General features: G+C 72.1%; 51 protein-coding genes and 3 pseudogenes (1 of these 54 cut by a window edge). 28 read left to right on the top strand and 26 right to left on the bottom strand.

The genetic code is table 11. The features are described 5' to 3' along the window. Together ACY34M_RS39490 and ACY34M_RS39485 are read left to right on the top strand one after the other, a co-directional pair. A protein-coding gene (locus ACY34M_RS39490) for an extracellular catalytic domain type 1 short-chain-length polyhydroxyalkanoate depolymerase (protein ID WP_462723330.1) crosses the window boundary here: on the top strand, nt 1-1,085 show its 3' portion. The gene continues 352 nt to the left of window position 1, outside the view; 1,085 of the gene's 1,437 nt are visible here — the last part of the coding sequence; its start codon lies off the left edge, out of view; it ends in the stop codon at nt 1,083-1,085. A 64-nt stretch (nt 1,086-1,149) separates the two neighbouring features. Then, nucleotides 1,150-1,287: pseudogene (locus ACY34M_RS39485) on the top strand (aldehyde dehydrogenase family protein); the annotation flags it as partial. Between the two features lie 70 nt (nt 1,288-1,357). On the opposite strand, the gene ACY34M_RS39480 reads toward ACY34M_RS39485, so the two are convergent. The 4 genes from ACY34M_RS39480 to ACY34M_RS39465 are packed head-to-tail and all read right to left on the bottom strand — an operon-like array spanning nt 1,358 to nt 6,865. After that, nucleotides 1,358-3,721, bottom strand: coding sequence for a glycoside hydrolase family 31 protein (locus ACY34M_RS39480; RefSeq protein ID WP_462723279.1), 2,364 nt, complete (start codon nt 3,719-3,721; stop codon nt 1,358-1,360). After that, the gene (locus ACY34M_RS39475) at nt 3,718-4,626 is read right to left on the bottom strand and encodes a carbohydrate ABC transporter permease (protein WP_462723280.1); all 909 of its coding nucleotides are present in this window, start codon (nt 4,624-4,626) and stop codon (nt 3,718-3,720) included. Before ACY34M_RS39475 ends, ACY34M_RS39480 begins: the two co-directional genes overlap by 4 nt. Beyond that, complete coding sequence (locus ACY34M_RS39470; protein WP_462723281.1) at nt 4,623-5,543, bottom strand: carbohydrate ABC transporter permease; 921 nt, start codon at nt 5,541-5,543, stop codon at nt 4,623-4,625. The genes ACY34M_RS39475 and ACY34M_RS39470 overlap by 4 nt, the downstream gene beginning before the upstream one ends. Before the next feature lie 8 nt (nt 5,544-5,551). Beyond that, the gene (locus ACY34M_RS39465) at nt 5,552-6,865 is read right to left on the bottom strand and encodes an ABC transporter substrate-binding protein (protein WP_462723282.1); all 1,314 of its coding nucleotides are present in this window, start codon (nt 6,863-6,865) and stop codon (nt 5,552-5,554) included. Nucleotides 6,866-7,076: 211 nt separating this feature from the next. Here ACY34M_RS39465 and ACY34M_RS39460 point away from each other — a divergent pair, with 211 nt between their 5' ends. Both ACY34M_RS39460 and ACY34M_RS39455 read left to right on the top strand, forming a co-directional pair. Further along, entirely contained in the window at nt 7,077-8,093 is a 1,017-nt protein-coding gene (locus ACY34M_RS39460; protein ID WP_462723283.1) for a LacI family DNA-binding transcriptional regulator, read from the top strand. A gap of 155 nt (nt 8,094-8,248) precedes the next feature. Then, nucleotides 8,249-10,108, top strand: a complete 1,860-nt coding sequence (locus ACY34M_RS39455) for a glycoside hydrolase family 2 protein (protein ID WP_462723284.1) — start codon at nt 8,249-8,251, stop codon at nt 10,106-10,108. 41 nt (nt 10,109-10,149) lie between these two features. Here ACY34M_RS39455 and ACY34M_RS39450 read toward each other — a convergent pair whose 3' ends face one another. Continuing rightward, nucleotides 10,150-10,755, bottom strand: coding sequence for a TetR/AcrR family transcriptional regulator (locus tag ACY34M_RS39450; RefSeq protein WP_462723285.1), 606 nt, complete (start codon nt 10,753-10,755; stop codon nt 10,150-10,152). 115 nt (nt 10,756-10,870) lie between these two features. Between ACY34M_RS39450 and ACY34M_RS39445 the strand changes: the two genes are divergently transcribed. The 4 genes and pseudogenes from ACY34M_RS39445 to ACY34M_RS39430 all read left to right on the top strand — a co-directional run bounded on the left by ACY34M_RS39445 (nt 10,871) and on the right by ACY34M_RS39430 (nt 13,459). Further along, nucleotides 10,871-12,136 (top strand): NADH:flavin oxidoreductase/NADH oxidase family protein, encoded by a 1,266-nt coding sequence (locus ACY34M_RS39445; protein WP_462723286.1) that lies wholly within the window; start codon nt 10,871-10,873, stop codon nt 12,134-12,136. A gap of 75 nt (nt 12,137-12,211) precedes the next feature. After that, nucleotides 12,212-12,484 (top strand): annotated as a pseudogene (locus ACY34M_RS39440) (acetoacetate decarboxylase family protein); the annotation flags it as partial. Next, nucleotides 12,474-13,034, top strand: a pseudogene (locus ACY34M_RS39435) (type 1 glutamine amidotransferase domain-containing protein); the annotation flags it as partial. The pseudogenes ACY34M_RS39440 and ACY34M_RS39435, both read left to right, overlap by 11 nt. Before the next feature lie 35 nt (nt 13,035-13,069). Beyond that, nucleotides 13,070-13,459 carry a VOC family protein gene (locus ACY34M_RS39430; RefSeq protein ID WP_462723331.1) on the top strand — a complete coding sequence of 130 codons (390 nt, stop codon included), beginning with the start codon at nt 13,070-13,072 and terminating at the stop codon, nt 13,457-13,459. Here the strand turns inward: ACY34M_RS39430 and ACY34M_RS39425 are convergent. The 5 genes from ACY34M_RS39425 to ACY34M_RS39405 all read right to left on the bottom strand — a co-directional run bounded on the left by ACY34M_RS39425 (nt 13,447) and on the right by ACY34M_RS39405 (nt 19,454). Continuing rightward, nucleotides 13,447-14,937, bottom strand: a complete 1,491-nt coding sequence (locus ACY34M_RS39425; RefSeq protein WP_462723287.1) for an amino acid permease — start codon at nt 14,935-14,937, stop codon at nt 13,447-13,449. The genes ACY34M_RS39430 and ACY34M_RS39425 overlap by 13 nt on opposite strands. A gap of 42 nt (nt 14,938-14,979) precedes the next feature. Then, entirely contained in the window at nt 14,980-16,125 is a 1,146-nt protein-coding gene (locus ACY34M_RS39420) for an aminotransferase class V-fold PLP-dependent enzyme (RefSeq protein ID WP_462723288.1), read from the bottom strand. A 109-nt stretch (nt 16,126-16,234) separates the two neighbouring features. Further along, complete coding sequence (locus tag ACY34M_RS39415) at nt 16,235-16,771, bottom strand: helix-turn-helix domain-containing protein (RefSeq protein ID WP_462723289.1); 537 nt, start codon at nt 16,769-16,771, stop codon at nt 16,235-16,237. 43 nt (nt 16,772-16,814) lie between these two features. Then, nucleotides 16,815-18,395: an AMP-binding protein gene (locus tag ACY34M_RS39410; protein ID WP_462723290.1), complete on the bottom strand. Its 1,581-nt coding sequence runs from the start codon at nt 18,393-18,395 to the stop codon at nt 16,815-16,817. Between the two features lie 114 nt (nt 18,396-18,509). Next, nucleotides 18,510-19,454, bottom strand: coding sequence for a helix-turn-helix domain-containing protein (locus ACY34M_RS39405; RefSeq protein ID WP_462723291.1), 945 nt, complete (start codon nt 19,452-19,454; stop codon nt 18,510-18,512). Between the two features lie 70 nt (nt 19,455-19,524). Here ACY34M_RS39405 and ACY34M_RS39400 point away from each other — a divergent pair, with 70 nt between their 5' ends. Next, the gene (locus ACY34M_RS39400) at nt 19,525-21,036 is read left to right on the top strand and encodes an alpha/beta fold hydrolase (protein ID WP_462723292.1); all 1,512 of its coding nucleotides are present in this window, start codon (nt 19,525-19,527) and stop codon (nt 21,034-21,036) included. Between the two features lie 22 nt (nt 21,037-21,058). Here ACY34M_RS39400 and ACY34M_RS39395 read toward each other — a convergent pair whose 3' ends face one another. Then, nucleotides 21,059-21,934, bottom strand: coding sequence for a LysR family transcriptional regulator (locus ACY34M_RS39395; protein WP_462723293.1), 876 nt, complete (start codon nt 21,932-21,934; stop codon nt 21,059-21,061). Nucleotides 21,935-22,002: 68 nt separating this feature from the next. Between ACY34M_RS39395 and ACY34M_RS39390 the strand changes: the two genes are divergently transcribed. After that, nucleotides 22,003-22,887 (top strand): EamA family transporter, encoded by an 885-nt coding sequence (locus ACY34M_RS39390; protein ID WP_462723294.1) that lies wholly within the window; start codon nt 22,003-22,005, stop codon nt 22,885-22,887. 17 nt (nt 22,888-22,904) lie between these two features. Here ACY34M_RS39390 and ACY34M_RS39385 read toward each other — a convergent pair whose 3' ends face one another. From ACY34M_RS39385 to ACY34M_RS39375, 3 genes are read right to left on the bottom strand one after another with little or no spacing between them, the layout of a single operon-like run. After that, nucleotides 22,905-23,360 carry a phosphotransferase family protein gene (locus tag ACY34M_RS39385; protein ID WP_462723295.1) on the bottom strand — a complete coding sequence of 152 codons (456 nt, stop codon included), beginning with the start codon at nt 23,358-23,360 and terminating at the stop codon, nt 22,905-22,907. A 7-nt stretch (nt 23,361-23,367) separates the two neighbouring features. Next, a complete protein-coding gene (locus ACY34M_RS39380; RefSeq protein ID WP_462723296.1) occupies nt 23,368-24,216 on the bottom strand; it encodes an NmrA family NAD(P)-binding protein in 849 nt (282 codons plus the stop codon). Next, nucleotides 24,213-24,650, bottom strand: coding sequence for a nuclear transport factor 2 family protein (locus ACY34M_RS39375; protein WP_462723297.1), 438 nt, complete (start codon nt 24,648-24,650; stop codon nt 24,213-24,215). The genes ACY34M_RS39380 and ACY34M_RS39375 overlap by 4 nt, the downstream gene beginning before the upstream one ends. Nucleotides 24,651-24,760: 110 nt before the next feature. Between ACY34M_RS39375 and ACY34M_RS39370 the strand changes: the two genes are divergently transcribed. Beyond that, nucleotides 24,761-25,354, top strand: a complete 594-nt coding sequence (locus ACY34M_RS39370) for a TetR/AcrR family transcriptional regulator (protein ID WP_462723298.1) — start codon at nt 24,761-24,763, stop codon at nt 25,352-25,354. A gap of 93 nt (nt 25,355-25,447) precedes the next feature. Here ACY34M_RS39370 and ACY34M_RS39365 read toward each other — a convergent pair whose 3' ends face one another. Then, nucleotides 25,448-26,287: a helix-turn-helix transcriptional regulator gene (locus tag ACY34M_RS39365; RefSeq protein ID WP_462723299.1), complete on the bottom strand. Its 840-nt coding sequence runs from the start codon at nt 26,285-26,287 to the stop codon at nt 25,448-25,450. Nucleotides 26,288-26,416: 129 nt separating this feature from the next. On the opposite strand from ACY34M_RS39365, the gene ACY34M_RS39360 reads away from it, so the two are divergent. Then, entirely contained in the window at nt 26,417-27,361 is a 945-nt protein-coding gene (locus ACY34M_RS39360) for an SDR family oxidoreductase (protein ID WP_462723300.1), read from the top strand. A gap of 87 nt (nt 27,362-27,448) precedes the next feature. Continuing rightward, on the top strand, nt 27,449-28,342 hold the full coding sequence (locus ACY34M_RS39355) for a Sir2 family NAD-dependent protein deacetylase (RefSeq protein ID WP_462723301.1): 894 nt from the start codon (nt 27,449-27,451) through the stop codon (nt 28,340-28,342). Between the two features lie 150 nt (nt 28,343-28,492). Here ACY34M_RS39355 and ACY34M_RS39350 read toward each other — a convergent pair whose 3' ends face one another. Then, complete coding sequence (locus ACY34M_RS39350) at nt 28,493-29,176, bottom strand: GntR family transcriptional regulator (RefSeq protein ID WP_462723302.1); 684 nt, start codon at nt 29,174-29,176, stop codon at nt 28,493-28,495. A 151-nt stretch (nt 29,177-29,327) separates the two neighbouring features. On the opposite strand from ACY34M_RS39350, the gene ACY34M_RS39345 reads away from it, so the two are divergent. Both ACY34M_RS39345 and ACY34M_RS39340 read left to right on the top strand, forming a co-directional pair. Next, nucleotides 29,328-30,632 carry an MFS transporter gene (locus ACY34M_RS39345; protein ID WP_462723303.1) on the top strand — a complete coding sequence of 435 codons (1,305 nt, stop codon included), beginning with the start codon at nt 29,328-29,330 and terminating at the stop codon, nt 30,630-30,632. A 40-nt stretch (nt 30,633-30,672) separates the two neighbouring features. Continuing rightward, the gene (locus ACY34M_RS39340) at nt 30,673-33,522 is read left to right on the top strand and encodes a type 1 periplasmic-binding domain-containing protein (RefSeq protein ID WP_462723304.1); all 2,850 of its coding nucleotides are present in this window, start codon (nt 30,673-30,675) and stop codon (nt 33,520-33,522) included. An 18-nt stretch (nt 33,523-33,540) separates the two neighbouring features. Here ACY34M_RS39340 and ACY34M_RS39335 read toward each other — a convergent pair whose 3' ends face one another. Together ACY34M_RS39335 and ACY34M_RS39330 are read right to left on the bottom strand one after the other, a co-directional pair. After that, nucleotides 33,541-34,371, bottom strand: coding sequence for a phosphotransferase enzyme family protein (locus ACY34M_RS39335; RefSeq protein ID WP_462723305.1), 831 nt, complete (start codon nt 34,369-34,371; stop codon nt 33,541-33,543). A gap of 43 nt (nt 34,372-34,414) precedes the next feature. Further along, nucleotides 34,415-35,209, bottom strand: coding sequence for an SDR family NAD(P)-dependent oxidoreductase (locus tag ACY34M_RS39330; RefSeq protein WP_462723306.1), 795 nt, complete (start codon nt 35,207-35,209; stop codon nt 34,415-34,417). 103 nt (nt 35,210-35,312) lie between these two features. Here ACY34M_RS39330 and mftR point away from each other — a divergent pair, with 103 nt between their 5' ends. Continuing rightward, nucleotides 35,313-36,005 (top strand): mycofactocin system transcriptional regulator, encoded by a 693-nt coding sequence (gene mftR / locus ACY34M_RS39325; protein WP_462723307.1) that lies wholly within the window; start codon nt 35,313-35,315, stop codon nt 36,003-36,005. A 3-nt stretch (nt 36,006-36,008) separates the two neighbouring features. Here the strand turns inward: mftR and mftG are convergent, their stop codons facing one another. Then, nucleotides 36,009-37,565, bottom strand: coding sequence for a mycofactocin dehydrogenase MftG (gene mftG / locus ACY34M_RS39320; RefSeq protein ID WP_462723308.1), 1,557 nt, complete (start codon nt 37,563-37,565; stop codon nt 36,009-36,011). A 151-nt stretch (nt 37,566-37,716) separates the two neighbouring features. Between mftG and mftA the strand changes: the two genes are divergently transcribed. The 6 genes from mftA to mftF are packed head-to-tail and all read left to right on the top strand — an operon-like array spanning nt 37,717 to nt 42,730. Further along, the gene (gene mftA, locus ACY34M_RS39315; RefSeq protein ID WP_462723309.1) at nt 37,717-37,851 is read left to right on the top strand and encodes a mycofactocin precursor MftA; all 135 of its coding nucleotides are present in this window, start codon (nt 37,717-37,719) and stop codon (nt 37,849-37,851) included. After that, entirely contained in the window at nt 37,836-38,141 is a 306-nt protein-coding gene (gene mftB, locus ACY34M_RS39310) for a mycofactocin biosynthesis chaperone MftB (protein WP_462723310.1), read from the top strand. Before mftA ends, mftB begins: the two co-directional genes overlap by 16 nt. Further along, the gene (mftC, locus tag ACY34M_RS39305; RefSeq protein WP_462723311.1) at nt 38,138-39,316 is read left to right on the top strand and encodes a mycofactocin radical SAM maturase; all 1,179 of its coding nucleotides are present in this window, start codon (nt 38,138-38,140) and stop codon (nt 39,314-39,316) included. The genes mftB and mftC overlap by 4 nt, the downstream gene beginning before the upstream one ends. Before the next feature lie 18 nt (nt 39,317-39,334). Beyond that, on the top strand, nt 39,335-40,519 hold the full coding sequence (gene mftD / locus ACY34M_RS39300) for a pre-mycofactocin synthase MftD (protein ID WP_462723312.1): 1,185 nt from the start codon (nt 39,335-39,337) through the stop codon (nt 40,517-40,519). After that, on the top strand, nt 40,512-41,243 hold the full coding sequence (gene mftE, locus ACY34M_RS39295) for a mycofactocin biosynthesis peptidyl-dipeptidase MftE (RefSeq protein WP_462723313.1): 732 nt from the start codon (nt 40,512-40,514) through the stop codon (nt 41,241-41,243). Before mftD ends, mftE begins: the two co-directional genes overlap by 8 nt. Further along, nucleotides 41,240-42,730, top strand: a complete 1,491-nt coding sequence (gene mftF, locus ACY34M_RS39290; protein ID WP_462723314.1) for a mycofactocin biosynthesis glycosyltransferase MftF — start codon at nt 41,240-41,242, stop codon at nt 42,728-42,730. The genes mftE and mftF overlap by 4 nt, the downstream gene beginning before the upstream one ends. A 1,000-nt stretch (nt 42,731-43,730) precedes the next feature. Here the strand turns inward: mftF and ACY34M_RS39285 are convergent. Both ACY34M_RS39285 and ACY34M_RS39280 read right to left on the bottom strand, forming a co-directional pair. Further along, nucleotides 43,731-44,633 (bottom strand): LLM class F420-dependent oxidoreductase, encoded by a 903-nt coding sequence (locus ACY34M_RS39285; protein WP_462723315.1) that lies wholly within the window; start codon nt 44,631-44,633, stop codon nt 43,731-43,733. A 122-nt stretch (nt 44,634-44,755) separates the two neighbouring features. Beyond that, nucleotides 44,756-45,208: a MarR family winged helix-turn-helix transcriptional regulator gene (locus ACY34M_RS39280; RefSeq protein WP_462723316.1), complete on the bottom strand. Its 453-nt coding sequence runs from the start codon at nt 45,206-45,208 to the stop codon at nt 44,756-44,758. Between the two features lie 183 nt (nt 45,209-45,391). On the opposite strand from ACY34M_RS39280, the gene ACY34M_RS39275 reads away from it, so the two are divergent. Both ACY34M_RS39275 and ACY34M_RS39270 read left to right on the top strand, forming a co-directional pair. Then, a complete protein-coding gene (locus ACY34M_RS39275; protein WP_462723317.1) occupies nt 45,392-46,852 on the top strand; it encodes an MFS transporter in 1,461 nt (486 codons plus the stop codon). A gap of 133 nt (nt 46,853-46,985) precedes the next feature. Next, nucleotides 46,986-47,327, top strand: coding sequence for an ANTAR domain-containing protein (locus ACY34M_RS39270; protein WP_462723318.1), 342 nt, complete (start codon nt 46,986-46,988; stop codon nt 47,325-47,327). A 228-nt stretch (nt 47,328-47,555) separates the two neighbouring features. Here ACY34M_RS39270 and ACY34M_RS39265 read toward each other — a convergent pair whose 3' ends face one another. Then, nucleotides 47,556-48,110 carry a TetR/AcrR family transcriptional regulator gene (locus ACY34M_RS39265; RefSeq protein ID WP_462723319.1) on the bottom strand — a complete coding sequence of 185 codons (555 nt, stop codon included), beginning with the start codon at nt 48,108-48,110 and terminating at the stop codon, nt 47,556-47,558. 53 nt (nt 48,111-48,163) lie between these two features. Between ACY34M_RS39265 and ACY34M_RS39260 the strand changes: the two genes are divergently transcribed. Further along, the gene (locus tag ACY34M_RS39260; RefSeq protein WP_462723320.1) at nt 48,164-49,495 is read left to right on the top strand and encodes a carboxypeptidase regulatory-like domain-containing protein; all 1,332 of its coding nucleotides are present in this window, start codon (nt 48,164-48,166) and stop codon (nt 49,493-49,495) included. On the opposite strand, the gene ACY34M_RS39255 is transcribed toward ACY34M_RS39260, so the two are convergent. Beyond that, on the bottom strand, nt 49,485-50,648 hold the full coding sequence (locus ACY34M_RS39255; protein ID WP_462723321.1) for a PLP-dependent aminotransferase family protein: 1,164 nt from the start codon (nt 50,646-50,648) through the stop codon (nt 49,485-49,487). The genes ACY34M_RS39260 and ACY34M_RS39255 overlap by 11 nt on opposite strands. 50 nt (nt 50,649-50,698) lie before the next feature. Beyond that, nucleotides 50,699-52,042 (bottom strand): MFS transporter, encoded by a 1,344-nt coding sequence (locus ACY34M_RS39250; protein ID WP_462723322.1) that lies wholly within the window; start codon nt 52,040-52,042, stop codon nt 50,699-50,701. 129 nt (nt 52,043-52,171) lie between these two features. Here ACY34M_RS39250 and ACY34M_RS39245 point away from each other — a divergent pair, with 129 nt between their 5' ends. Next, nucleotides 52,172-52,540: an ArsR/SmtB family transcription factor gene (locus ACY34M_RS39245; RefSeq protein ID WP_462723323.1), complete on the top strand. Its 369-nt coding sequence runs from the start codon at nt 52,172-52,174 to the stop codon at nt 52,538-52,540. A gap of 9 nt (nt 52,541-52,549) precedes the next feature. Here ACY34M_RS39245 and ACY34M_RS39240 read toward each other — a convergent pair whose 3' ends face one another. Together ACY34M_RS39240 and ACY34M_RS39235 are read right to left on the bottom strand one after the other, a co-directional pair. Further along, nucleotides 52,550-53,197 carry a class F sortase gene (locus ACY34M_RS39240; RefSeq protein WP_462723324.1) on the bottom strand — a complete coding sequence of 216 codons (648 nt, stop codon included), beginning with the start codon at nt 53,195-53,197 and terminating at the stop codon, nt 52,550-52,552. Then, nucleotides 53,197-54,315 (bottom strand): D-alanyl-D-alanine carboxypeptidase family protein, encoded by a 1,119-nt coding sequence (locus ACY34M_RS39235; protein ID WP_462723325.1) that lies wholly within the window; start codon nt 54,313-54,315, stop codon nt 53,197-53,199. The genes ACY34M_RS39240 and ACY34M_RS39235 overlap by 1 nt, the downstream gene beginning before the upstream one ends. A 226-nt stretch (nt 54,316-54,541) precedes the next feature. Between ACY34M_RS39235 and ACY34M_RS39230 the strand changes: the two genes are divergently transcribed. Together ACY34M_RS39230 and ACY34M_RS39225 are read left to right on the top strand one after the other, a co-directional pair. Continuing rightward, a complete protein-coding gene (locus ACY34M_RS39230) occupies nt 54,542-54,991 on the top strand; it encodes a cyclic nucleotide-binding domain-containing protein (protein WP_462723326.1) in 450 nt (149 codons plus the stop codon). A 163-nt stretch (nt 54,992-55,154) separates the two neighbouring features. After that, nucleotides 55,155-55,727, top strand: a complete 573-nt coding sequence (locus ACY34M_RS39225) for a hypothetical protein (protein WP_462723327.1) — start codon at nt 55,155-55,157, stop codon at nt 55,725-55,727. The last annotated feature ends 35 nt before the right edge of the window (nt 55,728-55,762 follow it).

The following is a 55,762-nucleotide window of genomic DNA, read 5'->3' as shown; positions in this document are numbered from 1 at the left end:
GTGAGGCGCTGTCCATCAAGCAGATGGTCGACAAGGCCGTGGAGCAGTACGGGAGTGACACCAAGCGCGTGTACATCACCGGCCTGTCCGCGGGCGCCGGTATGACCGCGAACATGCTGGCCGCCTACCCGGACGTCTTCGCGGGCGGCTCCATCGACTCGGGCCTGCCCGCATCCTGCGCGACCAGCGTGTCCGCCGCCTACACCTGCATGTACAGCCCGCCGGACAGGACGCCAGCCCAGTGGGGCGACCTCGTACGCTCCGCCGCGCCCGCCGGCACCACCTCCTGGCCCCGGGTGGCGATCTGGCAGGGCACCGCGGACACCACCGTCGCCCCCGCCAACGCGGGCGAGCTGCGCGACCAGTGGACGAACGTGTGGGGCATCGGCCAGACACCGTCCCGCACCGAGAATCCCGGCGGGGGCACCACGCTGAGCATCTACGACGACGCCGCGGGCAGGCCCGCCGTCGAGGTGTACTCGATCTCCGGCATGGGCCACGGCCTCGCCGTCGACCCGGGCAGCGGTGCCGAGCAGTGCGGAACCACCGGCACGTACTACCTCGACACCATCTGCTCCAGCTATCACACCGCCCGCTTCTGGGGCCTCGACGGCGACGGCGGCGGCGTGACGCCGGGCGCGCTGCCCGCCCCCACCGGCCTGAAGGTGTCCGGAACCACCGACACCACCGCCTCCCTGACCTGGAACGCGGTCGACGGCGCGGCCTCGTACCACGTCTACCGGGGCGGATCGAAGGTGGCCACCACCACGTCGGCCTCGTACACCGACACCGGGCTGGCCACCGGCACGGCGTACGGCTACACGGTGGCAGCCGTCGACGCCGGTGGTGCCGTCGGCGCGAAGTCCGCCTCGGTGACCGCGACCACCGGCGGGTTCACGCCCACGTGCCACACGGCGAGCAACTACCAGCACACCGTGGACGGACGTGCGCACCAGAGCGGCGGCTACACCTACGCAGGCGGCTCCGGGCAGGCCATGGGTCTGTGGAACACCTTCACCACGCACACGCTGAAACAGACCGCCCCCGACTACTACGTCCTCGCCGACTCGGGCTGCTCGGCCTGACACCGGGGCGCCCCGCGGAGACTTTTCCGCGACAGCCCCTTGCCGGAAAGTCGTTTGGGCCCGCATGATCTCCCTGCCGGCGCCCTCCCGCCTCCTCGTCCACCCCTCCATCGCGGACCAGGTCACGGAGACCGTCGTAGAGCACGCCCGCGCCCTGCGCGTCGGCGACCCGGCGACCGAGATGGGCGCCCTGGTGAGTGAGCGGCACCTCGACCGGGTGCTCGGTCACGTACGGGACGGCGTGGACGGCGGGGCGGCCGTGGGCGCCCTCGTCACCTCTCCCGGGCCGTCAACTGCTCCACCACCGCTCCCAGCAGCCCCGCCGGGGCCCGCAGCGCGTGCAAGGCAGAGATCTTCGAGGTCAGCGGGCCGGGGGAGGTCACGATGCGCCACATCTCCAGCTTCGTGGGGTTGTCGAACTGGGCGGCGGCGAGGATGGCCCGGACGGTGTCGTCGGTACGGTCCGCGTGGAGCGGCGAGCCCAGTTTCACCTCGACCGTCGTGGCGGCGGAGGTGTCCGCGGCCTCGACCGTGACGCCGAAGCGGCCCGGCCCGCCGGTGGTCCCGGCCGGTTCGCCGTCGATGAGGACCGGGCCGGTGGGCAGGTCCGCCAGGAAGGTGACCGTCCAGGTGCGGGCGGCGGGGACGATGCCTGCGGGGCCGACCGCCGCGCCGATGCGCAGGGTGCCGCTCCCGGCGTCCCATTCCAGGGCCGTGGTGACCGTGCGGAGGTCGGTGCCGTCGCCCTGCCCGTCGTCCTCGATCAGGGTGAACGTGCCGCTGTCCGACGGTGCGACGAGCAGCTCCAGGTGTGCGGGGTTGCGGGTGGCGTCCAGGTCGTCGGGGCCGGCCAGCGGGAGGATGCCGCCGCCGCGCAGCAGGGCCGGCACCCCGTCGAGGCCGCGGTGCAGCTCGATGTGGCGGTCGCCGTCGTACGCGGTTCCGGTGAAGATGTCGGTCCAGGTGCCGGGCGGCAGCCAGGCCGGGGCGGCCCCGAGCAGCGTCACCTCGTCGCGGCGGCCGGTGATGGGCGCCACGATCAGCTCGCTGCCGAAGGCGAACTGGTTGGGCACCCGGTACGCCTCGTCGCGCTCCGGCTCGACGTGGTACATCGGGCGCACCAGAGGTGTGCCCGTGGCCGCGAGGTGGTTCATGGTGTGCAGGTACGGCACGAGCCGGTGCCGGAAGCGGAGCGCCTCGCCCATCGCCTGCCGGGGCTCGGAAGGGAACTGCCACGGTTCCTTGCGGATGAACGGGTTGTTCGCCGAGTGCAGACGCAGGACGGGGGAGAAGACCCCCAACTGCAGCCAGCGCGTCGCCAGTTCGTCGTCGCGGATGCCGCGTGTGTGGCCGCCGATGTCGTGGCTCCACCAGCCGTAGCCGATGTTGGCCGAGGACGCGGTGAACTCGGGCTGGAAGGCGAGGGATTCCCAGGACACCACCGTGTCGCCGGAGAAGCCGACGCCGTAGCGCTGGCTGCCGGGACCGGCGTAGCGGGAGAACGCCATGGGGCGGCGGCCCTCGCGCCCGGAGTCGAGGAAGTGGAAGTGGTTCAGGAGCCAGAGCGGGTCCACGTCGGGGATCCGTGACGTGCTGCCCTGCTGCCAGTCGACCCACCAGAAGTCGACGCCCTGCTCCTCCAGCGGATGGTGCAGGAGCCGGAAGTAGGCGTCGAGGAACGCCCGGTCGGTGAGGTCGAACGGGATCGTCGCGTCGGACGCGGGATCGACGCCGACCGCCCGCGCCACCGCCGGGTACGCGTCCTCGAACGGGCGCACCCCGTCGGCCGGATGCAGGTTGAGTGTGGTCTTCAGGCCCCGACGGTGCAGTTCGCCCAGGAAGGCCTCCGGGTCGGGGATGAGCTCGCGCTCCCACGAGTAGCCGGTCCAGCCGGTGCCGTACTTCGGCGGCACGGAGCCGACGCGGTGCCAGTCCATGTCGATCACGGCCACGGAGAAGGGAAGCTGCTCTGCGTCGAAGCGGTCGAACAGCTCCAGGTACTTCTCCGCGGTGTACGCGTGGTAGCGGCTCCACCAGTTGCCCAGCGTCCAGCGCGGCAGCACCGGGGGCCGCCCCGACAGCGCGTACAGCGCCCGCACCGCCTCGGCGTAGTCATGGCCGTACGCGAAGACGTACAGGTCGAGGCGGCCGGGCTCGCGCGGGGCCACCCAGCCCTCGTCGTCGAAGAGGAACGACGCCGAGTCGTCGATGGCGGCGATCCCGTCGCGGGCGGCGACACCGTCCTCCAGGGGGATCCGGCCGTCCGCGTCGTCGAGGGTGCGGGCCGTGCCGCCCAGGTTGTCCGGGCGCCGCTCGCCGAACCGCCAGCGGCCACCGGCCGGAGCCGTGACGACCAGGCCGTTGGCGCTGAACTCTCGGCGGTCGTAGAGGAGATGGAAGCGGTCCGTGGACACCTCCAGCGCGTCGTCGGTCTCCCGGACCGTGAACTTCGGCGTCGGCAGGTCGCGGTGGAGCGCGAAGCTCGACGCGCGGTCCTCGAAGGCACCGTCCTCGGACCACTCCAGGCGCAGCAGCCCCTCGGTGAGCACGGTGACCCGCCAGCGGTCGCCGCGCAGGACCGATGCGTCGCGGGCGCGGGGGTGGGCCGGGATCCTGCTGAGTGCGGTCGATGTCATTGCTTGACTGCCCCTTGGGTCACTCCGCTGATCACCCAGCGCTGGGAGAACAGGTAGACGAGTACGGTCGGTGCCATCGCCATGAGGTAGGACGCGAAGGCGATGTTGTAGTTGGTGTCGAACTTGCTCTGGAAGATGCTCTGCAGCACCGGCAGGGTCTGGAGCCCCGGATCCGCGGTGATCAACGACGGCAGCATGAAGTCGTTCCACGAGGCGAGGAACGCGAAGATGCCGACGGTCGCGTTCATCGGCGCGAGCAGCGGCACGATGATGCGCCGGAAGATCTGCCAGGTGCTCGCCCCGTCCATGCGTGCGCTCTCCTCCAGCTCCATCGGGATCGAGCGCAGGTACGCGGTGTAGAGCAGCACGCTGAAGGAGAGTTGGAAGACGATGTGCAGCAGGGCGACGCCCACGGGGCTGTCGATGTCCAGCAGCGCGGTGAGCTTGATCTGCGGCAGTGCCACCACCGGGAACGGCAGGAACATCGCGCCCAGCAGGTAGTAGAACGACCAGCGGAACAGCCGCCGGTCCCAGTTGCGGGCGATCGCGTACGCGGCGAGCGAGCTGAGCGCCAGCGTGCCGAGGACCGAGGCCGCGGCCACCGCCACGGAGATCGTGAACGAGACGGGGAAGTTCGTGATGCGCCAGGCGTCGGCGAAGCTGCTCAGGTCGATCGGCCACGGGAGGGCGAAGGCATCCCCGTCGGCCGCCTGCGAGGAGGACTTGAGGGCCATGGCGACGGTGACGTACAGCGGGACGAGGACCGTGAGCGAGGCGACGACGAGCAGCAGGGTGACCGGCCGGTTCATGGCGTCGTTGCCGCGGCGGCGGGCGCGGTTGACGGCCTTTCTCAGCGGCGGCCCGGGCCGTGTGGTGTGTTCGGACGGCGGCAGAGTGGTGGTCATGACAGCCGAAGGCCCCTTCCTCGGGTGGCAAGGAGTTGCAGCAGGGAGACCACGACCGTGAGGACGAAGAAGACCGTGGCGTTGGCCATCTGGTACGCGTAGTCGCCGCCCGAGTAGCCGCTGAAGATCTTCATCGCGACGCTGTTGGTCGCCGTCCCCGGCCCGCCGTCGGTGAGGCCCTTGATGATGTCGTAGGCGTTCAGATAGCCCTTGACGCCGAGGATCGTGTTGATGACGAGGTACCCGGAGACCAGGGGCAGGGTGATGGAGCGGAATCTGCGCCAGGCCGATGCGCCGTCGATGGAGGCCGCCTCGTACAGCTCGCCGGGGATCGACAGCAGGCCGGCGATGTAGATGAGCAGCGCGCCCGGGATCGTCTGCCAGGCGGAGACGACCATGATGGAGATCCAGGCCAGGTCGGGATTGCCGAGGATGCTCTCCTCCAGCGGCCCGAACCCGACCGAGCCGGCGATCGACGGCAGCGTGTTGGCGAACAGGTAGTTGAAGACGTACGCGGCGACGATCCCGGAGATCACCATCGGGATCACGAAGACGCTCCGCAGCGCGGCCAGGAACCGCACGCGGCTCGTCAGCCCGAGGGCCAGCGCCAGCGCGACGCTCTGCGCGAGCACCACGGTCACCAGGGCGAGACCGAGGGTGAATTTGTACGAGTCCCAGATGGCGGGGTCGGAGAACAGCGCCACGTAGTTCGTCAGGCCCGTGAACCGCCATGTGCCGAAGCCGACGTAGTCGGTGAGGCTGTAGAAGATGCCGACCAGGGCGGGGCCGAGGACCAGGCCGGTGAACAGCAGGAGCGTCGGCAGCAGAAACCAGTAGTAGAGGGGTTCGACCCGGCGCCGCCTTCGGGCGGGCGGCGCCGCGGACGCACCTCGTAGGACGGTGGGAGGCACAGCCATGAGGTCTCCTACTCGGTGGAGGAGCGGATCGCGATGCGCCGCCAGTCGGCGTCGAGCTGTCGCAGCATCGAGTCGAAGTCGCCGGTCGCGATCGCGGTCTGGAGGTAGTTGCCCACGGGGATCGACGGTGGGATGAAGGTGCCCGCACCGAGGTAGAAGGCCGCCGAGTCGACATAGGGCTGAAGTCCGGACAGCCGCGGGTCCTCGGCCGCCGGGGCGTCCTTGGTGACCCCGTACGCGAGGTTGTCCCGGTTGTAGGCGTCGATGATCCGGGGCTGCATCAGGAAGTCGACCAGTTCCTTCGCCTCGTCGGGGTGGTCCGCGCCGGTCGGGATCCACAGCGCGAGGTCGATGTTCACGCGCGCCCTGCGGTCGGCGGCCCGCTCCGTGACAGGCAGCGGGAACGTGCCGATGTCCAGGTGCGGATCGACCGCTGCGATCTGCGTCAACGCCCAGGGCCCCTGCAGATACATGGCCGCACGGCCCTTGCCGAAGGCGAGATTGCCGTCGGGGTACGAGCGGGTGGCGGCGTCGCGGTTGTAGAACTTCGTGAGCGTACGGGCCCGGTCCATGGCCGTGGCGAAGTCCTTCTGGAACGAGACCGGCGAGGACGCGCCGACGTCCGTGCCCTGCTCCTGGAGTCTGCGGAAGAACGCCGCTGTGTCGACGAGCCCGCCGACGCAGTAGTCGAACAGACCCTGCCAGACCGTCCAGACCTCCTTGCTGGTCGCGTAGATCGGTGTCACCTTCGCGGCCCGCAACTCCTTGCACACATCGACGAATTCGGACCACGTCGTCGGCACCGGAAGGCGGTACTTGGCGAAGATCTTCTTGTTGTAGATGACGCCGGCGGCGGCCAGCGAGTACGGCAGGACGCTGGTGCGCCCCGGATACGTCGCGTACTGCTCGGCGAGCTCGGCGACGCTGCCGGTGATACGGCGGGCCGCGGGCCGGTCCGAGACATCGGACAGCACACCGCGCTCGATGTACCGGGCCAGCTCCAGGTTGTTGTTGAAGCAGCCCACGTCGGCGGGCTGGGCGCGGACGAACTGCGGCGCGATGGCATCCGTGGTGTCGTGCACCACCCGCACTCCCGGCCGGCCGCGCTCGAACCTCCCCAGCACCTTGTCGAAGTAGCCGATGACCTCGCGCTTTTGCAGATAGAAGCGCATCGTCGTCCGCGACTGCCCGGCCGCGTCGCCCCCGCAGCCGGTGAGCCCGAGGGCGCCGAGCGTACCTAGGGCCCCGGCCGCCGCGACGAAGCGGCGTCGGCTCGGGCCCCGGGCACCCCGGATCGTTGCTCGCTCCGGTCCGATCGTCACCTCGTCGCCTCCTGAGGTCGGTCACGCGACCTCGGGGCGTGCGGGCCTCGGGGTGTGTGAGTTCAGTTACGGGCAGAGCGCGGCGAACTTACAGCGCTGTAAATTTAGAAGTCAACAGGTAGGGTTCGGCGCGCAGTCGGCGGAGCGTCCCACCAGGCACGGGCCCCGCGTCAGTCCACGCGGCCCCCGCGTCGGCCCACCAGGAGGCGAAGTGCCCAACGTCCGCCTGAGCGATGTCGCCCAGCACGCCGGCGTCTCGACGAAGACGGTCTCGAACGTCGTCCACGGCTATGTGCACGTCCGCGAGAGCACACGCGCCAAGGTCCAGCGCGCCATCGACGAACTGGGCTACCGGCCGAACCTGCGTGGCCGCAACCTCGCCACCGGCCGCACCGGAATGATCGCGCTCGCCTTCCCCGACCTGCGCATTCCCTATTTCGCCGAGCTGGCCCACGTGCTCTCCCTCGCGGCGGGCGAGCGCGGATACCGGCTGCTGCTCGAGGAGTCGGGCGACGCCCCGGAGGTCGAGCGCGCCATCCTCTCCGCGCAGGAGGCCGGCGTCGTCGACGGAGTGCTCCTGCAGCCCTCGTGGCTGAACTCCACGGAGATTGCCCAGCACCGCCGAGGGGTCCCGGTCGTGCTCCTGGGGGAGAGCGCCGCGCCGCTCACCGTCGACCACGTGCGCATCGACAACATCGCCGCCGCCGCGCAGGTCGTGGAGCATCTCGCCGCGCTGGGGCGCCGCCGCATCGCCTTCCTGTGCGCCGAGGAGTCGGCGCCGAGCGAGACGTCCCGACAGCGCCTCATTGGCTACCAACAGGGCCTGGAAACCTGCGGACTGCCGGTCGACACCGCCCTGATCGTCTCCGGGCGGGTGGCCGACGCGCACGCCGCAGCGGCGGCCCTCGGTGCCGCGCTCGACGGCGGCATGGCGCCGGACGCCGTCTTCTGCCGCGACGACCTGGTCGCCCTGGGCGCCCTGCGCGCGCTCGGGGAGCGCGGGCTGCGGGTACCGGAGGACGTCGCGGTCACCGGCTGGGACGACAGCACGCTCGCGTCGGCGGTGCGGCCGAGCCTGACCTGCGTACGGGCCGACGAGGCCGAACTCGCGCGGCGTGCGCTCGACTTGCTGATCGAGCGCATCGAGGGATTCGACGGGCTCGGCCGGCACGAGATCGTCCCGCACTCGCTGGTGGTGCGGGAGAGCGCGCCGGAGCCGGCTGCCTGAACAGCTCCGAAGGGGAACGCCCGGCAGTTCCCCGTTGCACATTTACAGCGATGTAAATCGATGCTGAGATAAGTGCCGGGACATCCGGACCGGAGCGGCCCCCGCGCCGCGGCATGCCCCTCGACGTACCCGGCACGACGACCCAGGGAGAGTGCATGGCCCAGGACACCCCCCGCCCCGAGTACCCGCGCCCCGGATTCGTCCGCACGGACTGGCTCAACCTCAACGGCCCGTGGCAGTTCGCCCGCGACCCCGGCGACAGCGGACTCGAACGAGGCCTGATCGAAGCCGAGTTGCCGGAGCGGATCACCGTCCCGTTCTGCCCCGAGTCGGAGCTGTCCGGTATCGGTGACACGGACTTCCACACCGCGGTCTGGTACCGGCGCACCGTGCGGGTGCCCGCCGAGTGGGCCGGGCGCAGGGCCGTCCTGCACTTCGGAGCCGTGGACCACGACGCGACGGTCTGGGTGAACGGGCGGGAAGTGGCCCGGCACAGCGGCGGGTTCACCTCGTTCAGCGCCGACCTGGGCGACGTGGCCCGCCCCGGCGAGGACGCCACCGTCGTCGTACGGGCCAGGGACGACGCCGAGGGGCCGCAGGCGCGCGGCAAGCAGTCCGACCGCTACGCCAACTACAGCTGCCTCTACACCCGCACGACGGGCATCTGGCAGACGGTGTGGATGGAACCGGTCGCCGACACCCACCTCGGCCGCCCCCGCATCACCCCCGACCTGGCCGCGGGCTGCTTCCACCTCGAACTCCCGCTGACCGGCAGCCGTAAGGGCCACCACATCCGAGCCCGCCTCACCGACGCACAGGGAACGGTGGCCGAGACCTCGGTCCCCGCCCACCTCGACCTGGCGCCGCGCCTCGTCCTGCCCATTGCCGAGGAGCGGCGCAGGAGTTGGTCGCCCGCCGACCCGCACCTGTACGAGATCCACCTCGACGTCGTCGACGCGTCCGGCGCGGTCGTCGACTCGGCGGTGTGCACGGCGGGCCTGCGTTCGGTCACCGTCGACGGCAAGCGGGTGCTGCTCAACGGCGAGCCCGTCTTCCAGCGCCTCGTCCTCGACCAGGGCTGGTACCCGGACGGACTGATGACGGCCCCCGACGACGCCGCGCTCGTCCGCGACATCGAACTCTCCCTCGCCGCAGGGTTCAACGGGGCCCGCCTGCACCAGAAGGTGTTCGAGGAGCGCTTCCTGCACCACGCCGACCGGCTCGGCTACCTGGTGTGGGGCGAGTTCGGGGACTGGGGCGCGAGCACGGGGCCCGTGAGCACCGACAACCAGCAGCCCACGAGCGGCTTCGTCGCGCAGTGGCTGGAGGCCGTCGAGCGCGACTACAACCACCCGTCGATCGTCGGCTGGTGCCCGCTCAACGAGACCCGGCAGCGGCTCTCGGACCGCCGATCCGTCCTCGACGACGTCACCCGCGCGATGTTCCTCGCCACCAAGGCCGCCGATACCACCCGTCCCGTCCTCGACGCATCCGGCTACGCACACCGCGTACCGGAGACGGACATCTACGACTCGCACTGCTACGAGCAGGACCCGGAGGTCTTCGGGAAGCTGATGAGCGGACTCGCCAAGGACGAGCCCTTCGTCAACCCGCAGGACGAGGCGCCGGACGCCACCTGGTCCGTCCCGTACCGCGGGCAGCCGTACTTCTGCAGCGAGTTCGGCGGCATCTGGTGGAACCCCGACGAGGCGCAGGCCGCCGGCGAGGACCGTGACGTGTCGTGGGGCTACGGGCAACGCCCGCGCGACGAGGAGGAGTTCCACCACCGCTTCGCCGGGCTCACCGGGGTCCTTCTCGACGACCCGGACATGTTCGGCTACTGCTACACGCAGCTCACCGACGTCTTCCAGGAGCAGAACGGCATCTACCGCTTCGACCGCTCCGAGAAGCTGGACGTGGAGCGGGTGCGCGCGGCGCAGGTGCGGCCCGCCGCCATCGAAGGGGTCATCGAAGGGGCCGTCGGAGGAGCCATCGAGGGGGCCCTGCCTGCCTGAGGTCCTCTCACAGGTGCCAACGACAGCCGCCGCCCCGCGCCTCAGCGCTGGGCGGCGGCCGCCTGTGCGAGCGCCGGCGCGGCCGCGAACAGCGCCAGGAACGCGGCGCGGACCTGATCGGCGACCGCCCCGGGGGTCGATGCGTCGAACTTGCCGTCGAGGTGCAGGAACGCGAGGCCGTGGACGAGCGCCCACACCGGCGTCCACAGCGCGTCCGGATCGGCGCCCGGAACGGCCCGGCGCACGGTGTCGCGCACGTACTCCTCGATGGCGGCGGTCGCGGCGACCCGGTCCGCGTTCTGGGGGTCGCAGGGCTCGGCGAACATCGCCCGGAACAGCGCGGGGTGGTCGAGCGCGAAGCGCACGTACGCGACGGCGACCTCCGCCAGCTCGTCGGGGGTCACGGGCGCGGGATGCGCGGCGACCAACTGCTCCGCGAGTTCGCGGTAGCCCTCGGCGGCGACCGCGGAGACGAGCGCCTCACGGTCCTCGAAGTGCCGGTAGGGCGCGGTCGGGGACACGCCCGCGCGCCGCGCGACGGCCCGCATCGACAGCGCGGCGCTGCCGTCCTCCTCGAGCAGCTCGCGCGCGGCACGCAGGCAGGCGGCGCGCAGGTCGCCGTGGTGGTACGCGGTCCCCTGTGGCACGGGTCACACCCTCTCATGTATGCACCGCTTACATTCCTTGATTAATGTGAGCGCTGTACACATTCTATGCGATCGCTCCGGGCGACCGCGCTGAGCAGGAAAGAGAGGGATTCGGATGACCAGCGAGCTGTTCTCGCCGTTGTCCCTGCGATCCGGGCAGGTCCTGGGCAACCGGATCGCGAAGGCGGCCATGGAGGAGAACCTGGCCGACGAGGGCCAGCTGCCCGGCCCGCACCTCCTGGCGCTGTACCGGCGCTGGGCCGAGGGCGGCACCGGACTGCTGATCACCGGCAACGTCATGGTGCACGCCGAGGCGCTGACCGGCCCCGCGGGCGTCGTCCTCGACGAGGCCGCACCGCTGAAGCCGTTCGCCGAATGGGCCGACGCCGGAAGGTCCGGCGGCGCGGCGATGTGGATGCAGATCAACCACCCCGGCCGCCAGGTGCAGTCCGGCATGCCCGGCGTGGTGTGGGGACCCTCCGCCGTGGGCGTCGACCTCGGGCGGCACAGCGGACGCTTCGGCCGCCCCACGGCCATGACCGCCGAGCAGATCGACGCCACGGTGCGCCGCTTCGCGGTGACGGCCCGCCGCGCCGAGGAAGCGGGCTTCGACGGCGTGGAGATCCACGCCGCGCACGGCTACCTGCTGTCCCAGTTCCTCTCCCCGCTGGTCAACAAGCGGACCGACCAGTGGGGCGGCTCGCTGGAGGACCGGACCCGGCTGCTCCTCGACATCGTGCGCGCGGTGCGCGCCGACGTCTCGCCCTCCTTCGGGGTCGGCGTGAAGCTCAACTCCGCCGACTTCCAGCGCGGCGGATTCGACGCCGACGACGCACGCCAGGTCATCGAGATGCTCGCACCGCTCGGCGTGGACCTCGTCGAACTGTCCGGCGGCAGCTACGAGAGCCCGGCGATGACCGGCCGCGCCGCCGACGACCGCACCCGCGCCCGCGAGGCCTACTTCCTCGACCTGGCGAAGGACCTGGTCGGGGCGAGCCCGCTGCCGCTCATGCTCACCGGCGGCATCACCCGCCGCGAGACCGCGGAGCAGGTCCTCGACAGCGGGGTGGCGCTCGTCGGAATCGGCACGGCCCTCTCCGTCACCCCCGACCTGCCCGCCCGCTGGCTCCGCGACCGCGAGGCGGACCGGCACATGCGGCCGGTGAACTGGTCCGACAAGGCCCTCGCCTCCGCCGCCGGCATGGCGCAGGTCCGCCACCAGATGCGCCGTATCGCCGAAGGCCGGGACCCCAAACCGGGCACCCACCCGGCGCGCGCCCTGCTGTGCGAGCAGGGTCGGCAGCGACGCGCCCTGCGCCGCTACCGCACCTGGCTGACCACGACCCGGCACACGGACACGACCGCGGACCGGGCCGCGTGACGCACCGCGAAACCCCGGGACGGCTTGCGCACCGCGTATGAGACACGACGATGAATGAGGGAGGAGACAGAACCGATGTCGTCAGCTCCGCAGGACATGGTGACGGTCGATCTGGGCGGCCGTACGGTCACGGTCCCCAAGGGCGGCCTCTACGACCGGTACCGGATGGACACCGACCTGGACGAAGTCGCCCGCGACCCGCGCGTCAGCGGCGTGGACTTCTTCCGGCGGCTGCCCAAGACCGAGGTCGACTCCCCGATCGGGGCCACACTCACCCCGAACTTCTACTACCGCATCTCGACCGCCCGGCTCACGATGCTCGCCCGCACCCGCGCCATCCGCGCCCGGCGGCACGCCGCCCACGCTGGACCGGCTCAGCATGTCCCGCACCGCCGGACTGCCGTCCAAGCTGCGCGGGGTCGCCCAGTACCTCGACTCCATCCAGGACGAGCTGAACAGGCCGAGGGACCTGAAGGAGATCGACCCGGACGCGTTCGACCTCGTCTTCTACCCCGGCGGACACGGCCCCATGGAGGACCTCGCCGTCGACCCGGTCTCGGGCGCCCTGCTCACCCGCGTACTGCACTCCGGTACACCGCTCGCGCTGCTGTGCCACGCGCCCGCCGCCACGCTCGCGGCCGAGAACGAGGACGGATCCTGGCCGTTCGCCGGATACCGGATGACGGGCCTGTCCAACCTGGAGGAGAAGCTCAACGGTTTCGGCCGCAAGGCGATCTGGTACCTGGAGGACCGGCTGCGCGAGGGCGGCGCCGACTACCGCAAGGGACGGCTGCCGCTGCGTCCGTTCACGACCGTCGACCGGAACCTCTACACCGGGCAGAACCCCGCGTCCTCCGAACTGCTCGCCAAGCGACTCGTGGAGGACCTGACCGCCTGAACGTCGCGCTCGGCACCACTCTTGGAGGTCACCGCATGACAGCGAAGCCTGTGCAGATCACCGCCATCGTCGTCGACGCCGAGGATCCCGAACGGCTGGCCGCGTTCTGGTCGGAGGTGCTCGGGCGGCCCGTCGAGAGCCGTACGGGGCCGTACATCTGGCTGCGGCGCGAGGGCGGCCTGGTGTTCGGGTTCCAGCGGAATCCGCACCCCACGCCCGGCAAGGACCGCATGCACATCGACCTCACCTCGCCCGATCTGGCGGCCGAGCAGCAGCGGGTGGAGGCACTCGGCGGACGGCGCCTGACGGAGTACGACGAAGGCGGGTTCCTGGTGATGGCGGATCCCGAGGGCAACGAGTTCTGCATCCTCCCCGAAGGGGATGTCGCCCTCGACGACGAGGGGCGCGCCCACTACCTGGACTGATCCGCCTGCGCGGGACGACCCTCCGACGCGCGTGAGCCCGGCACAGCTCCCTCCGCAGCCGTACTGTCCGGCAGTGCCCCCGCCGTCTCGTACCGCCGCGCCCCGAACCGGTACACGAGCACCAGGACCGCGAAGAACGGCAGACCCGCCTTCCACGAGTCCTCCAGGCCCTCGATGAACACGGTGGAGACCAGGATCGCCGCGAGGGCGAGTGCCGCCGCGACCGTGGTGAAGGGCGCGCCGCGCAGCCGGGCCGGTGAGGCGGGCAGGCCGTGCCGGGTGCGGTGGCGGCGGAACGACAGGTGCGTGGCCAGGATGAGGATCCACACCACCAGGGCGCCGAACACCGAGATGCCGAAGAGCAGGATGTACGCCGTGTCCTCGGAGTGCACCGACAGGAGCGCGGCGGCGCCCAGGCCGACCCCGGAGACGGCGAGCGCCCGGTGCGGGACGCCCCGCTTGCCGACGCGGGCGAACAGGCGCGGCGCGTGCCGGTCCACCGCCAGGGAGTGGATCATGCGGGTGGCCAGGTAGGTGTTGGCGTTGGCGCTGGAGAGGGCAGCGGTGAGCACGACGAAGTTCATGATGCCGGCCGCCGCCGGGATGCCCGCGACGTCGAAGAGTTGCACGAAGGGGCTCGCGGTGACGTCGCCGCCCTTCGCCGTGCGCGTCCACGGCACGACGGTCACGACGACCGCCATGGCCAGCACGTAGAACAGCGCGAGACGTACGACCATCCGCCGGGCCGCGCGCGGGATGTCCCGCACCGGGTTCTCGGACTCGGCCGCCGTCACCGCGATGATCTCGGTGCCGATGTAGCTGAAGATGACGAAGACGAAGGCGGTCGCGAGCCCGGACATGCCGTGGGGAAGCAGCCCGCCGTGCCCTGAGAGATTCGAGGTGCCGACCGCCGGATGGCCGGGCAGGCCGAGGAAGACGTACGCGCAGCCGAGCAGCACGAAGACACCGATCGCGGTGATCTTGATCGTGGAGAACCAGTACTCCAGGCGTCCGAACACCCCGACGCTCAGCGCGTTCGCCGCGAGCAGCAGCAGCGAGAACGCCACCACCGGCAGCCACAGCGGCAGTTGGGGCCACCAGAAGCGGACGTAGATACCGGCCGCGATCACCTCGCCGCCGATCGCGATCACCTGGATCGTCCAGTACGTCCAGCGGATCACGAACCCGGCCAGCGGGCCCAGGTAGTGCCGCGCGATGCTGCCGAAGGAGCCGGCCGCCGGATGCACGGACGTCATCTCGGCGAGCGCCCAGCCGATCACCAGGGCGATCAGCGCGCAGAGCACGTAGGCGATCACGGTGGCGGGGCCCGCGGCCGAGATCGCGAGACTCGAACCGAGGAACAGACCCGTGCCGATGGCGCCGCCGAGCCCCATCATGCTGAGCTGACGTCCGGTCAGCGACCTTTTCAGGCCGTGGTCCTGCGGTGGTGCCGAGTGCGTGCGGGGATCGTCGGGCATGTCACTCGCTCCGTGGTGGGTGCGGTGTTCCTGGACGGGCTGCTACTTGGCGCGTATCTCGGCGAGCGCGGCGGTCAGCGCGTCGACGTCGGCGGGGGTGTTGTAGTAGTGGAACGAGACGCGGAGCAGGGTGCCGCGCGGGCTGGTGACGATGCGGCGCTCGCCGAGCGCGGCGGCCAGCGCGTCCGGTGCCGGGTCGGCGATCGCCACCTGCGGGCCGCGCAGTTCGGGATCCGCGGGCGAGGCCAGGGTCTCGCCGGCCTCGGTGAGGCAACGGTGGGCGTACGCGGTGAGCTCGCGGATGTGCGCCTCGACGTCCTTCGCGTCGACCTCCGCGAGGGTGCGCAGCCCGGCCGCGGCGGCGTACGCGGAGGGGATCGACGGCGTGCCCGTCTCGAAACGCCGCGCGGTGTCAGGGAAGTCGAGCGTCCGCGGATCGAAGCCGAAGGGGTCGACGCGCCCGAACCACCCGGTGAGCTGCGGTGCCACCTCGTCGCGCACACCGCCCCGCACATACAGGAAGGCGATCCCGGGCACTCCGAGGAGGTACTTCAGCGCGCCGCACACCAGGTAGTCGCAGTCCAACTCCCGTACATCGACCGGGAGTGTGCCGAGTCCCTGGTACGCGTCGATGAACACCCGCGCTCCCGCGGCCCGCGCCGCCCGGACGGTCTCCGCGACCGGGAGCCGGACGCCGTTGCGGTACGAGACGAGCGGGACGGAGACGAGATGCGTGGAGTCGTCGATGGCGTCCGTGTACGCGGCGGCGTGGACGATGCCGTCCTCGTCCGGCACGTGCCGCACCTGCGCGCCCCGCGCTCCCTGTGCCAGCCAGACGTGCGCGACGGACGGGAACTCCATGTCCGTCGTGACCAGGCCCGGCCGCCGCGACCAGTCCAGCGTGGACGCCACCTGGTACGCCCCGTCGGAGGCGCAGGGCACCACCGCGATCTCGTCCGTGCCTGCGCCGATGTGCGCGGCGAACGCGGCGCGCGCGGCATCGACCTGCACCATCCACTCGCCCCAGGGCGCGCCGTGGCTGCGCATCGACCACTGGAACTCCTGGAGCGCCGCCAGGACGTGCTCGGACGCCGCTCCCTGGCTGCAACTGGCCAGGTGGACCGTGTCCTTGAGGGAGGGGAACCGGGCGCGGAAGCGTTCGGGGGTGTTCGGGGCGTCGATCGGCACGGGGCGACTCGCATTCAATCCCGGTGAACGTGTTCAGTGCGGGTGATCGAACCAGTCCGGTGTGTGCCACGTCAATGGGTGTGCGGGCGCGGGTACTTGTGGGCCGGGGTCAGCGGCTGGGCGGCGTGACACTCACCAAGAAGCGCGCGGTCCCCGCCCCCTCGTTCACGTACCGGTGCGGGAGGCGGGAGTCGAAGGTAACGCTGTCGCCGGGCCCCAACTCGTGGCGTCCGTCACCCGCTTCGACGACCAGGCTGCCACTCAGCACCAGCACGCACTCCTCGGACGGATGGCTGTACCGGGCGTCGGAGGACGCGCCGCCCGGCTCCAGCGTGCCCTCCAGGACCTCGAGCCGCGCCGACCCGGCCGACACCCGTGTGTACGCGATCCCGCCCTCCGGCGAGCGCACCTGGATCCGACGCTCGCGCCGCACCAGCGCGACCTCCTCCGCCTCGTCCTGCCGGAACAGGTCGAACAGCGGCAGCCCGAGGGCGGCCGAGAGCCGGCGCAGTGTCTCCAGGCTGGGGTCGGTGAGCCCGCGCTCGACCTGGCTGACGAGGCCGGTCGACACCCCGGCCCGCTCGGCCAGCGCCCGCACCGTCATCCCTCGGGTCTTGCGCACCTCGCGTATCCGATTGCCGATCACGGGGCGAGGTTAGACCAGATCCGCTCTGCGTCGGAGGGGCCGGTCAGTGGATGCGCCGCGCCGCCCCCGCCCACGCCTTGTCGCGCAGCACGTACTTCTGGATCTTCCCGGTCGACGTCTTGGGCAGCTCGCCGAACGTCACCGTCTTCGGCGCCTTGAAGCGGGCGAGGCGGCCACGGACATGCTCGATGATCTCCGCGTCGGTGGCCGACGTGCCCTCCCGGAGGGTCACGTACGCGGCCGGGACCTCGCCCCAGCGCGCGTCGGGGACCGCGATCACCGCCGCCTCCAGGACCGCCGGGTGGTCCATGATGGCCTGCTCGACCTCGACCGACGCGATGTTCTCGCCGCCCGAGACGATGACGTCCTTGGAGCGGTCGCGCAGCTCCACGTACCCGTCGGGGTGCACGACCCCGATGTCGCCGGTGCGGAACCAGCCGTCCGGGGCGGCGGCCCGGGTGGCCTCCGGGTCGTCCAGGTAGCCGAGCATGACGTTGTTGCCGCGCAGCGCGATCTGGCCGGTGCTCGCGCCGTCCGCCGGGACGTCGGTGCCGTCGTCGGCGATGACGCGGGCCGTGCACGAGATCATGTTGCCGACGCCCTGGCGTGCCTTCAGGCGGGCCTGCGCCGCGCCGTCGAGGGTGTCCCACTCGGGGCGCCAGTCGCACAGCATCGCGGGCCCGTACGTCTCCGTGAGCCCGTACAGGTGCGTGACGTCGAAGCCCAACTCGCCCATCCGGCGCAGGATCGCGGGGGAGGGCGGGGCGCCGCCGGTCGCCATGCGGATGGTGCGTCCCTGCGGCAGTGGGGCCGCGTCCGGGGCGTAGGCGATCATCGACAGGACCGTGGGCGCGCCGTTCAGGTGGGTCACGCCCTCCTCGCGGATCAGCCGCCACACCTCGGCGGGGTCGAGCTTCGGCAGGCACACGTGCGTGGCCGCCGCCGCGGTCACCGCCCAAGGGAAGCACCAGCCGTTGCAGTGGAACATCGGCAGCGTCCAGAGATGGACCGACGACGGGGTGAGCCCCGTGTGGCCGACCATCGCCACGGATTGCAGATAGGCGCCCCTGTGGTGGTACATCACGCCTTTGGGACGACCCGTCGTGCCCGACGTGTAGTTGACGGCGAGGAGCGAGCGTTCGTCCGAGGGGGTGTGGTGGAGCGGTTCGGCCCCGGCGAGCAGGGCCTCGTACTCCGCGCCCGCCCTGATCCGACGGGGCGGACTGTCCAGGCGGGCCAGCGCGTCGTCGACCAGCACGTCGAACGACGGGTCGTGGATCAGCACCGACGCCTTCGAATGGCTCAGGATGTACGCCACTTCGGCCGCCGCGAGCCGCGTGTTCACCGCCACCAGCGGCGCGCCGGCCCATGGCACCCCGAAGTGCGCCTCCAGGAGGACGTGCGTGTTCGGCGCGAGCACCGCCACGGGCCGCCCGTCGGCCAGCGGCGCGAGAGCGCCCGCCAGGCGGGTGCAGCGGTCGTGCAACTCCGCGTAGGTCCAGCGCCGTTCGCCGTCGACGACCCCGATCCGGTCGCCGTGCGCGGCGGCGGCGCGGTCCAGGTACGCGGTGGGTGTCAGCGGCTCGTACGACAGGGCGTCGGGCCCGGTGACGGTTTCCGGCATGGCGGCCTCCTGGGGGCGGGCGGGGTCCCGAACCGGCTCTACCCCGTCCGCTGCCCGCCAAGCCGGGGAAACGGCGCCCGCCGTGTCTCACCCGCGAGAATGCCGAAAGCGTGCTCAGGCGCTCGCCAGCTCCGTGTCCAGCGCGGCGGTGAGCCAGTCGTGGGCCGTGCCCGGAGTCGGCTCCGGGCGGGCGCCCTCGGCGGTCGTCACCTCGGTCACCAGATCCCAGTAGCGGTCGAGGCGCGGGTCGGCCGCGAGCTGCCGGGCGAGTCCACGACGGAAGGCGGCCGTGTCGGGGGAGCGGGTCACGCTCGCGTACGTGGCGACGAAGCAGTCGAGGGCCTCGCCCGGAGCGGGCGCGTCACCCACCCGTATGCGGTGCGCCGCCAGGTCGTACGACTCGGCCAACCCGGCGTACAGGACGGCGGACTCGCGCGCGCCCACGCTGCTGTGCGCGGCGGGCTGGGTGGGGCCCTGATCCGGTGTGCAGGGGCGGGACACCATCGCGCACAACCGGGCGAAGGCCAGCACCTGGGACGGGGAAGGGGCCTCGGGCGGCTGTGGAACGGCGGCGTCGAGGAACGCGGAGCGCGCCGCGGCCGGCATCCGTGGCGGCAGCCAGCCGCGCCAGAACCTGGCCAGCGGCGCCGTGCTCGGCGGTGTGTCCAGCGCGCCGACGAGCCGGAGCCGGTCCGCCCGCTCGCCCGGCGGGCACTCCTGGACAAGCCGGAGCGCCGCCTCCTGCCAGCGCAGCGCGCTGAGCCGCGAGCCGAGGGTGCGCAGCTGACCCGCGACGGCGTCCTCGAGAACGCCGTCCGCACCCGCCCGCTCGTCGACGATGCGGCGCACCTCGGCGACGGGCAGGCCCAGGCCGCGCAGCGAGCGGATCGTCCGGAGCCGGTCCAGGGCGTCGGAGCCGTACCGGCGGTGTCCGCCCGCGCTGCGGGTGCGCTCGGGCAGCAGTCCGTTGTCCGAGTAGAAGCGGACGGTCTTCACGGTCGTGCCCGCGTGCTCGGCGAGCTCACCGATGCTCCACAGGCCGTCGGGCGGCACGGTCACTTGAACCTCCCTCAGGGGGAGTTCCTAACGTACCGCCCACCGCTGACAACCACTGAGGGAGGACGTGGAGATGACGGAGTTCGTGCTGGTGCCGGGCCTGTTCACGGGCCCGGACGCGTGGCGGGAGACAGCCGGGAAACTGGCGGCCGAAGGCGCGCAGGTGCATATGGCGGACCTCGGACCGGCCAGGGACTTGGAGGCGCACATCGCACGGGTCGTGGCGGCCATCGACGCCGTCCCCGAGGGGCGGGACATCGTGCTCGTCGGACACGACTACGGCGCGTATCCGGCCGTGGGCGCCGCGGACCTGCGGGCCGACCGGGTCGCACGGATCGTGTACCTCGACACGGGGCCGGTGCCGGACGGAGCCATGGCCCTTGCCGCGGTGCCCGACCAGGAGCTGCGCGAGCGCCTCGCCGAGGCAGGCGACACCGAGGGATTGCTGCCCGCGCCGACCACGGGGGAGTGGGCGCGCTGGGGAAGCACCTCGGGCGTATCGGACGAGGCTCTGGAGCGGCTGGCCGCGCGCGCCGCGCCGCAACCGCTCGGCACCCTGTTGCAGCCTTTGCGTCTGACCGGAGCGGCGAGCGACCTGCCGACCACCGGAGTGCTCTGCGCGGACAGCGGCGCGACCATCGACACGGTCCGCATGCTGCTCCGCTTCGGCGATCCGACGATCAAGGCGCTCGTCCGCCCGGACGTGACGTTCTTCGAACTGCCCACCGGGCACTGGCCGATGGTGTCGTGCCCGGACCAGCTCGCCGAGGTGCTGTTGAAGGCGGCGGCCGACGAAGGGACGCGTCTGGAACCCGTGGAGGAGACGGATGCGTCGGGGGAGTCGGCGCAGTCCGGATACCTGCGGCCGTTCCTCCTCGATGTACCGGAGATCCCGCGCGAACGGCGCGGGGCCATCGACCTGTACGTACCGGAAGACGCGCAGGAGCCGCGCCCCGCGATCGTGTTCGTGCACGGGGGACCCGTGCCGGCGCAGGCACGACCGACTCCGCGCGACTGGCCGACCTACGTCGGCTACGCCCGGTACGCGGCGTCGCGCGGCGCGATCGGCGTCACCCTCGACCACCGGCTGCACGCGGTCACCGCGTATCCGGCGGCGGCCGACGACGTGGCCGCGGCGGTGGCAGAGGTGCGCGCCGATCCGAGGGTCGACGCGGACCGGATCGCGCTGTGGTTCTTCTCGGGCGGCGGCCCGCTGTCGGCGCCGTGGCTGAGCGAGGCCCCGCCGTGGCTGCGCTGCCTGGCGGCGAACTACCCGATCATGGCGCCCCTGCCGAGCTGGGGCGTGAACGACCCCGGGTTCCGCCCGGCGGACGTGGTGGCGCGCGGGGGGACGCCGCCGTTCGTCCTGATCCGGGTCGGCCTGGAGGCGTCCGCGGTGGCGGCGACGGTGGCCGAATTCGTGGGGGCGGCGGAGGTGGGCGGCGCCCCGGTCGAGGTGATCGACGTACCGGGCGCGCCGCACGCCTTCGAGGGCCTCGACCACACCGACTCCGCGCGCGAGGCGGTGCGGGAGGCGATGGAACGCGTCCTGGCCAAGCTCACGGCGAAGCTCACGGAGGAGTGAGGGCGCGGGCGGGCCGGAGAAGTCACCCTTCGTACAGCTCGGTCAGCAGGGCGATGGCCGCGTGCGTGCTCGGGTGCGGATCCCGCTCGTTCCATATGACCCGCACCGGCACCGGATCCGCGCCCGACACCGGGCGGTAGACGACACCCTCGCGCCGGTACTGGGCAAGGGTGGCCTGCGGGGTGACGCCGACGCAGCGCCCGGTGGCGATGGCCGCGAGCCAGTCGTCGACGTCGGCCGTGTACTCGATGGAGCCGTGCGGCTCGCCCGGCCACAGGTCGGCGGTGGTGGTACCGGTGCGCCGGTCCACCGCCACCGTGCGTTCACGGATGTCCGCGAGGGGCACGCGGCGGCGTCCGGCCCAGGGGTCGTCGGTGGCCATGACGACGTAGCGGGGTTCGTGGCCGACGACTGCGGAGGCGTAGCGGCGGCGCAGGTCGGTGCGGTGGCGGACGACGGCCAGATCGCAGGCGGCCTCGGCCAGGCCGCCCGTGGGGCTGTTGTGCCGCACCAGGAGCAGCTCGACGTCGGGATACCGCTGGTGCCAGCGCCGCTGGAACTCGGTCGTGTGCCGCCCGAACGCTCCCCAGGCGTGCCCGATCCGCAGCCGCGTGTGGCCCGTGGTGGCCTCGCGCACGAGGTTCTCGGCCTCGGTGAGCAGCTGCCGGGCGCGGTGGACGACCCGGACGCCGGCGGTGGTGGGCGTGACGGCGCGGCTCGTGCGGTGCAGGAGGCGTACGCCGAGCACGGTCTCCAGGGCGTGCAGGGTGCGGGACACCGAGGCCTGGGACACGTCGAGTTGGATGGCGGCGTCGGTGAAGGTGCCCGTGTCGACGATCGCGAGCAGACAGCGCAGATGTCGCAGTTCCAGGCCGGCGAGCGCGCTTCCTTCATCCATACGTCCAGCGTATGCGAAAGCCGCGCCATGCATTTTGCGTATGTGACGGGCGGGTCGAACCTCACACCATGGCGACCACATCCCACGCTTCGCAGCCGGCCCTTGAGGCCACCTCCGGTTCCTCCCGTGCGGGCGGTGTCGCGCTGATGCTCGGCAGCGGCCTGTCGAACCAGGCCGGCGCGTCCCTGGGCGCCCTGGCCTTCCCCGTCATCGGTCCGGCGGGGGTCGTGGCCGTACGACAATGGGTCGCCGCCGCCGTCCTGTTGACGGCGGGCCGCCCGCGCCTGAGGTCCTTCACCGCGGTCCAATGGCGCCTGGTCCTCGCCCTGGCCGCGGTCTTCGCCACGATGAACCTCACGCTGTACCTGGCCATCGACCGGATCGGGCTCGGCCTCGCGGTCACGCTCGAATTCCTCGGCCCGCTCACCGTCGCCCTCGCCGGAACGCGCCGCCGCGTCGACCTGCTGTGCGCCCTGGCCGCGGCGGCGTCCGTCGTCGTCCTCACCAGGCCACGGCCCAGCACGGACTACCTCGGCATCACGCTCGCCCTGGTCGCTGCGGTGTGCTGGGGCTGCTACATCCTGCTCAACCGTGCCGTCGGCCACCGCCTGCCCGGCGTTCAGGGCTCGGCGGCGGCCGCCGTCTCCGGCCTCCTCTACGTGCCGATCGGCGCGACTGTCCTGTACCTGCACCCGCCGACGGTCCCGGCAGTCCTGTGCGCCCTGGCGGCCGGGATCCTCTCCTCGGCGGTCCCGTTCCTCTCCGACCTCCTGGCACTGCGCCGGGTCCCCGCCCGCTTCTTCGGCGTCTTCATGAGCGTCAACCCGGTCTTCGCGGCCCTCGTCGGCCTCCTGATCCTCGACCAACACCTCGACACACCGGCCTGGTCGGCGATCGCAGCCATCGTCGCGGCGAACGCGGTGTCGGTGGGAACTTCCGGCAGCCGTACGTAGTCCCGATTCCCCAGCGGTCACCGGGCACCGCACCACTCCTCCCACCCCGCCGTCGTGGCGGCACGCTCCCTCCACTGCCGGACGCCCGCCCCGTCCGCGTCCCATCGCTCGCAGAACCGCCGCAACTCCTCGCACCTGGCCAGGTCCTCCACCGGATCCCCGACGTGGGCGAACTCCCAGTCGACCACGGCGGTGACCCCGAAGGTGGCTGGGTCCAGGAGTACGTTGTTGGGGCCGAAGTCGCCGTGTACGAGGACGTCGCCCGCGCTACGCGTGCCCAAGGCCGTTGCGGGTGGGGTGAGTTCGTGGATGCGGCGCAGCAGTTCTCCGCAGCTTGCCAGTACCTCGGCGGCATGTCCCGCGTCCACCAGTTCCTGGCCCGGCACACCGGGCAGGAAGCCGAGCTTCAGGCTCGCTACGACCGTGCCGTCGGCGAGGGTGCGGTTGGTGTAGCCGTGTCTCAGTGGGCGCATGGGGCGATCATCGGCCCGTGGTCTCGTGTTCGAGCAAGGTGCGGAAGGTGCGTGGAGGGCGGCCGGTGATGCGCTGGACGGTGTCGGTCGTGCGGTCTTCCGCTCCTTGCGCGATCGTCCGGTCCATGTCGGCCAGCATCGCGGCGAACTCCTCCGGGATCTCCGCCGCGAGGCGGTCGCGCATTTCCTCGTAGGAGAGGTGGCGGTGGGTCACGGGGTGGCCGGTGACCTCGGTGACGATCGTCGCGATGTCGTCGTAGGAGAGTGACTCGGGGCCCGTGAGGACGAGGTCCGTGTTGGGGGCGGTCTCCTCGGTCAGGGCGCGGACCGCGACGGCCGCGATGTCCTCGGCGTCGATGAAACCGACCCGGCCGTTCCCGGTCGCGGTCCGGATGGTTCCCTCCTTGCGGATGCTCGTGGCGTGTGCGTGCCCGCCGGTGAAGTTCTGCATGAACCAGGAGGGCCGCAGCACCGCCCAGTGGTCGAACAGCTCGGGCAGTGCCTGATGGACCGTGCCCACCGCCGGTCCGCCTTCGGGGATGGCGGAGGAGCTCAGCAGCACCGCGCGGTGCACACCCGACGCGCGGGCCCGGTGGAGGAACGGCAGCATGACCGCCGCCGGATCGGGCTCACCCACGGGCGGCACGAGGTAGACGCGGTCGACTCCGTCGAGAGCGGCGGCATGGGTGGTGGGCTCGTACCAGTCGAACGGGGTCGGATCCGTGCCGGGGATCGGGGTCGCGCGGCGGCTGGCGGCCTTGACATGGTGGCCGGCCGCCGTGAGCTGCGCGGCGACACGGCTGCCGGTCGTGCCGGTGGCGCCGATGACCAGAGTGGTTCCGGTACGGGTGGTCATCGCTTGCTCCCGGCGAAGTCGGCGCCGTCCTGCTGGACGGCCAGCGGGTTCCAGTAGTCGCGGTAGGACGTGATGAGGCCTTCCTCGACCGTGACCACCGCGATGTACGTCATGTCGAAGGGGCTGTCGGTCTCCACCAGGCGGCCGACACCGCGCATTTCGACCACGATGGTCCGCGGGTCGAGGGTCTCGTGGATCTGGAGATCGGGGAAGTCGTGCAGGTCGATGTGGTCGGGGTAGTGGCGCATGTACGACGCGACGGCCTCCCTGCCGTCCAGGCGCCGCGGCCAGCCCCGGGGAGCGAACGGGAATTCCATCACTCCGTCCTCGGCCCACAGGCCGACCCAGCCGGCGATGTCCTTGTCCAACAGCAGCCTCAGGCTGTGGCGGTACAGCTCCGCCGGAGACGTCGGTGCAGGTGTGGGTGCGGGCATGGGTGTCCTCCGGCGCGTAGAGCTCGTAGAATCCGGACCACGGGTCCGTTTCGAAAATGTACCGGACCGCCGGTCCGTTTTGCAATGAGAGTGACGACGAGAGGAACCGCATGCCCGACCGCAAGCCCCGCAAGGACGCCGCCCGTAACCGGGAAGCCGTCCTCGCGGCCGCCGACGCGCTGTTCGCCCGTGGCACCAGCCCCGAGGACGTCACCATGGCCGACATCGCGACGGAGGCAGGCGTCGGCAAGGGCACGCTGTTCCGGGCCTACGGGGACCGGGTCGGGCTGCTGCGCGCGCTGTACGAAGCGCGGCTCGAACCGGTCACCCGCGCAGTCGAGGACGGCCCGTCACCCCTCGGCCCCGACAGCCCACCGCAGGAGCGTGTCACCGCGCTGCTCGACGCCGTGCTGTGCTTCAAGCTCGACAACCGGCGGGTCGCGCTGGCCCTGGAGGGAGCCGGGAGTGGCAGCCCGTACCAGGCGACGCACTACGAGCGGTGGCACGGCCTGCTGCGCTCCGCACTGGAACAGATTCCGGGGGTGCCCGACGGCGGGTTCGCCGCACACGCCCTGCTGGCCGCCACGCGGGCCGACCTCGTCGAGCATCTGGCCGGGCAGGAAGGCGTGGCGCGCGAACGGATTCGGGCCCAGCTGGCGGAATTCGCGGCCCGTGTCATGGCCGGTGCGTCGCGCGGATCCTGAGGCCGGATCATGAAGCCGGGGCCCGAAGCCGGGGCGTGAAGGCGGGGCCCGAAGCCGGGGCGTGAAGGCGGGCCCTGAAGCCCGGCCGTCGCCTCAGCGCAGCGACTGCGCTCCGACCACGGACAGCAGTTGCAGCTTCTCGTGGCTCTCGCTGCCCGGAACGGCCGTGTAGACGAGGAGCAGGTGCGACTGGGCAGGGTCGACGAGCGTCTGGCACGTCAGTTCCAGCGCGCCCACCTCCGGGTGCACGAAGTGCTTCACCTCGTGGGGGCGGACACCGACCTCGTGGTCGTCCCACACCCGGCGGAACTCCTCGCTCCGCGCGAGCAACAGATCGACGTAGTGCGCCGCGCGGGAACCGGGCCCCCGGAGCGTCGCCACACCCCGCAGGCCCGAGACGAACATGCGGGTGAGGAAGGCGTGGTCCTCCGGGGCGTAGAGCTCGCGCGTGCCGGGGTCGGTGAACCAGCGGTAGCCGATGCTGCGGGCCGGTCCGGTGTGCCCGGTCTGGTCACCCGTGAGCGCGATGCCGAGCGGGGTCTGGCGCAGTGTCTCGCCGAGCTCCGTGACGATCTCCGCGGGGGTGTCTTGGAGACGGTCGAGGACGCGCAGCAGGCCGGGGCCGATGTGTTCGCTGTCCGCGCCGCGCGGGGGCGGCGTGTGTCCGGCGAGCCGGAACAGGTGGTCGCGCTCGTCGAGGGAGAGATGGAGCCCCTGCGCGATGGAGGCGACCATCTGCTCGGACGGGTGGGGGCCGCGCTCCCGCTCTAGCCGCGCGTAGTAGTCGGTCGACATGTGGCACAGCGCGGCCACTTCCTCGCGCCGCAGACCGGTCGTCCTGCGGCGCCGCCCGCGCGGCAGGCCCACGTCCTCCGGCTGCAGCGACTCCCGGCGGCGCCGGAGGAACTCCGCGAGGCCGCTCCGATCGATCACCCGTGCCTCCGTCACCGTGCGCGCCTGTCCTGCCCTCCCTTTCTACCGCCCGCCCACCGCGACAACCACGGATTGTCAGTCCCCCCTTCACCGATTGCCGCCGCCCCGTCGTCGGCCGAAGCTCTGGGCATGCCACGCAAACCCATCGACATCACCGTCCCCGACCTGTCCGGCAGGCGCGCCGTCGTCACCGGAGCGAGCGACGGCATCGGGCTCGGCCTCGCCACGAGGCTCGCCGCGGCCGGGGCCGAGGTGCTCCTGCCCGTACGCAATCCACGCAAGGGCGAGGCCGCACTCACCACGATCCGCGCGAAGGTCCCGCACGCGAACGTGTCGCTGCGCCGACTCGACCTGTCCTCGCTCGAATCCGTCGCGGCCCTCGGCGACACCCTGCGGGCGGAGGACCGGCCGATCCACCTCCTCGTCAACAACGCCGGTGTCATGACTCCGCCCGCCCGGCAGACGACCGCCGACGGGTTCGAGCTGCAGTTCGGCACCAACCACCTCGGCCACTTCGCGCTGGTGGCCCACCTGCTGCCGCTGCTCAGTGCGGGCCGGGCACGGGTGACCTCGCAGATCAGCGTCGCGGCCAACCAGGGCGCCATCAACTGGGACGACCTGAACTGGGAACGCTCCTACGACGGCATGAAGGCCTACAGCCAGTCGAAGATCGCGTTCGGCCTCTTCGGCCTCGAACTCGACCGGCGCAGCCAGGCCCACGGCTGGGGCATCACCAGCAATCTCTCCCACCCCGGCGTCGCCCCGACGAACCTGCTCGCCGCCCGCCCCGAGGTCGGCCGGGCCAAGGACACCGTGGGCGTGCGCCTGATCCGGGCCCTGTCCACCCGCGGCATCGTCGTCGGCACGGTCCGCACCGCCCAGCTCCCGGCCCTCTACGCCGCCACCGCTCCCGACGCCGAACGCGGCCGGTTCTACGGGCCCCGGGGAATCGGACACATGGGCGGTCCACCCGCCGAGCAGAAGCTCTACTCGCGCCTTCGCGGAACGCAGGACGCGCAGCGCATCTGGCAGGCATCCGAAGAACTGACGAAGACCTCCTTCCCCGGCAGCTGAGGGGCATCGTGCCTGTGGCCGGTCCGGTCGGGGCCCGCTGACGCGATGCGACCGTGCGGACGGGGCCGTTTGCGTAAGCTGGGCGATATGCGTACCCGACCCACCCTGACCTGGGAACCGTCCGGAGACCAGCCGCCCGCCACGACCGACCTGGCGCCCGTCGTGGAGGCGGTGCGAGCGGGTGGGGTCGTCGTGCTGAGCGGGGCCGGGCTCTCCACGGAGTCGGGCATCCCGGACTACCGCGGGGAGCACGGGTCGCTGCGGCGGCGGCACATCCCGATGACGTACCAGGAGTTCACCGGCAGCGAGTACGCCCGGCAGCGGTACTGGGCGCGCAGCCAGCTCGGGTGGCGGGCCATGCTCCGCGCCCACCCGAACGCCGGACACCTCGCCGTGGCGGAGCTCGCCGCGGCGGGCCTCGTCACCGGCGTGATCACGCAGAACGTCGACGGTCTGCAACAGGCCGCGGGCGTCCAGGACGTCGTCGAGCTGCACGGCAGCCTGAGCCGCGTGGTCTGCCTGCACTGCCGCACTTTCACCACCCGCGAGGAACTCGACCGGCGCCTGCGGGAGGCCAACCCGCAGTTCGAGGCTCAGGCCGAGCGGCACCGGTCGGCGCGGGTCAACCCCGACGGCGACGTCGAACTCCCCGACGAGGCCGTGCGCGAATTCCAGGTGGTGCCGTGCGCGGCCTGCGGCGTCGGAGTCCTCAAGCCGGACGTGGTGTTCTTCGGCGAGAACGTGCCGCCCGACCGGGTCGAGACCTGCCGCACCCTCGTCGCCGGTGCCACCTCGCTGCTCGTCCTGGGCTCCTCGCTGACCGTCATGTCGGGCCTGCGCTTCGTACGCCAGGCCTCCGACGCCGGAACCCCGGTCCTCATCGTCAACAACCAGCCCACCCGCGGCGACCGCTGGGCCGTGCGGGTGGAGCTGCCGTTGGGGCAGGCGCTGCGGGACGTGGTGGCGGCGGTGCGCGACTGAACCGGTGCCGCCCCCGCCGGGCCGATCAGACCAACCCGTACTCGCACGGCCCGTTGCCCCTCCACCCACGCGTACGCCTCGGGCACCTAGGGTCGAGGCCGAGGGGGCAAGGGGGGATTCGGTCATGCGTCCAGACTGTCCGATCGGGCGTTATTCCTGGCGCTTCTCCGCGCTCAGCACATTGACCCGCGAGTGGTCGAGATAGCGCTCCAGGAGGTGCTCCGCCTGTGTGGCGTCGCCCTGTGCGAGGGCGTCCAGGAGGGTGCGGTTGCGGTCCAGGTAGGGCCAGTGGAGGGTGCGTGGGTCGTCTACGGCGTGGAAGGCCAGGCGGAGTTCGGCCAGGACGCTGCGCATGGCCTCGTCGACGCGCGGACTGCCGGCGAGTGCGACGAGTTCGCGGTGGAAGTGGAAGTTGGCCGCGCCCAGGGCGTTCCAGTCCTCGGTCGCGGCAGCCTTCTCGCCTTCGGTGACGGCCGTCCGCAAGCCGTCGAGGTCGTACGGCGGATCGCCCAGGGTGCGGATCGCCGCGCACTCCACCAGCACCCGCATCCGGTAGATGTCGGAGACATCGGTGGCGCTCGGACGCCGGACGAACACCCCGCGATTGAGTTCGTGGACCAGCAGCCGCTCGTGCGTCAGCAGCCGGAACGCCTCGCGCAGGGTGCTGCGGGAGACACCGAGGGCCTCGGCGATCCTGTCCTCGGAAAGTCTTGTCCCGGGCGTGAGGTGACCCTCGCCGATGCGTGTACGCAGTAGATCCGCCACGCGACCGGCGATGCTCGTGCGTCCCAACAGGGCCTTGTCGCGCGCCAGTTGATTGACTTCCTGGCCCATGCGGCGCCCCTCTCGTCAGCTGTGCGTCGACCGTATGGCAATTCATCGAGTGAAACAACGGCGCATCCTCTTGTTGGATTGTTCGACGATCCTCTACGGTGCCAAAACGTCAACTCGTGGTGTTCTCAAGCAACTTGAGAGGTGCACGGTTATGAACGTGAACTCCGGGCCGTCCGAGCGGCCCCCCACTCAGGCAACGCCCAGCACCGAGAAGCAGCAGTCCGAGGCGGGGTGGTTCCCCTGGTTCCGGGAGCTTGGCCCGGACGGACGGCGCGCCTTCGCCGGCGCGTACGGCGGCTACGGCCTCGACTCCTACGACTTCTACGTGCTGCCGCTCGGTCTCGCGGCGATCGGCGCCTACTTCGGGCTCGACAACGGCCGCACCGGCCTGCTGGCCACCGTCACCCTGCTCGTCTCCGCCGTGGGCGGCGCGCTGGCCGGGGTGTTCGCCGATCGCGTCGGCCGGGTGCGCGCCCTGGTCTGGACGGTCAGCGTGTACGCCGTCTTCACCGTCGCCTGCGGCTTCGCGCCCAACTTCGAAACGCTCCTGGTCTTCCGCGCGTTGCAGGGACTCGGGTTCGGCGGCGAATGGGCGGTCGGCGCGGTCCTCGTCGCCGAGTACGCCTCGGCCCGCCACCGTGGCCGTACGCTCGGCTGGATCCAGTCGGCCTGGGCGGTCGGCTGGGGACTCGCGGTCCTCGTCTACAGCGTGGTGTTCCACCTGGTCGACCAGGACCTCGCCTGGCGCGTGCTGTTCTTCACCGGTGCGCTGCCCGCGCTCCTCGTGCTGTACGTGCGGCGCAGCGTCAAGGACGCGCCCAAGGCGGCCGAGCGGCTGCAGTCACCGGAGCGTTCGCACTCGGTCACCGCGATCTTCCGTGGGTCACTGCTGCGTACGACGCTGCTGGCCGCGCTGATGTCCACCGGTGTCCAGGGCGGCTACTACACGCTGGCCACCTGGATCCCGAAGTACCTCAGCGACGAGCGCGGCCTCGCCGTCACCGGCGTCGGCGGATTCCTCGTCGTACAGATCATCGGGGCGTTCACCGGGTACGTCACGGGGGCGCACCTGACCGACCTCCTCGGGCGCCGCCGCACCATCCAGCTCTTCGCCGTCCTGTCGGCCGCGTGCGTGCTCTGCTACGCGCAGGTCCCCGCCGACTGGAACGAGGTCTCGCTGATCCTCGGCTTCCCGCTCGGATTCTGCATGTCGGCGATCTTCTCCAGCTTCGGCTCGTTCCTCGCCGAGCTGTACCCCACCGAAGTACGCGGCACCGGACAGGGATTCACGTACAACACGGGCCGCGCCGTGGGGGCCGTCTTCCCCACCCTCGTCGGCTTCCTCTCCGACAGCTGGGGTGTGGGCGGCGCGCTCGGTTTCGCCGCCGTCGGCTATGTGCTCGCCTGCGTGGCGCTGCTCGGCCTTCCGGAGACGTGCGGCATCCAGCTGCGCTGAACTCATGACCGCACAGGGCGACAACCCAGTTGAGGCAGCCATGGCATGCACTTTCCCCGACAGCGAGGGTTCGGACAGTTTCACGCAGGCGTTCCGGTACGCGGTCGCACCCCCCGAGCGGCGGTCGCTGCGCGGCGAGGGACTTCCCCCGGTGGCACTGGACGTCGACAGCGGCGACCCGGACGTCGTCCGCGAGCGCACCGACCGGGTCCTTTCGGGCCTGGAGTCCATGCTGACCGATTTCGGCAATGAGGCCTGCACCCCCTACGCCCGACTGGGCCGTCAACAGGCGGCACCGGCCGGGCAGGAGTACCTGGCCCTGGAGGTGGCCGAAGGCCTGCGCCGCACCCGGCCGTCGAAACGGGCGCTGAGGCTGCGCAACCTGCGGCTGATGCGCGACATCACCGACGAGTTCCGCGCGGATCCCGCCCGCCGGCCCACCGCGCGTGAACTGCGCGACCGCGCCTACGCGCTGCGCGCCGAGGACGCGGACGGCGGCGTGCTGCACTGGTTGGCCGCGGTGCGCGGAGACGCCTTCGACAACAGCGTGCTCGCCCCGGTCGGTTCCCTGGTCAAACTGTTCGGGGAGCCGCTGTTCCACACCTTCCCGCGCTGGTGCTGGGCCACCTGGTGGTCCCACCGGCTGCTGCGGCCCCGCCGCCTCCTTGTGCTGCCCAACCGGCACAACTGGTACGAGCGGTGGCGCAGGATCGGCCGCACCGACCACTCGGTGTTCCACTTCGCCGCAGAACTCCTCCAGCGCGAGTCGACCCGCATGCTCCCCACCGGCGACGACACGGCCGACGGCCCCCGTGCCACCGCCGACTTCGGAGCGGCGGCCGAGGAGGCGCGCCTTGACCTGGAGGAACTGCTGCTGCGCGCCGTCCTCGCCGACCTGTACGCGGCAGGACCCGGCCGGGGCCCCTGGTCGCGCCGCCGCCGCACCCGCCGCGTCGTACTCCTCGACCTGCCGCCCCTCCCCGAGAACCCCGGCGCACGGGCGACGGCCCAAGAATGGAACGCCCACCTGCGGTCGTACCCCGTCATGGCCGCACGCTTCCTGCGGGCCTGCGTCAACGCCGCGCCACAACTCGCCCGCGCCGGAGTCGTCGTGGTCGCCGCCGGGCGGACGGCCGAGGACGACCCGTCCATGGCGGGCGTGTGGGACCGGTGCGCAAGCCTGCGGGAGGGCGCCGACCGCTTCCGCCCCACCGCGCTTTCCACGCCCCGGCGCCCGCTGTCGGTGCCGCTGGAACCCATGCGCTGGACCAGCGAGGGACTGCACGTCGTCCCCATCGAGCCGCCGAAACCGCGGCTGAACCTGGGCCCCGGGCCCGAGGCCGCGATCCAGGCCGTGTGCCTCACGCTCGTCCTCGCCCTGGTGGGGGACTGGGGCCTGACCAGGATCGGGGGCGACGAACCGGAGTGCTACCAGGGGCAGGCGGTGGGCACACCCGGCCAGGCGTCGGCGGCGAGCGGCCCGACGGGCGGCGACGAGAAGAGCCCGGCGGAGCAGTACGCCGCGGTCCGGGCGGCGATCGACACGCTCAACTCCCGGGCGCTGAAGGCCGAACGCCGGCACAGGCCGGTCCGCAGGGTCGTCTATCTCGGTGCCACGGTCCCCAAGGACCGCGAGGAGGCGATCGACAACGGCGCCATCCCCGAACTGCGCGGCCTGTGGCTCGCCCAGCAGCGGCTCAACGAGGCGGCGGTCGACGACCAGGACCGGGTGCGTATCTACCTCGACGTCCGCGACACCGGAACGAACTTCGCCCACGCCCCGGCCGCCGCCTCCTGGGCCGTCGCGCAGGCCGAGCGCTACAAGGAGGCCAAGGACCACCGCACGGTCGTCGGCGTCGTCGGCTTCTCCGAGAGCCGCCGCAGCACCCGCGAGGCCGCCAGGATCCTCAACGACGGGCAGGTCCCGGTCATCGCCACCACGGCGACGGCCGACGCCATGCGGAAGGGCCTGACCTACTACCGGCCCATGTCGCCCAGCAACAGCCGGGAGTCGGCGGTCGCGGCGGGGTTCGCGCGGAACGCCCGGATCGTGCGCACGGGCGACGGACAGTGTGCGGCGGCCGACCATGCGCTCGTCATCAAGGACCCCGGAGACCTGTTCAGCAACGAACTGGGCACCATGTTCGCCCGCAGGTTCGGGGACGGGGCCGACACGCTCACCCTCGCCGAGCGGGGCGGCGCCACCACCCCCGACGACATCGCCCGGACGGTGTGCGCCCGCATCAAGCAGAACCCGCGCACGGTCGTGTACTGGGCCGCCCGCGTCCGCAACTTCTCCGCGTTCCTCGGCCGCTACGGGCCCGACTCGGGCTGCGCCGGGCTCCCGCTCACGGTAATCGGCAGCAACGACCTGACGAGCACCGCACTGCGCGGAAAGTACCGGCCGTACATGCGGGACTGGCTGAGCCTGTTCCACACGGTGCATGTGCTCCCGGAGACGCATCCCGACAACAGCGACGAGTCCGCCACCGTTTTCAGCCTCTACGTCCAGGCCTTCACGGCCGCCGACCCCTGGCTCAACGACGGCCACGTGGCCCTTGCGCACGACGCCCTGAAGACCCTCGCCCTGGCCACCGACCGCGCCTACACCAGCACCTCGGGGCAGGACAGGCCCGGCACCGCCAACACCGAACTGGTGAAGTCCAAGCTCGACGAGAAGCTCACCTTCCAGGGCGCCAGCGGTGTCGTCTCCTTCCCCGAGCGCTACGGCTCCGGCCCGCCCCTGGACAAGGCCATCGTCCTGCTGCACCCCACCGCCGGCGGCCTGACGGTCGCGCTGCGGTGCGGAGCCTTCGAGCTCAACGCCCCGGCTCGTACGCGGTGGGTGCCCGGGAGCACGCAGCCGTGCCCGACCGACGACGTGCACTGACCGCGTGACGGGCTGCGTTCAGCCGAGCGCCGCCCGCAACCGGCCGAGCCACTCCCGGCCCATGTGCCGCCCGTCGGGGTACCGGTCCTCCCGGTCCCAGCGCCACGTCGTGACAATCGCCAGGACGAGGATCCTGCACGCCCGCAGCACGTCCTCGTCGATGCCGCGACAGTGGGCCGCGACCTCCTCGGGAGCATGGGCGAGGTCCCACTCCACGGGCCCGCGGCAACATGTCTCCAGGTCGATGAAGAGCAGCCCGTTCTCTCTCGTGCCGAGTACGTTGCCGGGGTGCGGCTCGCCGTGCAGCACCTGCTCGTCCCCACCGTGCTCGGCGACCGCCCGCCCGAGCCGCCGCAGTGTGTCACGCAGCAGGTCCCGGTCCGTGTCCGCCAACTCCGGGGTGCGGTCTCGGTCCGCCAGCAGGCGTCGCGCCCGGGCGATGCGGTCCGTGAAGTGCGGCGTCGGGACGTCGACCTCGCGCATGCCGGCGTGCAGCCGCTCCAGCGCGCGGGCGTACTCGTCCGGCGGAGCGGGGCGGTCGGTCACGGGGGCGTAGTACGTCCACAGAGTGACGGCGAAGCCGTCCCGCTCGTACACGCGTGGCTCCACGCCCGGCGCGAGCGCGGCCACCGGGCTCCTGACATCGGCGAGCCGCCGCGCGAGCCGGATCTCGAACTCCGCCACCTGATCGCCCACGGGCGCCACACGGGCCAGGACGTCGCACGGCAGCAGCCGCACTGTCAGCTTGTTGGAGTCGTGCAGAACGGTGGCGCCGTGGACGGACAGCCCGAGCGACGACCCGACCGACAGGGCCGCCGCGACCGCCCGAGCGGCATCCGGTTCCAGCATGCGGCGAGTATGCGGCCGCGAGCCGTGTCGGCGCACACGCATTTCAGACGGTGTAGCCGCCGTCCACCGCGAGGTGCTGCCCGGTGATGAACCCGGCGCGGTCCGAGGCGAGGAACGCGACGGCCTCCGCGATGTCCTGCGCCCTCCCGAAGCGGCGCAGCGGAATGTTGCGGCGGGTCACCTGGAGGGCGGCGTCGTCGAGTTCGCCGTCCTCGATGAGGCGGGCCGCGATGCCGTCCGTGAGCATGCCGGGGCCCACGCAGTTGAACCGCACACCGTAGCGGCCCTCCTCGGCGGCGAGCGCGCGCACCACCGCCTCCACCGCGCCCTTCGTACCCGAGGACAGACCGTCGCGGACGGGGTAGCGGTGGGTGGCCGCGGTGGTGACCGCGACGACGCTGCCCGCCGTCTCACGCAGGGGTTCGAGCGCGGGATGGACCAACTGGTAGAAGGCCAGCGCCTCGGTGTGGAGCTGGTCCCGGTACCGGGACGGCGGTACCTGGCTCAGATGCACCATCGGGACGTGCGGACCGGCGGCGTGGACGAGCGTGTGCAGGGCGCCGAACCGGTCGACTGCCGAGCGGACGGCCGACGCCGCCGCATCCTCGTCCGTCAGGTCCGCCCGCACGGACTCCACCCGGGCGCCCTCGGCGCGGAGTTCGGTGCTGAGGGCGTCGGCGGCCTCCTCGTTCGACCGGTACGTGAACAGCACCGCGCTGCCGCGCCGGGCCAGCGTGCGGACGACCGCCGCGCCGACGCCGCCGGTGCCGCCCGCGACGAGCGCGGTGCCCTTGCGGCTGCCGAAGTCCTGCTCCGTGTGCGTGTCCGTCTCGCTCAACGTGGCAACTCCCTCACAGGTCTGGCCGGTGGTCGGCGGCTCCCGCCCGCCCGGCCCTGCTCGTACCCGCGTATATATCCGCAACCGCCGCAGAGTTGAAGGCATGTCCGACCGTCGATCGACCGCGGCCGCGGCGGTATCTTCGGTCCCGGACGAAGGAGCGGATGTGGAGTCGCCGACGAGCAGCGTGGCCGCGGGAGTCGACCGTTCGCCGAGGGGCGGCCGCCCACGTGCCACGTCCCGCGCCGATCTGGAGCGCATCGGCTTCGAACTCTTCGCCCGGCAGGGCTTCGACGCCACGACCGTCGACGACATCGCGGGTGGGGCCGGCATCGCCCGGCGGACGTTCTTCCGCTACTTCGCGTCGAAGACCGATCTGGTGTGGGGCGACTTCGAGCACCAACTGGCGGGGTTCCGTGAGCTGCTGAAGGAAACCGACCCGGCCGTCCCGGTCATGACGGCGCTGCGTGCGGCCGTCGTCGACTTCAACCGGTTCGACGCATCCGTCGTGCCGTGGCATCAACAGCGCATGCGGCTGATCCTGAGTGTCCCCACGCTGCAGGCCGATGCCACCCTGCGGTACGCCTCGTGGCGCGCGATCGTCACGGACTTCGTCGCCCGCCGCCTGGATCTCGCCCCGTCCGACGCGCTCCCGCGGCTCTTCGGGCATACCGTCCTGGCGGCGGCGGTCACGGCGTACGAGCACTGGCTCGCGGTGCCGGAGGCGGAACTGAGCGAGCTGCTCGACACGGCGATCCGGCGGCTGGAGGAGGGGCTCGGCGGAGCGTCACGGTAGCCCTCAGAGCAGTTCCCCGCGCAGCGCGTCGGCGACGAGCTCACCGATCAGTACGGCGGTCGCGGCGGGGCCCCGGTGCGGGGTGTCCGGCAGTATCGACGTGTCCGCCACCCGCAGCCCGCGCACCCCGTGCACCCGCCCGAACTGGTCGACGGCGGCTCGCTCCGGAGCGTCGGCGGAGCCCATCGGGACGGTTCCGCAGGTGTGCTGGGCCGTGCCGAGGTGGTCGCGGATCCAGGCGTCGAGCGCGCGGTCGTCGCCGAGGGCCGCCGGTCCGGGGTCGAGCAGGCCGCCGTCGGAGAGTTCGGCGAACGGGGCGGTGGCCAGGACGTCGGCGGTGACGCGGACGGCCGCGCGGAGCCGGCGCAGGGCCTCGCCGTCGCGCAGGTAGTCGTAGTCGACGGCGGGGGAGACCCCGGGATCGGGGGAGAGGAGCCGGAGCCGGCCGGTGGGGCGCGGTGTCTGGACGGAGGCGAGGAACGAGTGCGGCGCACCGGACACGTGCACGGACCCTCCGACGAGCCCGGCCATCGGCACCAGTGACTGGAGGATCTCGATGTCACCGGGGCTTTCGGGGGTGCTGCCGGGGGAGTTGAGGTGCAGGCACCCGCCAAGCCACGTGGTGGCGGGCGGACCGAGCTCGTCGCGGGGCCGCCAGTCCAGGACCAGTTGCGGATGGTCGGAAAGGTGCGCACCGACCGCGGGGGAGTCCCGGACGACGGGGACCCCCGCCCGCTCGAGATCCGCACGCGGCCCGATGCCGGACAGCAGGAGCAGGTGGGGCGTGACGAGAGCCCCCGCGCACAGCACCACGCACCCGGCGTCGAACGTCTCCCGCGCCCCGTCGCGCTCGACCGCGACCCCCGTGGCACGCCCCTGCTCGACGACGACCCGCCGTACGGAACAGCCACCCAGCACGGTGAGGTTGGGTCGTTCGAGAACCGGCGCCGACAGGTGGGCGAGTCCGGTGTTGAGCCGCACCCCGTCCACGCAGTTCAAGGGCACGGGGCCGAAGCCGGGCGGGCCCTGGTCGTTCAAGTCGGGCTCGGCGGGGAAGCCCAACTCCCGGGCGGCATCCCGGAAGGCCGCCGCGGCAGGGTGGTCGAGGGCTGCGCGCGCGACACGCATCGGCCCACCGCTCCCGTGCACCTCGCCCCGGCCGAAGTCGACGTCGTCCTCCATGGCACGCAGCAACGGCAACACCCGCTCGTACGCCCACCCGGGATTCCCCGCCCCGGCCCACCGCTCGAAGTCCGCACGCCGCGCCCGGACGAAGTACCCACCGTTGACCGTGGTGGACCCGCCCAGCAGCCGCCCGCGCGGCACCGACCACGGCCGCTCCGGGGTGAGCCGTACGGGATGGGCGACGGTGCCGGGGTGCCCCGGCCGGGCCCCCGGCACGAGGCGCGCGTCCAGCAGGTCCGGGGCGAATGCCGAGGCCACCGGACCGGCCTCCAGCAGCAGCACACTCCGGTCCGCGTCCTCGCTCAACCGCGCCGCCAGCACGGCCCCCGCGCCACCGGCGCCGACGACCAGCACATCAGGACGTGCACGCGGCATCGGGCCCATGGGACCGGATCCAATCCCGGCGCCACGGCGGTGCGCAAGACCCCCGGAGGCTCCCGCACCCTTTCTTTTGGCATCGCATGCCAATACTCTCGGAACCGTTCGCGCACACCCTCAACCACCCACCGGTATCAGGGAGTTCCGCATGAACGAACAGCTCGAAGCCGCCGCAGCGCCCGAGCCGCCCGCCGCGAGCACCGCACCCGCCGACGAAGCCCTCATCGAGGCCGACGAGCTGGTCGAAGAGGTCTCGATCGACGGCATGTGCGGCGTGTACTGACCGTGGCCGCCGCCGCGCTCGATCTGGACCGCGCCTGGGACGTGCACCCCCAGGTGTCGGTCCGGCCCGAACCCTTCGGTGCGCTGCTCTACCACTTCGGCACGCGCAAGCTGTCCTTCCTCAAGGACCGGGGACTGCTCGCCGTCGTCCAGGCCCTGCCGACGTCGCCCACCGCGCGCGCCGCCTGCGCGAGCGCCGGTGCGAGCGACGCGGACACGGCACGCTACGCGCGCGCCCTCGCCGTCCTGGCCCGCTCGTCGATGCTGGTCGAAAGGAGCCCGACACCGTGACCCGCCTGGTGGACCTCTTCGAGTACGGTCTCGACGCGCCGATCTGCCTCACCTGGGAACTCACCTACGCCTGCAACCTGTCCTGCTCCCACTGCCTGTCCAGCTCCGGCCGCCGCGACCCGCGCGAACTGAGCACCGCCGAGGCCAAGGCGGTCATCGACGAGCTGGAGGCCATGCAGGTCTTCTACGTGAACATCGGCGGCGGCGAGCCGACCGTCCGCCCCGACTTCTTCGAACTCCTCGACTACGCCACCGCCCACCACGTCGGCGTCAAGTTCTCGACCAACGGCGTGCGCATCACCCCGGACGTGGCCCGGCGCCTCGCCGCCAACGACTACGTCGACGTACAGATCTCCCTCGACGGGGCCACCGCCGACGTCAACGACGCGGTACGCGGCCCCGGTTCGTACGACACCGCCCTGCGCGCCATGGGGCATCTCGCCGACGCGGGCATGAAGAACTTCAAGCTGTCCGTCGTCTGCACCCGGCACAACATCCCGCAGATGGACGACTTCAAAGCCCTCGCCGACAGGTACGGCGCCCAGCTCCGCCTCACCCGGCTCCGCCCCTCCGGACGCGGCGCCGACGTCTGGGACGAGCTGCACCCGCTGCCCGCACAGCAACGCGAGCTGTACGACTGGCTGGTGGCGCACGACGGCGAGGTGCTGACCGGTGACTCCTTCTTCCACCTGTCCGCGTTCGGGGAGCCGCTGTCGGGTCTGAACCTGTGCGGCGCCGGCCGCGTGGTGTGTCTGATCGACCCGATCGGTGACGTGTACGCTTGCCCGTTCGCCATCCACGACGAGTTCCTCGCGGGGAGTGTGCGGGACGCAGGTGGCTTCGTCGGCGTGTGGCGGGAGTCGGAGCTGTTCCGTCGGCTGCGCGAGCCGCAGCAGGGCGGGGCCTGCGCCTCCTGCACGTTCTACGACACCTGCAAGGGCGGCTGCATGGCCGCGAAGTTCTTCACCGGCCTGCCGCTCGACGGGCCGGACCCGGAGTGCGTCCAGGGGTACGGGGAGCAACTCCTTGCCGCGCGCGACGTCGGCGGCGCGATCCCCAAGCCGTCCGGCGACCACTCCCACCGCACCGGCCCCGTCCTCGTGCCGCTCACCCGACGGCCGCCCGTGTCGGAGTGCGAAGAGAGCCCCGTAGCAGGACTCAGCCCGGCCACCTGACGAGGAGACATCCGCCCCATGGCAAGAAACCCATGGTTCGAAACGGTCGCCGAGGCCCAGCGGCGCGCCAAGAAGTACCTGCCGGGCAGTGTCTACGGCGCGCTGGTCGCGGGCTCGGAGCGCGGCCGCACCATCGACGACAACATCGGTGCCTTCGCCGAACTCGGCTTCGCGCCACGGGTGGTGGGCCACCACGCCGAACGGAACCTGGCGACCACCGTCCTGGGGGTCGAGTCGGCCTTCCCGGTACTGATCTCGCCGACAGGTGTGCAGGCCGTGCACCCCGACGGCGAGGTCGCCGTGGCCCGCGCCGCCGCCAACCGGGGCGTCATCATGGGCCTCAGCTCGTTCGCGAGCCGGTCCGTGGAGGAGGTCGCAGAGGCCAACCCGCACACCTTCTACCAGATGTACTGGATGGGCAGCCGCGATTCCATGACACAGCGCATGGAGCGGGCCAGGGCGGCCGGTGCCAAGGCGCTCATCGCCACCCTGGACTGGTCGTTCTCGAACGGCCGCGACTGGGGCAGCCCCGCGATCCCGGAACGCCTCGACCTGCGCACGGCCGCCAGGTTCGCGCCCGACGTGCTGCCGCACCCGCGCTGGCTCCTCGCGTTCGCCAAGTCCCGCCGCCTGCCGGACCTGACCACACCCAACCTCCGAGCCCCCGGCGGACAGGCACCGACCTTCTTCGGAGCCTACGGAGAGTGGATGCAGACACCGCCACCCACCTGGGACGACGTGGAGTGGATGCGCAAGGAGTGGGGCGGCCCGTTCCTGCTCAAGGGCGTGAGCAGGGTCGACGACGCCAAACGGGCCGTCGACGCGGGTGTCACCGCCATCTCCGTCTCCAACCACGGCGGCAACAACCTCGACACCACACCCGCCACCATCCGCCTCCTGCCGTCCATCGCCGAGGCGGTCGGCGCCGACATCCAAGTCCTCCTCGACGGTGGCGTGCGGCGCGGCGGCGACGTCGCCAAGGCCCTGGCGCTGGGCGCCCGCGCCGTCCTCATCGGCCGCGCCTACCTGTGGGGCCTGGCCGCGAACGGTCAGGCGGGCGTGGAGAACGTCCTGGACATCCTGCGCGGCGGCCTCGATTCCGCCGTCCTCGGCCTCGGCCACGCCTCCGTCGACGAACTGGGACCCGACGACCTCGTCGTTCCGGACGGCTTCACCCGCACCCTCGGGGTCCCACGTGCCTGAACCGGTGGAGCTGGCGCGCGCGACCTGGCCCACGGTGCCGAAGGGCGCCCTCGTCCTCGTCCCCGTCGGCTCCACCGAACAGCACGGCCCGCACCTGCCGATGAACACGGACAGCACGATCGCGGAAGCAGTGGCCCGCAGGGCGGCGCGTCAACTCCCGTACGGTGATGTCGTGTTGGCGCCCACCCTCACCTACGGTGCCAGCGGCGAGCACACCGGATTCCCCGGCACCCTCTCCATCGGCCACGAGGCACTGCACACCGTCCTGGTCGAGACGGTGCGGTCCCTGTCCTCGTGGGCGGGCCGTGTCGTCCTCGTCAACGGCCACGGAGGCAACGTCACCACCCTCGACACGGCCTGCGCCCAACTCCGTTCCGAAGGCCACGACGTGGCATGGCTCGGCTGCGCCCCACCCGGCGGCGACGCCCACGCGGGCCGCACCGAGACCTCCGTCATGCTGCACCTCGCCCCGGACGACGTACGGCTGTCGGAAGCGGCCCCCGGCGACACCCGCCCGCTGCCCGAACTGCTGCCCCACCTCATGGCGCACGGCGTACGCGCGGTCTCCCCGAACGGCGTCCTCGGCGATCCGGACGGAGCCACCGCCGAGGAAGGACGGGCGCTCACCGACGCGATGGTGTCGAGCGCCGTACGCCTCGTCACCACGGGCCGCGCCGACCCACGAGGCCGACTCCTGACCGCCGTACCGCAAGGAGCCGTATGACCCTCCCGCACGGATACGTCGTCGCGCTCGACCGGCACACCCGCGTCCTCGACGGCGGGCGCGCCCTGCTCGGCGGGTACCCGACCCGCCTGATGCGGCTGACACCCCGCGCCCGCGCGCTCCTGACCGGGCGCACCCTGCGCGTACGCGACCGGGCGGGCGCCGTCCTCGCCGACCGGCTGCTCGCCACCGGCCTTGCTCACCCGGTGGCCGCCGAGCTGCCCCCGAACGGCCCGAACACGGCGGTCACGTACGTCATCCCCGTACGGGACCGCGCCGACCAACTCGACCGTGTGCTCACGAGCATCCGCGCCACGACCGACGCCCGGGTGATCGTCGTCGACGACGCCTCACGCCGACCGCTCCCCGTCGCCGCCGCGGCCGCACGCCACCACGCGCGCCTGCTCCCGCTCGCCGACAACCTCGGCCCGGCCGGGGCCCGCAACGCGGGGCTGCGCGAAGTCAGCACGCCGTACGTGGTGTTCGTCGACTCCGACATCGTGCTCGGGCCCGACACCGTGGACGTGCTGCTGCGCCACTTCGCCGACCCGGCCGTCGTGATGGCCGTGCCCCGGATCACCGCGCTGCCGGGCCCCGACGCCGAGCGGTGGCTGGGCCGTTACGAGAGCGCCCGTTCCTCCCTCGACCTGGGCCGGCAACCGGCCGCCGTGCGCACCGGCACCCCCGTCTCCTGGGTCCCCAGCGCCTGCATGATCGCGCGCACCGACGTACTCACCAAGGCGGACGGCTTCGACGCTGGCATGCGGGTGGGGGAGGACGTCGACCTGTGCTGGCGGCTGACCGCGGACGGCGGACGCATCCGCTACGAACCCGCCGTGCGGGCCGCCCACGAGCACCGCGTCGAACCCGCCGACTGGTTCCGCCGCAAGGCCGTCTACGGCACCGGCGCGCACCCCCTGGCCCGCCGCCATCCCGACAACATCGCCCCCGCGATCCTCGCGCCGTGGAGCGCGGCCCTGCTCGTCGCCCTGCTCGCGCAGCGCCGCTGGTCGCTGCCGGTGGCGGGCGGGCTCGCGGCCGTGGCCACCGTGAGCAACGCCCGAAAGCTGAAGGGGATCGAGCACCCGCTGCCGCACGCCGCCCGCCTCACCGCCCTCGGCTCGGCCGCGTCCCTCACCCAGGGCGCGGCCCTGCTCACCCGCCACTGGTGGCCCCTGACGGCCGTCGGCTGCCTGGCCTCGCGCCGTCTGCGCCGCGCCACCGCTGTCGCGGCGGTGGCGGACGTGGCCCTGGAAACCCTCGGCCGCCGCTCACCGGCCGGCCTCGACCCCGTCCGCTACGCCGCGGCCCGCCGCCTCGACGATCTCGCCTACGGGGCGGGGGTGTGGCTGTCCGCGCTCAGAGGCCGGTCGACGGCCGCGCTGCGCCCTCGGATCGTGCGGGCCCACCGTTCCCGCCCGCCGCGTCCTCAAGAGCGCGCATGTCCCCGTACAGACGTGCCACCCCGCCGCACACCAGCGGCATGACGAGCGGCGTCAGCAGAAGCAGGGCCACCGCCGTGGGGAAGACCGTCATCAGGACGCCGGTCATCCACACGTTGTCGCCGTTGAGCCACAGCATGCCGAGCCCGGCGTAGTGGTTCAGCGGCCTCGCCGCGTACAGGACCACCGCGAAGGCGAGCACGGCCGCCGCGCAGCACAGCAGGCCCAGGCCGAAGGCGCGCAGGCGGGCGTGCCGGGTCAGCACCCAGGAGCGGTACACCGCCACGAACGGGTTGCGGCGCTCCAGCACCGTCTCGGCGGTGGCACCGGACAGCCGGAACCAGAGCAGCGGGCCGAGAGTCCAGATGATGATCGGCAGCACCCAACCCACCAGCGAGTACTGCCACGACGCGGTCTCACCGATGGGGGTGGGCTCGACGCCGGGCACCTTGTGCCTGTCGACCAGGGTGAACAGGTACAGGCCCGCGAACACCACCACGGCCACGAAGATGCCGGTCAGGAAGTTGCTCGCGACGGCGGCGAGCAGGCGCGGACGGGTGCGCCGCCACAACTCGCCGACGGACAGCGGCCCGCCGTCGCGCCGGGCATGTGCGTGGGCGACCGCGTACGCGCTGTGGAGAACGGAGACGACGACCAGCGCAAGCAGCAGGAACACCGGCGCCGTCACCGCGCCGACGGCCCGCATCGGGTCCATGTTCTCGTCCGCGTAGGCATAGTAGGAGTCCTCGTTGGCGATGTTGCGCTCCGCGTACTCCCGCACGTGCTCGAAGCCGTCCGCGGTCGCCGCGAACGCGCCCGCGAGGATCGCGAACCCGAGCACGACGGTGGCCAGCGACACCCAGAGGGTGAAGCGGTACAGCGTGCCCCGGTAGGGCCTGACGTCGTATTCCATGGTCGGGCCCTACCTCCGTGCTGTGCCGCGGTGCGGCATTTCCTCGCGTGTTTGTTGCTGACGGCACTCAAGACGCCACGTGAGGCGCCCGGGGTTCCGGCACACGTTCGAAAACTGACGGACCTTGCCTGCTCAGCGCGCGTACGTCGTCCCGAACGCCTCCAGGAACTCCAGCGTCGCCGCCGCCGACCGGTTCGGGCACGACACGGCCGTCCACGTCACACCGGCCTTCTCCAGCGCGGTGAACTCCTCCCGGTGCCGGTCCGCTTCCAGGGTCGGCTCCGCGAGCCCTTCGTCGCGGTAGGAGTGCAGGACGTCGACACTGTCACCGCGGCCCGCGGCGACAGTGGCATCCCGAACCTCCGTGATCGCACCGGCCAGTTCGGACAGCGGGCCGAGCGTCGGGGTGCGGGCGGTGGAGCTCAGTTCGGCGCCGCCGGACATCGGCATCCAGCCCTGCGCCCGCTCGGCGACCCGGCGCCGGCTCAGCCGTGAGTTGCCGCCGATCCACACCGGAATCGGCCGCTGCGCCGGCCGCGGCAGGGCCTGTGCGTCGCGGACGCTGAAGTGCCGGCCCTCGTAAGCGAACGGTTCGCCGCTCCAGTGCAGCGGCAGCACGTCGAGCACCTCCTCGAAGAGCGCGTTCCGCTCCTCGAAGTCGACGCCCAGGGCGTGGAATTCACTCTTGAGGTAGCCGGCGCCGAGGCCCAGGGTCAGCCGTCCGCCGGAGAGCCGGTCCAGCGAGGCCGCCTGCTTCGCCAGCAGCAGCGGATTGCGGTACGGGGCGACGGCCAGGTAGGTGAGCAGCCGCAGCCGACGGGTCACGGCGGCGGCGTGGGAGAGCGCCACGAAGGGGTCGAGCGTCTGGTGCCCGCCGTGGTTCAGCCACCGCGCACCGGGTGCCGGATGCTCACTGAAGGAGATTCCGGAGAATCCGAACTCCTCGGCGGCGCGGGCCACTTCGGTCAGTGGACCGGCGTCCAGCAGGTCGGCGTCCGGCCCGTGCGCCTCCGGGTAGTGAAACAGGAATCGCATCGTCACGCATCCTCCGGTTCTGTGCGGAACTGTCGTCCGTACGGCCCGGACTGCGGGCCTGCCCAGGGGCGTATCCGTGCGCGCCGAAAAAGGCAAGAGCCTCGATGGTCCGCGCCGGTGGATCAGGTGCGCGGCCAGGGCTGACCGCTGAGCCGCTCGATGCTGGTGTTGAAGCGCTGCAGATACTGGGCGAAGGTCTCCACGTCCTCCGCGGGCCAGTCCTCGAAGACCTTGTCCAGCTCCTGGATGTGGGTCGTGCGCTCGTGGTCGAGGCGCTGCTCGCCCTCCTCGGTGAGCCGGAACTTGCGCGCCATCCCACCGTCGGGGTCGGGGATCCGCTCCAGGAGGCCGGCCCGCACCGCGCTCGCCGTCTGCCGGTTGAGCGTGGACGCGTCGAGCATCAGGGCCTCGCTGAGCTGCCCGATCGACATCGGCCCCTGGACCCGGATCCGGCTCAGCAGAATGTACGCGCTGCGCTCCATGCGTGCGGCCTCGCGGCGCCGCTTCTCGCTGCCGAGCTGATGCCGGCCGAGCACCATGTGCTCGAACTCGACCAGGTGCGATGGCTTGTCCATGTACGTGCGTCCTCCCAGGTCGACCGTATCGCAGGGCGCCGCGGGCCATGCGCCCCGTCCGGGCTCCTCTCCCGCTCGCGTGTCACGCCGTCAGGTATGTGCACTACGCATGAAGTATGCATGATGCACATCGTGTGTATGATGCACATCGTTGCACACGCTGAAGAGATTGAGGAGTCCTTCATGGATGCGCCCCAGTCGAGCGGCCGGGCTGGCGCCGTCGTCGCCACCCTCGCGCTCGCCGGTACCGTCGCCGCGATCATGCAGACGCTGGTGACCCCGCTCATCGCCGAACTGCCGCGGATCCTGGACACGTCGTCCTCGAACGCGGCCTGGGTGGTCACCGTCACCCTGCTCGTGTCGGGTGTCTGTGTGCCCGTCTCGGGCCGCCTCGGCGACCTGGTCGGCAAGCGCCGCATGATGCTCATCTGCGCCGTGCCACTGTTCGTCGGCTCGGTGGTGTGCGCCCTCTCGTCGACCGTCGTCCCCATGATCATCGGGCGCGGCCTTCAGGGCATGGGCATGGGCATGGTGCCGCTCGGCATCGCGCTGCTGCGCGACGTCGTGCCCACCGAGAAGCTCAGCGGGTCCATCGCGCTGGTCAGCGCCTCCATGGGCATCGGTGGCGCGATAGGCCTGCCGATCGCCGCCGCGGTCGCCCAGTACGCGAACTGGCGTGTGCTGTTCTGGGGTTCCGCCGCGCTCGCCCTCGTCATCGGCACCATGATCTTCCTGATCGTGCCGGACGTCCCGGCCGCCGCGAAGGGCCAGCGCTTCGACGCCCCCGGAGCGGTCGGGCTCGCCGTCGGACTGGTCTCCCTGCTCCTCGCGATCTCCAAGGGCGCCGACTGGGGCTGGGCCTCGGGCACCACCCTTGCCCTCTTCGCCGTCGCGCTCGTCGCACTGCTGGTGTGGGGCTTCTACGAACTGCGCACCCGTGAGCCGCTGATCGACCTGCGGACCACCGCCCGCCCCCGTGTGCTGTTCACCAACGCGGCCTCGATCCTCGTCGGCGTCGGCATGTACTCGTTCATGCTGATCGCCCCGCAGGTCCTGCAGTTCCCCGAGGCCACCGGGTTCGGTTTGGGGCAGTCGATGCTGGCCGCCGGTCTGTGGCTGGCGCCCGGCGGCGTCATGATGATGCTCATCTCGCCGCTCGGCGGAAAGCTCATCAACGCCCGCGGCCCGAAGTTCGCGCTGATCTGTGGCGCCCTCGTGATCGCCGTCGGATACGGGGCCGCGCTGCCCCTCATGGGGACGGCCTGGGGCATCATGCTCGCCGGAATCGTGATCAACAGCGGTGTCGCCCTCGCCTACGGCTCCATGCCCGCGCTCATCATGAGCTCGGTGCCGGTCTCCGAGACGGCCGCCGCCAACGGCTTCAACACCCTGATGCGCTCGCTCGGCACCACGATCGGCTCCGCCGTGATCGGTGTGGTTCTCGCGCAGATGACCGTCACCATGGGCGGCCACTCCTTCGCCTCCGAGGACGGATTCCGCACCGGCCTGATGATCGGCTGCGGTGTCGCCCTGGTGTCCGCGGCGGTCGCGACTCTGATCCCGGCCCTGCGCAAGGCCGACGCGGGTGCGAACGAGACCGCCGACGCACCGACCGGGGGCGACCAGGCCCCGGCGCGCGCCTGAGCTTTTCGAGGCGTTCTCGGGCAACTGCCATCTGCATACACGTTTGCACGCTTGGTGCGCGCGAAGCCGGGCAAGAGTGGGAGAGGCTCACTCGGGTTCCTTTGCCAGGGAAGGCACTTGGAGGTGCACCGTGATGCTCCCGGCTCGTCGGCGCGCAGCGGCCGCTGCCCGTGAGAGTGCGGAAGGGTATGCGGAACTTCAGGTGCGGGTCGAACAGTTGAAAGAGGCCGTGACCTCGCACGCCGAGGTCGACCAGGCCATCGGTGTCGTCATCGCGGTGGGCGCCGTCTCGCCGGCCGAGGCCTGGGACGTGCTGCGCGAGACCTCCATGCGCACCAACACCAGGCTCCGGCTGATCGCCCGGCAGTTGATCGACTGGCCTCGCACCCGCGAACTCGATCCCGTGATCCGCGGCGAGCTGGAGCGGCAGCTCGCCCTGCGGAGCGGGGCGGAGAGCAGGGGAGTCGCGCAGTAGCCGCACAGTGACCCCGCTCCCCGGCTTCTGCCGCGCGGGCTCCCGCCGAGGAGCGGGGGCGGGCTCACTGCCGAACCCGCCACGGCCAGCATTGACCGCTCCACCGTCGGAGTAACACGCTGGCGGCCTTACTAACGCAAACATGTCGGAATCTTCACTTCCGCTGGCGGTTCTGGTCACCTGAATCCCTCGGCCGGGCCCGTCGACCGGGTCTGTCGGCCGGTTCCGTCAGGCGGTCTCCACCGCCGCGTCGACGAGACGTCGGGCCGCCGCGTCGGTGCGGGCGGCGTCGCCCGTCACGAGCCGGTCCTGGCAGAGTCCACGCAGCCCGGACACGAGGAGCGTCGCGCGCTCGCGGGCCGCGGGCCCCGGATGGCCCAGGCGGACATACGCGTCCGCGATGGGGTCGACCATGAAGGCGACGGCCTCGCGGGCCAGTTCGCCGTACTGCTCCGGATCGGTCGCGGCCAGGCTGAGCAACTGGAGCAGCATCCGGATCGGGCCGGCCTGCTCGCCCACCGTGATCGCCTGCCACAGCGCGTCGGCCGAGCGGCGCAGCGCCTCGACGTCCCCGACCCGATCGAACAGCGCGTGGGCGTCGGGCCGGCTCGCGGCGATGGCGCGGGCGATGAGGGTCTCGCGGCTGCCGAAGTAGTACAGCAGCATCCGCTTCGTCGTGCCGATCTCCTCGGCGAGGGGGGTGAGCGACAGGTGTGCGAGGCCGTGGCGCTGCACGTACTCCACCACCTGGCCGAGCAGCTCGGCGCGTTTCTCGGTGTTCACGGTACGGGGCACCCTTTGAACGTACCGGACGGTACATGTATCGTCCATTCATCATGGATTCCTGTTCCGACCGGTACAACAACCCACGGCCGCGCGCCGCCGCGCTCAAGGCGTTCGCCGAGGCGGCCTGGTTCCCCGCCGTCCTCTTCCTCGGCATCCTGTGCTTCTTCGCCCCGGCGCTGCACGCCCCGAAGCCGCACCACGTCGAGGTGGCCGTGGCCGGTTCGGCGGCAGGGGTGCAGGACGAACTGCGCGCGCGGTACCCCGACGGCTTCGACATCACCCCCGTGGACACCGCCCGCGAGGCACGCCAGGCGGTCCTCGACCGGGACGCCTCCGCCGGATACGTCACCGGGAACCGGCCCGTGCTCTACGTCGCCAAGGGCAACGGCGCCTCCCTGGAACAGAACCTCACCAGCGCCTTCGGCGGGCTCACCGGGGGCGACCCGACCGTCCACGACGTCGCGCCGACCGCGCGGAAGGACCTGCTCGGCTCGACCGTGCTCTACTTCGCCATCGGCTGGAACATCCCGGCGTACATCCTCGCCACGACCCTGCTGCGGGCCGTCGCCCTCGACCGGCGCCGCAAACTCCTCGCCATCGCGGCCGTCGCCGCCGTCTTCAGCCTCGTCGGGTACGGGGCAGGGGCCGGGCTCGGCTACTTCGACGCCCACCCGGCGGTCCTCGGTATCGCCTTCCTCCTCACCACGGCGGTCGCCACCGTCACCTCCGGGCTCGCACCCTTCACCCGGCAGTTCCTGCCCGCGGTCGGCATGACGCTGTTCATCGTGATGTCGATCCCGACCAGCGGGGGAGCGGTGCCCGCCCCGCTGCTGCCGGGGTTCTTCCAGGGCGTGCACGCGGTGATGCCGCTCGCCAACGCCGTCGACGCGCTGCGCGGAGTGCTGTACTTCGACGGCGCCGGGGTGCTCGAGCCGGTGCTCGTCCTGTGCGGCTGGCTCGCGGCCGGACTGGCCCTGCTCGGCCTCGACCACGCGCGGCACCGGCGCGGCTCCGAGGACGGGGCGCCCCCGGTCGACGACCCCGCCGCCGAGACCCCCGTGCCCACCGCGCTGCCCGCCCAGCGCCACCACTTCGGCGAACCGGTCCCCGCTCTGACCGGACTGGTCACCGACGCCGCACACGAGCCGCTGCGGGGCGCCGCCGTCGTCGTCCTCGACGGCCGCGGCCGCCAACTGGTCTCCACGTTCACCGACCACCGGGGCCGCTACGCGGTGGCCGGCCTGCCCGAGGACCACCTCAGCCTGGTGGCCTCGGCCCCCGGCAGACACCCCGAGGCACAGCGCATCCTCGTACGCCAAGGCGCCGCGGCCACCGCGGACTTCGCACTGGGGGCGCGGGAGGGCGCGCTGCTCACCCGCTGAGCCCGGGGCCCCCGGACAGCGCCAGCGCGAGCCGGTCCAGGACGGTCTCGATCTCGTCGTCCGACAGCGGGACGAGTTCCAGGGCCAGCTCGCCGTCGTCCTGGCGGTCCGTGTAGAGCCAGATCTGCGGATCGCCGGAGCGGAGCGCGTCCGCGAGCGCCGCCGCGTCGAGCCCGGCCCGCGCCGGATCGACCCGCAGCGCCGCGCGGGGGAACGGCAGCCCGGTGGGGTCCGCGACCGCGTGCGCGGAGATCCCGGCCAAGGCGCCCGCACGGGCGGCGAAGTGCGCGACCTTCTCGTCCTGGCGCCGCTGCCACGCGGACACGTCGAGCTCCTGCCGCGCCTCCAGCGCGGCGAGCGTGCCCACGATCGCCTCCTTGCTCGCCTTCATCGCCCGGCCGATGCCCTTGCCCTGCGCGCGCACCGCACGGACGGCCCCGGCGCGGCCGAGGACCAGACCCGCGGTCGGGCCGCCGAGATACTTCTGGCCGCTGACGAGCACGAGATCTGCGCCGGTGGCCAGGAGTTCACCGACCCGGAAGTCCTGCGCGGCTCCGTCGACGATCGCGGGCACGCCGCGCCGGTGCGCCGCGGCGACGGCCTCGCCGAGTGGCACCCGCGCCCCGCGCGTGAGCCGCGACGACACCAGGACCAGGCAGGCGGTGCCGGGATGGGCGAGATCCTTCTCCAACTCGTCGAGCGAACAGGAGTCGTCGGCTCCCGACAGGACAGGAGTGCCGCCCGCGAGTCGGACGTCCTGGACCAGCGGATGCCCGTAGTCGACCGCGTGCCCGGCGGGCAGCACCACGCGCGCGGGCAGCCCGCCCGTGTCCGGCAGCGTGGCGATCCGCTCCGCCGATTCGCCCGTCATCGCGGCCGCGACCGACAGGGTGATCGCCGACGACGTGCAGTGCACGAGCGTCCCCGCCTCCGCCCCGGTGACGCGTGCGAGGGTGCGGTCCGCGAGGTCGTGCAGCTCCTCCATGACGAAGAAGCCGGAGAGCGCCGCGGCGACCGCGCGTCCGATCCGCTCGTCGCTGCGCGAGACACCGACCGGCGTGAACGGTCCTCGCGCGTTGATCACCCGCGCCAGCCCGTACCGCTCGTGCGGTTCCGTCTCGTCGTGACGCGCCTGCTGTTCCTGAAGTCCCATGGGGGCATCGTGCCCGCTCGGCGCCGCACGGCGTGCGCCCGGTCACCGGCTCAGCGGGCCGCGTGCAGCGTGTCGCCGAGCCGGCCGTGGCTGTGCCGCCAGCCACCCGCCACCCGTACCGCACCGCGCACATGCGGATGGTCCGCGGCGAGCCCCACGTGCTCGTGCTCCACCTCCGGGGGTCCGTCCGCGCCCACCGGCCACAACCGCGCCGCCGCGACCCCTGCCGCCACCGCCACCACCCCGAGCCCGCCCACGGCCGCGCCGAGCCCGGCCCACGCGCCCAGCCACCCCGCCAGCGGATACGTGAGCAGCCAGCACGCGTGCGACAGGGAGAACTGCGCGGCGAACGCGGCCGTACGCTCCCGCTCCGGCGCGGCCCGCCGGACCAGCCGCCCGGTCGGCGTGAGCACCATCGAGCACGCCCCGCCGAACGCGGCCCACAGGACCAGGAGAGCGGGCACCCGCCAACTCCCGGAGTGCACCGCCGTGACGGCCCCCAGGCCGGCGAAGACCGCGCCCAGCGCCAGCGCCCCGCGCACCATCACCACCCGCTCACCCACCCGTTCGAGGATCCGCGGCACCACGAGCGCCACAGCCATCGACCCGGCCCCGTACGCACCGAGCGCCACCGGCACCGCGCCCGACGACAGACCCAGGAAGTCCCTTACGTAGACGACCGAGTTCACGGTCACCAGCGCGCTCGCCGCCGCGACGGCGAGGTTCAGCGCCAGCAGGCCGCGCAGCTGGGGGAGTGCGAGGAAGAGGCGGCTGCCGGCCGTCGCCCTGGCGAACACGCCGCCCGCCCGCGCGAGTACGGGCGCCCGGCCGGGCAGCACCGTCGTGACCACGAGCGCGGCCGAGGCGAGGAAACCCACGACCGTTCCCGTGAACAGCCGGTGGTACGAGACCACCGACAGCAGCGCGGCCGCCAGCGCCGGACTGAACAGGCTCTCCATGTCGTACGCGAGCCGGGCGAGCGACAACGCGCGCGTGTAGTCGCGTTCGTCGGGCAGCACGTCCGGGATCAGCGCCTGGAAGGTGGGCGTGAAGACCGCCGAGGCGGACTGCAGCAGGAACACCAGGACGTAGACCTGCCAGACCTGGTCCACGAACGGCAGCGTCAGGGCCACGCCCGCCCGCAGCAGATCCGAGCCCACCAGTACCGCGCGCCGCGGCAGCCGCTCCGCGAACGCCCCCACCAGCGGGGCGACCAGCACGTACGCCGTCATCTTGATCGCCAGCGCGGTTCCGAGCACGGCGCCCGCGTCCGCCCCCGCGATGTCGTACGCGAGGAGCCCGAGCGCGACGGTGGCGAGACCGGTGCCGACGAGGGCGACGACCTGCGCGCCGAACAGCCGGCGATACGTGCGGTGGCGCAGAACCGTGAGCATGCGGGCCCCTCCGGAAGGCTGTCTCGCCAAGGTACTCGTCATGTGCGCACCTGCGCACATGACGAGTATGTTGCGGTGATGTGCGCCGTTCCCGCAAGGGCCTCACGACCAGGGCCCTAGGCTGAGGCCATGCCCGCAAGCGATCCGACCCCCGCCGCGGCTCCCGCGGCCGCCGCGCATCCGCACGAGCCCGACGGCGCCCGACTCGCCGAGGCGACCAGGGTGTTCGCCCTGCTGTCGGACCCGACGCGGCTGCACGTGCTGTGGCTGCTCGCCCTGGAGGAGTCGGACGTCGGATCGCTCGCCGAGCGCGTCTCCGCCTCCCGCACCGCCGTCAGCCAGCACCTGGCGAAGCTGCGGCTCGCGGGCCTGGTCGAGGCGCGCCGCGAGGGGCGGCACATCCACTACCGGCTCACCGACGGACACCTGCGGCGCCTGGTGACGGAGGCGCTCAGCCATGCGGACCACCGGGTCACCGGGGCGGCCCCGCACGACTGAGCGCCTGCGTCACGCCCGGTCGCGGACCGACGTGAGCAGTCCGTAGAGGACGACGTTGCCCGAGTAGCCGGTGCCCTTGCTGTACGTGCCACCGCAGGTGATGACACGGAGTTCCGGCAGGCCCGTGTTGCCGTAGACCCGGCGGGACGGGAAGTGCTTCTTGTCGACGACGTCGATGCCGTGGATCTCGAACACGGCGGTCTTGCCGTCGGCCCGGTCGATCTCGATGTGCTCGCCCTTCTTGAGGGCGCCCAGCCCGTAGAAGACGGCGCGGCCCTCGGCGTTGTCGACGTGCCCGTCGACGACCGCAGTGCCGCGCTCGCCCGGCGTCACCGCGCCCGGGAACCAGCCCGCCAGATTCGCCCGGTCCGGCGGAGGGGCGTCCAGCCAGCCCTGCGCGTCCCGGCCGACGCGGGTCAGCGGCGCGTTCACCCCGATCTCCGGGATACGGATGCGCTGCGGCGCGGCGGCGGGCAACGGGTCGGCGGGCGGCGTGTGCGTGCCGAGCTTCGCGGCGCCCGGCTCGGGCTGCGGAGGCCCCTCGCCTGAGATCCCGTGGTGCACCAGGAGGACCCCCGCGACCAGCGTCGCCGCGAGGAACGACCACGTGGGGCGGCGACTGCGCACAGACGGCGTGGACTCCGCCGCAGCGGACATCAGCGTCCGCCCTGCCGTCGTCGGCGCAGCAGCCTGCCGAGGAACAACGGCACACACGCCAGGGCGAGCAGCCCGCCCGCCGCGCCGAGGTGCTTGCCGAGCCCGCCCGACGCTTCGTCGGACTCCGCCCCCGTGGCGGGCGCGGCGGCCGGTGCGGCCGCGGCCAACTGCTGCGGAGCCGAGGGGCGCTGGGCCGCGGCCACCTGCCGCGCGTGCAGCGGCCCCGCCTTCGCGCCCCAGTCGAGCAGGGCGCGGCTCTCCTCGTACACCGCGTTGAAGTCCTCGTCCTGCGGGTTCATGACGCTCACCAGGACCGTGCGGCCCTTGTGGGTCGCGGCGGAGACCAGGGTGCAGCCGGCCTTGGACGTGTAGCCGTTCTTGACGCCGATCAGGCCTGGATAGCGCTTCACGCCGTGCGAGCCCACGAGCAGCCGGTTGGTGTTCTCGATGCCGAACGCGTCCTTGCCCCCGGCCGCCGGGAAACGCGCCCACTTCGTGCCCATGTAGCGCCGGAAGTCGTGGTTCTTGAGGCCCTCCCTGGCGATCAGCGCCAGATCGTGCGCAGAGGAGAACTGGCCGCGCGTGTCGTAGCCGTCGGGTGAGCGGACCTCGGTGTCGCGGGCGCCGATCCGGCGGGCGGTCTCCTGCATCTGCGCGACGGTGCGGGACACCCCGCCGTTCATGTGCGCGAGCGTGTGCACGGCGTCGTTGCCGGAGCTGAGGAACACACCCCGCCACAGGTCGGCGACCGTGTACCGGCTCCCCTCGTCGACTCCCACGAGGCTGCTTCCCTCGGCGACGTCGGAGAGATCCCGGTACGTCGCCCGGTGCACCTCGTCCTGGCGCAGCTTCGGCAGCACGGTCAGGGCGAACAGGGTCTTGAGCGTGCTCGCGGGCGGCAGCCTGCGGTGCGGAGCCCTCGCGGCGAGCACGTCACCGGTGCCCGCGTCCATCACCTCGTACGACAGTGCGGAGACGGACGGCGGCGCGGGCGGGGCCGGCACCGGGGGATCGGCGTGGGCGGGGCCGACGGCGGTGCCTGCGGCGACCGCCGCGCACACGCCGCACGTCAGAAGTGCCGTGCCGAAGCCCGGACGGAAGCGGAGGAAAGGCGCCATGCCGGAAACGTATGGTCGCCGCCGGGCCACCGCGCTCCACGTACCCCATACGGCCGCCGCACAGGGGGGACGCCCGCCCGAGGTGCGCGCCACAGAGCCCGGAAATACGCTGTTCGAGTGAAGGCCGCCCCGGTCGGGGCCGGTCGTGATCCCCGCCGCCGAGCCGGGCGGGCCGCGAACGTGACGTACGTACGCTGGATTGACACGACGGTGGAGGTGGTCCGCCATGACGGCCCAGACACGACTCCTGAACCGGCTGTCGCACGCCGACCGGGACCGGTTGCTGCCACTGGCCAAAGAGGTCTCCTTCGCCCAGGACACCCGGATCTTCGAGGAGGGCGACCGGGCGGACCGGTTCTGGATCATCCGGACCGGAATGGTCACCCTCGACGTCCGCGTCTCCGACCGCACCCTCCTTCCCATCGACCCGCTCGGCCCCGGCGACCTGCTGGGCTGGTCGTGGCTGTTCCAGCCGTACGAATGGGACTTCGGCGCGGAGGCGTTCAGCCCGGTGCGGGCCTACGAGTTCGACGGCGCGACCGTGCGCGCGCTGTGCGAGAGCGAGCCGAGGCTGGGCGTGGCCGTGCTGCACGGGGTGGCCGAGGTGATGGCGAACCGACTGGAGTCGGCGCGGGTCAAGCTCGTCGAGGCGCATCGGACGCACGGGCGGATCTGAGACCTGAAGGGGGTACGCCAAAAGGCGCCAAGGGGCTGGGCGGAATCGGTGGTGTCACCCGACTCGACGCCCCAACGGGCGGTCGGCGCGCCCGCGCGGTGGGATCGGTGTGCGAGTACCCGCACACCGTGGTCCGTCAGCCGGGCCCACCGAGAGGATCTCCATGGGCCGCACCGCGTCCTGGCCGACCGCCGCCGTCGCCGCGGCGACACTCACCCTCGGGAGCCTCGTGTGCCCCGCCGCCGTGGCCGCCGAGGGCGACGATCCCGCCTGGGACACCGGCACCGCGTGGACCGAGAGCCCGCCCGTGGCCGACGCGTCCGGGAAGCTGGAGCTCGTGCCCGCCGATCCGGGGCCGGGGGCGAATGTCACGGCCAGTACGAGCGCGTGTGGGGACGACGAGACCGCGACGGGGGACGCCGAGAGCCTCGGGGCGGGCGGGTTCACGTTGCAGACCGCGACTCAGGAGGGCTCGGTCACGGGTCAGTTCAAGGTGCCGACCGGCGCCAGGGGCGGCACCTTTCCGGTCACCGTGACCTGCGAGAGCGGCACCGAGGTGCGGCAGACGCTCACCGTGTCGGGGCGGGGCGGCACCGAACTCGGCGGGGTCAAGGCGGGTGACGGCGGCTCGCTCGGCACGCTGAGCGTCACGCAACTCGCCCTGGGCGGCGTACTGATCGTGGGCGCGCTGGTCGCGGCGGGGCACTACGCGCGCCGCCGCGTCCAGGAGACGTGACCATCCCGGACGCGGCGGTGTGTGCGGTGATGTCC

It is taken from the genome of Streptomyces sp. EDA2-14, from assembly GCF_054963755.1.
This window is presented reverse-complemented; position numbering and strand designations above follow the sequence as displayed.

Bases quoted from the DNA above. Each gene is read 5' to 3' on its own strand.
- ACY34M_RS39480 (WP_462723279.1), bottom strand. From the start codon at position 3,721: ATGACATCGACCGCACTCAGCAGGATCCCGGCCCACCCCCGCGCCCGC.
- ACY34M_RS39475 (WP_462723280.1), bottom strand. From the start codon at position 4,626: ATGACCACCACTCTGCCGCCGTCCGAACACACCACACGGCCCGGGCCG.
- ACY34M_RS39470 (WP_462723281.1), bottom strand. From the start codon at position 5,543: ATGGCTGTGCCTCCCACCGTCCTACGAGGTGCGTCCGCGGCGCCGCCC.
- ACY34M_RS39455 (WP_462723284.1), top strand. From the start codon at position 8,249: ATGGCCCAGGACACCCCCCGCCCCGAGTACCCGCGCCCCGGATTCGTC.
- ACY34M_RS39445 (WP_462723286.1), top strand. From the start codon at position 10,871: ATGACCAGCGAGCTGTTCTCGCCGTTGTCCCTGCGATCCGGGCAGGTC.
- ACY34M_RS39430 (WP_462723331.1), top strand. From the start codon at position 13,070: ATGACAGCGAAGCCTGTGCAGATCACCGCCATCGTCGTCGACGCCGAG.
- ACY34M_RS39425 (WP_462723287.1), bottom strand. From the start codon at position 14,937: ATGCCCGACGATCCCCGCACGCACTCGGCACCACCGCAGGACCACGGC.
- ACY34M_RS39410 (WP_462723290.1), bottom strand. From the start codon at position 18,395: ATGCCGGAAACCGTCACCGGGCCCGACGCCCTGTCGTACGAGCCGCTG.
- ACY34M_RS39400 (WP_462723292.1), top strand. From the start codon at position 19,525: ATGACGGAGTTCGTGCTGGTGCCGGGCCTGTTCACGGGCCCGGACGCG.
- ACY34M_RS39395 (WP_462723293.1), bottom strand. From the start codon at position 21,934: ATGGATGAAGGAAGCGCGCTCGCCGGCCTGGAACTGCGACATCTGCGC.
- ACY34M_RS39390 (WP_462723294.1), top strand. From the start codon at position 22,003: ATGGCGACCACATCCCACGCTTCGCAGCCGGCCCTTGAGGCCACCTCC.
- ACY34M_RS39385 (WP_462723295.1), bottom strand. From the start codon at position 23,360: ATGCGCCCACTGAGACACGGCTACACCAACCGCACCCTCGCCGACGGC.
- ACY34M_RS39380 (WP_462723296.1), bottom strand. From the start codon at position 24,216: ATGACCACCCGTACCGGAACCACTCTGGTCATCGGCGCCACCGGCACG.
- ACY34M_RS39375 (WP_462723297.1), bottom strand. From the start codon at position 24,650: ATGCCCGCACCCACACCTGCACCGACGTCTCCGGCGGAGCTGTACCGC.
- ACY34M_RS39370 (WP_462723298.1), top strand. From the start codon at position 24,761: ATGCCCGACCGCAAGCCCCGCAAGGACGCCGCCCGTAACCGGGAAGCC.
- ACY34M_RS39360 (WP_462723300.1), top strand. From the start codon at position 26,417: ATGCCACGCAAACCCATCGACATCACCGTCCCCGACCTGTCCGGCAGG.
- ACY34M_RS39355 (WP_462723301.1), top strand. From the start codon at position 27,449: ATGCGTACCCGACCCACCCTGACCTGGGAACCGTCCGGAGACCAGCCG.
- ACY34M_RS39350 (WP_462723302.1), bottom strand. From the start codon at position 29,176: ATGGGCCAGGAAGTCAATCAACTGGCGCGCGACAAGGCCCTGTTGGGA.
- ACY34M_RS39345 (WP_462723303.1), top strand. From the start codon at position 29,328: ATGAACGTGAACTCCGGGCCGTCCGAGCGGCCCCCCACTCAGGCAACG.
- ACY34M_RS39340 (WP_462723304.1), top strand. From the start codon at position 30,673: ATGGCATGCACTTTCCCCGACAGCGAGGGTTCGGACAGTTTCACGCAG.
- ACY34M_RS39335 (WP_462723305.1), bottom strand. From the start codon at position 34,371: ATGCTGGAACCGGATGCCGCTCGGGCGGTCGCGGCGGCCCTGTCGGTC.
- mftR (WP_462723307.1), top strand. From the start codon at position 35,313: ATGTCCGACCGTCGATCGACCGCGGCCGCGGCGGTATCTTCGGTCCCG.
- mftG (WP_462723308.1), bottom strand. From the start codon at position 37,565: ATGCCGCGTGCACGTCCTGATGTGCTGGTCGTCGGCGCCGGTGGCGCG.
- mftA (WP_462723309.1), top strand. From the start codon at position 37,717: ATGAACGAACAGCTCGAAGCCGCCGCAGCGCCCGAGCCGCCCGCCGCG.
- mftD (WP_462723312.1), top strand. From the start codon at position 39,335: ATGGCAAGAAACCCATGGTTCGAAACGGTCGCCGAGGCCCAGCGGCGC.
- mftF (WP_462723314.1), top strand. From the start codon at position 41,240: ATGACCCTCCCGCACGGATACGTCGTCGCGCTCGACCGGCACACCCGC.
- ACY34M_RS39285 (WP_462723315.1), bottom strand. From the start codon at position 44,633: ATGCGATTCCTGTTTCACTACCCGGAGGCGCACGGGCCGGACGCCGAC.
- ACY34M_RS39280 (WP_462723316.1), bottom strand. From the start codon at position 45,208: ATGGACAAGCCATCGCACCTGGTCGAGTTCGAGCACATGGTGCTCGGC.
- ACY34M_RS39275 (WP_462723317.1), top strand. From the start codon at position 45,392: ATGGATGCGCCCCAGTCGAGCGGCCGGGCTGGCGCCGTCGTCGCCACC.
- ACY34M_RS39270 (WP_462723318.1), top strand. From the start codon at position 46,986: ATGCTCCCGGCTCGTCGGCGCGCAGCGGCCGCTGCCCGTGAGAGTGCG.
- ACY34M_RS39260 (WP_462723320.1), top strand. From the start codon at position 48,164: ATGGATTCCTGTTCCGACCGGTACAACAACCCACGGCCGCGCGCCGCC.
- ACY34M_RS39255 (WP_462723321.1), bottom strand. From the start codon at position 50,648: ATGGGACTTCAGGAACAGCAGGCGCGTCACGACGAGACGGAACCGCAC.
- ACY34M_RS39250 (WP_462723322.1), bottom strand. From the start codon at position 52,042: ATGCTCACGGTTCTGCGCCACCGCACGTATCGCCGGCTGTTCGGCGCG.
- ACY34M_RS39245 (WP_462723323.1), top strand. From the start codon at position 52,172: ATGCCCGCAAGCGATCCGACCCCCGCCGCGGCTCCCGCGGCCGCCGCG.
- ACY34M_RS39240 (WP_462723324.1), bottom strand. From the start codon at position 53,197: ATGTCCGCTGCGGCGGAGTCCACGCCGTCTGTGCGCAGTCGCCGCCCC.
- ACY34M_RS39235 (WP_462723325.1), bottom strand. From the start codon at position 54,315: ATGGCGCCTTTCCTCCGCTTCCGTCCGGGCTTCGGCACGGCACTTCTG.
- ACY34M_RS39230 (WP_462723326.1), top strand. From the start codon at position 54,542: ATGACGGCCCAGACACGACTCCTGAACCGGCTGTCGCACGCCGACCGG.
- ACY34M_RS39225 (WP_462723327.1), top strand. From the start codon at position 55,155: ATGGGCCGCACCGCGTCCTGGCCGACCGCCGCCGTCGCCGCGGCGACA.